This window comes from Enterococcus sp. LJL98 (genome assembly GCF_054871745.1).
In genome coordinates this window covers 1-57,671 of the sequence record NZ_JBTXLU010000016.1, presented here as the reverse complement: position 1 = coordinate 57,671, position 57,671 = coordinate 1, and the positions used below count along the sequence as shown (strand labels likewise).

Sequence of the window (57,671 nt, the reverse complement as noted above, 5' to 3'; positions counted from 1 at the left end):
ATGTCCTACAATAACAAATAGCGTTATCGTTGCTAAAGATGGTAGAGAAATAGGTAGAAAGATTTTGAATAATACGGTCCAAGGACTTGCTCCATCCATCAATGCAGCTTCTTCTAAGGATGAGGGGATGTTTCTAAAAAAGTTCATCATAAGAATCACATTATATACAGATACTGCTCCTGGTAAAATAAGCGACCAGATCGTATTAATTAATCCCATTTTCGTCACAACCATATAAGTTGGAATAATCCCTCCGTTGAATAACATTGTAAACATCAGTGTCCACATATAAAGATTACGATAGCGAAATTGCTTCGTCGTTCTCGATAGAGGAAATGCCATCAATACCACTAAGGTTAAGTTAATTATACCACCTAAGAATACACGTTGTAATGAAACGCCAAATGCTCGCCAAAAAGCCTGATCATTCATAATTTTTTTATAGGCTCCCAATGTAAAATCAACAGGTATAAAACCTACTTTTCCTGCATTGGCTGCACCACTACTACTAAAAGAAATTGCCACTGTATTTATTAAAGGTGCCAAAGAAATAAAGGCCGCTAATAATAAAATAAAATAGATGATAAACGTTGTTACCCGATAACTAAATGTCTTAGACGTCACCATGATTCTCCGCTCCTTTTCTAAATAATTCGATAGCCAGCATACTTATCTGCAAGCTTATATGAAATCACAATTAATATAAAACTAACCGTTGATTTTAGCAACCCTACAGCTGTCGCAAAAGAAAACTGCATATTAATTAATCCCATTCGATAGACGAACGTATCAATAATATCTCCTGTTGCATAAACTACTGGATTATACAAGTTAAAGACCTGATCAAAACCAGCATTTAAAACACTTCCTAGATTCAATGTTGCGAGCAACACAATCGTTGGTAGAATAGATGGCAAAGTAATATGAATTGTTTGTTTCCATCGATTCGCACCATCAATTGCTGCAGATTCATATAGCGCGGGATTTATACTTGTCAATGCAGCTAAATAAATAATCGTACTATAACCGTACCCTTTCCAAACATCTGTTGCAATCAACAATGGGCGAAACCAAGTATTACTAGCTAAAAACATAATCCTCTCTAAGCCTAAAAAAGAAAGTAAATTGTTAACCATCCCATCTACTGAAAAAATCATAGAAACCACGGTTCCCAAAACTACCCATGAGAGAAAATTTGGTAAGTAAACAATCGTTTGAACCGATTTCTTAAACCAAGAAATTCTGGCTTCGTTTAAAATCAGCGCAAAAATAATAGGAACAATCATTCCAACAATGATTTTACCTACTGCAATGATAATTGTATTTGTAAAAATTGCGCGACTATCGGGTAACTGAAACATGTATTTAAAATGCTCGAGTCCGACCCATTCGGATCCTAAAATACCTAAAGCAGGTTTGTAGTTTTGAAAAGCCATCACAATTCCAAACATTGGGACAATGCTAAAAATAAATACTAAAATCATTCCTGGTAGTAACATCAAATGGTAAGGTAACTCACTTGTTCGTTTTTTCTTTACTTTTATTTTATAAAGACTCTCTTTTTTTGTTTCTATAGGCACGTCTATTAATTCTTTGCTTTCCATAAAAATTCCTCCTTGTCCTGAATGAAATCACGGTACATATTTAAAGGATAAATCAGAAAAATATGTACCGTAATGGTTAGTTCATTGCTTTGACTTCTTCTTGGACTTCTAAGGTGATTTCATCTCCACCTGATGATTTCCAAACTTTTACAAATTCATCAAAAGCATCCAAGGATTCTTCTCCCATAATAATTTTTAGGAACAACTCGTCTTCCATCTTCTTCAAATTAACCCATTTCGTATCCATTGTCTTTGTCGTTCCATAAAATGCCATATCATTGTACACAGATGCTTCATCGGTTGCTGCTTTTAACCCTTCCATGAACACTGAGTTTTCTGACCACACCTTTACGTCTGTTTGCTCACCAGGTTTATATTGCTTAATCAATTCCCAAGAGCCTTTCAAATGTTCAGGTAATTCTTCGCCATTTCCTGTATCTTTTGCTTGCTTTAATGCTTCATAGTCATTTCTATTCGCATGGGCATTCTCTAATTTATAATCAATTGGAGCATAATACCATGGGAAATAAGTATCACCATCAAAGGCGGTCTTGCGATATTCAATTGCTTCTTCGGTTAAACTAAAGTTAAAATCAGTCACATTATTGATTGCTCGCATGATGGCTTCAGGATGCTCGTAGTTTTTATTTACTACTACATAACGAACAACGGGTGTTCCTGTATAAGTCTGAAAAGTCCCATCTTCTTTTGGTCCAGCCATTGCTACCCAATCAGCATTCGGATTGTTTTTGATTGTTTCAGCCATTGCAAACTGGGAAGACCACCACGGAGCAAAGTGAATACCAACAGAATCCGTTAAGACCCCTTCTCTTTCTTCAGCAGATCGCACCGCAAACTGTTGGTCTAACACACCTTCTTTGTACCAATCGCTCAACATTCCTAAGATTTCCTTTGTTTCAGGTTGAACACTTCCGTATACGACTTCTCCATCTTTTTCAATCCACTGTCTAGGATACGAACCATGTTGGTTAAAGATTGGGGAGGCATCAAACTCTGCTCCAAAAACACCAGCTACCCAATCAGCTAAAGTAAATCCTGCCGTTTTGCCATTTCCTGCCATATCTTTTTCAATAAATTTTTTCGCTAATTGATATAAATCATCTGTTGTCTCCGGTAAATCTTCTCCTAGTTCATCTAACCAATCTTTTCGTAACCAAGTTAGAGTCTGCTCATAATAATAATAAGGTGTGGGAATCGCATATAATTTATCATCTTGCGAAACATGTTTTAAAATGTCTTCTCCATAAGAATTGATTCTTTCTTTTACGTTATCAGAAGCTGCCTTATCATAAGCTTCAGTTAAATCAGCTAATAAATTATTATCTCTTAGTTCTTTATATAATTTTTCACCGACTACCATTACATCTGGTAAATCGCCGGTACTAATTGATAAAGCGACTTTTTGATTCAAGTCTGCCGTTTCCCAAGCAACTTCAGCTTCAATATTGGTCTGCTCTTTTAAAAAACGACTGGCTGGACTATCTTCAATCGTGTCTCCTTCAGGCATATACGCTAAATCTCGTTGCCCTCGACCAATTGTAAATTTAATCGGTTCTTCGTATTTACCATACGGTTTATATTCTTCTAGATTCTTCTCAGCCGCTTCTCCTGAACCTGATCCGCCGCTTCCACAACCAGTTAAAATGATTCCGCTTAATACCAATGTACTTAATAATCCAACAACTTTTTTCATCCTTACAGCCCCTTTTCTTTAATCTATAACCAATTGTAAGCGTTTTCCGGAGGATGATAAATAGCACATTTTTTGTTTTTATATCACTTATTATGCATTTAAAAGCATGATTACTTATTATTTTTATCGACGAAGATTTTTTTATTAATAACGCTATCCAAAAATCAACACATAAACTTCATGTGCTAAAATCTCTTCTAACATAACAATACCTTTTACAATTTTGACCGGTTTCCCCCACGCTTCTTTCATTTCTTTCTTTTGGTATTCAAATTTGTTTCCATGAACTGTTTTCGGTAAAGATGCTAAATCAATTGAAAAGGAACGTCTTTCCTCACTTTTATTAAAAATGATAAGACCACTTTTCCCATTGTCTAAGACTTTTAGCAACACATCCATCGAATCTTTCGAACAATGGTAGGCTGGAAGATAAGGTCGCGACTGGTTGAACTGAATGATTGGTTGATTCAGCAATACCTCGAGTGCCTGATTCGAAGCTTCAACATCTTTTTCTCCTTGTTTGACAAATTCACGTAAATCATTGCCTAAAATTAATGGTGCTGCTAAAAAGGACCATAAAGAAAAATGGCTTTGATTCTCAATTTTCGAGAGTGCATTATTTCCAACCTCTAGCATATCTGGATCCCCATAAGAACCTTCAACTGCATATTTTGATACCGCAACTGCTTTTTCATAGCAACTTACAACAGAATCCCAATTGTTCTGGATGTCATGAGCAATCCGATATTGGTTTGAGATGGTTTGTGCCCACGTCCAAGGAGCATTTCTCCCATGCTCACATATTCCAAATTGAAAATCCTCAGAACCATACGCTTTTTTTAAGGCTTGATACATTGTTTGATAACGTAACATCGCATCACTTTTTTGATCGTGAATTGGATTTGTCACAAGCAGTTTCTCTACTTTTTGCTCGACAAAAATCTCACACTGTTCGCGACCGGTCAAACTCCACCCGCTAGAGGTGGGGAAGTGAATGACAATTTCTTGTGTACCAAGCTGTAATGTCAGTAGCAATCTTTGTTCCGTTTTTCTTTTTTTATATGTAACAGTCACCACATAATTTCCTGGAGAAATGTTTTCTTCCCAAATAATTTGACCTTGATTTCCTCCCAATCCTGTAACAAATGAGATTCCCTCCGCTTGTTCAAATCGAGCGGTTCCAGATAAATAACCGGCTTTTACATCCAACATGAGACGTTTTTTGGTTGCTTGATTGTAAAACTCAATCTGCATGATATCTGGCGCTTGAGTCAACCACTTCTCATCGCTATTTAGATCCACTACATGGCAGTAGTCATATTTCAAAAAATCAACGCCCCATCGATGAAAGGTTTGTGCATCGATCGTTTCATGCCCATAACTCCCAGGTAAATCCTCGCAGGTCATTGCGCCACTCGAACTATATAACCCGACTTTTAAGCCCATCGCATGAATTTCTTCAATTAGCTTTTGTCCATTCGAAAAATTCGTTAAATCAAATTGCAATTCTCCGGTATGACTTCGTTTGGAAGAATGCCAACAGTCGTCTAAATGAATGTATTGATACCCGACATCGCTGAGTCCAGATGACTTCATCGCCTGTGCAATCTCTTTTATTTTTCCTTCATCAATCGATTGACGAAAATAGTTCCATGACGACCAGCCCATCATTGGCGGTTTTAACTGTTTCATTGCCTTGTCTTTCTCCTATCTTTTTCACGTATCATTTAATAATAAATAATCCCTATGCTTCTTCCCAATAAAAAAAGCTGCAACTTTAACGACCACTTCAAAAAATTCGCTTCTTGTAATCTTTGCTTCTTTTTGAAGTTTTCATTTTTTATCGCAGCTTCTGTCATCCTTTTAAATAATTTCTTTCAATGATCCAGAATCAATATTTCCACCTGAAACGATGGCAACTGTTTTTCGGTTCATCAATAAATGGTCGAGCGTCCCACTTAAAATAGCAGCAGTTGTTAAGGCTCCCGCGCCCTCAGCAATAATTTTTTCTTTATAAGCCAAATATTCAATCGCTTTTTTGATATCCGCTTCTTCCACTAAGACTGTTTCGTCAATAAGCGATTCTAGAACCTCATAGGTGATTTCTCCTGGAATGGCTACATCGCATCCATCAGCTAACGTTCGGTCTGAACGATTTGCTGTAATTTGGTGATTCCAGATAGACCGTAACATTCCATGAACGTTGTAAGATTGAACGCCAATAATTCTAATTTTAGGATTCATTGTTTTGACCGCTACTGCTACACCGGCAATCAATCCGCCTCCGCCAATTGGAAGAATCAGTTGATCCACATCCGGTATTTCTTCTAAAATTTCAAGACCGATCGTTCCTTGCCCCGCGATTACTTCATAATCATCATAAGGAGGAATAAAAACTTCGCCGGTACGAAAACTTTCTTCAATCGCGGCTTGCTTCGTCGCATCAAAAGTATCGCCTATCAGAACGACCGTCGCGCCATACTTTTCCGTCGCTTCTATTTTCGTTAACGGTGCGGTCGTCGGCATAAAGATACGCGCTTGAATGCCTAACATTTTGGCAGAAATCGCAACACCTTGTGCATGATTTCCGGCAGATGCAGCAATCACTCCCCGTTGAATTTCGCCAGCGGTTAATTGAGCTAACTTGTTATAGGCTCCTCGAATTTTAAAAGATCCTGTTCGCTGTAGATTTTCTAGTTTAAAAAAAATGGTGCCATTTTTCATCCCTGACAAAATATTACTTGGCACTAAGGGTGTTCGAATAACCACGTTTTCTAAACGCGATTTGGCTGCTTCAATTTGATGAAATAAAGGTACTTGTTTTGTAATCATGCTACTTCCCACCTGACAATGCAATTCCTTCAATAAATTGTTTTTGGAAAATTAAAAAGACGATAATCAATGGAATACAAGCTAAAAATGAACCTGCCATCACTAGCGGGAAATCTGTTCCATATTGTCCGCTTAATGAAGCTAGTCCTGCTGACAAAGTCATTTTTTCAGTTGACGTATTCACAATTAATGGCCATAGCAATGAATTCCAACCATAAAGCAAACTAAAAATAGATAACGAGACTAACGCAGATTTAGATAACGGCAAAATAATCGTAAAGAATATTTTTATACGTGAAGCGCCATCAATGACCGCTGCTTCTTCAATTTCCTCAGGAATGGACATAAAAAATTGTCGGAGTAAGAATGTCCCAAAAGCTGAAAATAGCCCCGGCATGAATAATGCTGGAATAGAATCAAGCAGTCCTAAGCGTTGAACGATTAAATATTGTGGAATTAAAAAAGTTTGGCCTGGTACCATTAAGATTGACAGCAAGAGTAAAAACAAGCCATTCTTAAAAGGAAAATCTAAACGGGCAAAAGCGTATGCAGCCAATGCACAAAGAAAAACTTGTCCTACGGTAATGACGAGTGTCGAAATAATCGTATTCACGTAGAAATTTCCAAAGGGGAAGACTTCGAAAATTCGAGTGAAATTTTTCCATTGCGCAACTTCAGGGAAAAAAGTTGGTGGAACTTGAATCGCTTCTGTTTTTGTTTTCAGGGCAGTAATAATCATCCAAATAAATGGAAAAACCATCATCACTGAGCCTAAAATTAATAGCAAATGAACAAAAATTTTATTGGATATTTTTTCACGTCTCATGTCGAAACCTCCTATTTTGTATAGTGTACCCATTTTTTCTGTAGGCTAAAGTTAATTGCTGTAATCACCAGTGTAATCAGTAACAACATTACGACAATTGCAGCACCGTACCCCTTTTCATTGAAAACAAAAGAATAACGATAGAATAAGAATGAAATGGATTGAACACTTTTTAAGGCTGGATTTGTTTCAGAAAACATTAAATAAATTAAATCATATACTTGCAAAGCACCAATTAATGAAGTAATGAGATTAAAGAAAATCGTTGGGGTTAACAGTGGAAGAGTCACACTGAAAAACTTACGAATCGGACCGGCACCATCCATTTCAGCTGCTTCATAAAATGAGGAAGAAATCCCTTGTAGACCTGCTAAATAAATCACAATCGCCGTGCCTAGTGAACTCCAAATTCCAACAACAACAAGCGAAATCATCGCCCAATTCGAATCCGTTAGCCAGCTTGGTCCATGGATACCAAAAAAACCTAAAAATTGGTTCAAAATTCCAAATTCTGAGTTAAAGATCCATTTCCAAATCATTGCAATCGCTGAAGTCATTGTAACAGCAGGTAAAAAATAAATGACGCGATAAAAACTTTTCCCTTTAATTTTTGCATTCAGTAAAACAGCAATAAAAATAGCAATAAACATGGCTACTGGCACCGTAAATAAGGCGTAAGTAAAGGTGTTTTTTAAAGCGCCAAGCAATTCAGGATCTTTAAATAATCGTTGATAATTCTCTAACCCAACCACTGTATAACCACCAAACATCCCCCATTCAGTGAAGGAATAAAAAACACTTTGAAACATTGGGACTAAATAAAAAATAATGATACCTAAGTATAACGGTGAAATAAACAAGGCGGCCGTCAGTACTTGGTCCTTTTTATATTTTTTAAACGTTCGACTTTTTTTATTTGCGACATGCTTTTCTATTTTTTGTGTACTCATTCTGCGCTCCCCCTAAATAAAAAATGCTAGCACAAAAAACCAGTTTTTGATTTTTTATGCTAGCAAAGAATCATTTTATTTTTTATTTTTGTAACAAGGCATTTGCTTTTTCTGCAATGATTTTACTAGCTTCTTCAACGGTAATTTCACCTGTCCATGCTTGGTTAATCGGGTCTTGTTCAATTGCAATTGCAGCAGATGAATTCTTATACCCTGGAAGTGGAACTGCATAGTCCACTGCATCAATAAAGACTTGAATGTTTTTATCAGGATGAGCATTTACCCAAGCTTCTTGCGTGCCTTCGAGTACAGGAATAATCCCACCTGCTTCTGCAACGTGTTTCATTGACGCCTCTGAAGATAAGTACTCAATCCATTTTTTCGCCGATTCCTTATTTTTTGAACCAGAGAAGACCACGTTTGCTAAGGAATTGGATGTTGTTGCACGTTCTTTTCCTTTAGGTAGAGGTGCCACATCAATATTTTCAATCCCAAAATCTTCTGTAAATAAGATTGGTACTTGATAAGAGCCATCGACAGCCATCGCGACTTTTCCAGAAAGTAACAGCTCGTTTGAATTCGTATTTGTGATTAATTCAATCGGCGTTCCTGAGCCATCTTCAACAAATCCATACCAAAATTCAATTCCTTCAATCGCTTCTGGTTGGTCAAATCCTGACTTCGTCCCATTTTCAATGAAAGGTGAGCCACCATTTTGATAGATTGTCTCGTAATACCCACCTTGCCAAGTTGGTGGAACAGCCATCCCGTAGATTCCCTTGTCTTCATCGGTCAATTGTTTGGCTACATCACGCCAAGTTTCCCATGTCCAGGTTTCATCTGGGTAAGCAATTCCTGCCTCATCAAACATTGTCTTGTTGTAAAAAAGAGCATTGGTATCAAAATCTTTTGGTACTCCGTATAACTTACCATCTGCACCGGTATAGGAATCTAAATATTGACTCGGAATCTTGTCCAAATCAACATCAATTCCATCTAGCGGCTCTAAAATACCATTTTCAATATAGTCAATTGCACGAGGAATATTTACATTAAAAACATCAGAAGCATTATTTCCAGTAACTGCAGTTTCAAGTTTGGTCCAATATTGTGCCCAGGGTGTAATTTCAAATTTTACTTCAATCCCTGTTTCTTCTTTAAAATTATCGGCAATGTCTTGGATTGCTGCGGCATACTCTTTATCCCATAAGGCATACGTCACAACTTCTTTTTTACCCTTATTACCGCCATCATCACCACTGTTCGTCGTATTTCCTCCACCATTTCCACAAGCAGCGAGCAATACAGCAGACAACCCTAGTAAACTTAAAGTGCTAACTAATTTCTTCTTCATTCCATTCCCTCCAATATTCTTAATTGAAAATCATGTTTCCCCTCAGTTCTTTTACAAAGCCACGCTTTGTTTGGTATTAGCCGATTTCACTTCAGCTTCTGCAATACGAATTGTTTCCATTGTGCTTTCTAGCGGACAAGCAATTGCTGGATCGACATTGTCTAAGATTGACTGCGCAAAGTGTTTGATTTCGATATAATAACCACTTTCTTTACTAATATCTGGTTCAAAACTTGGCTCGTTATCTGGGTAATCAACAAGTTTACCATTTTCTAAAATAATCGTTCCTTTTTCAAAGGCAAAACGATAGCGCATTTCAAACCCAAAATCGTCATTATTAATCGTCCAGTTATCTGAAGCATTCGCAACGATACCATCGTAATGATAATTCGTTGAAACGACATCGTAACCGCTGCCTTCAAATACTACGCGACCTGCTGTATTTACTGAATTTGGTGTACCTAGCAACCAGTTCAACGTATCCACATCATGAATATGCTGGTCTAATAAACAACCACCTGAGCGCTCATTCGTTAACAACCAATTTTCCCATGACCAAAGTGGCGTTGTTCCTCCACGGAATAAATTCACTTCCGTTAATTTGCCGTAACGACCGCTGTCTAGGGCTTCTTTTACGTAAACATACGAAGGGAAGAAGCGAAGGGTTTGCCCAATCATTAGGAATTTTTCGTATTTTTTCGATGCATCAATCATTTCTTGACAAGCTTCCGTTGAAATCGCCATTGGTTTTTCACAGAAAACATGCAGACCTTTTTCCATCGCTTTCACTGCATAAGGAGCATGTAAGAAAGTTGGTAAACACAAATCAACGTAATCTAGCTCTTCTTTTTCAATCATTTCTTCCATCTCTGTGTAAAAATTAAACTGAGAAAAATCAATGCTTTTGTCACTGATGTCAATGTTCCCTGCCGTTAATTTTCCTGTACGTTTTTCTTCATTCACATCACAAATCGCTACGAGTTTAATCGGAAATCCTTCGTTCATTAAACGCATGTACATCGACAAGTGTGAGCTTCCCATAAAACCTAATCCAACTAATCCGACTTTTAACATAATTTTTATTCCCTCCGTTTTATAAGTTTACAATATAATCTAGTGCACGACTCGTATCGTACGCCAATTGTTGACCATTTTCTTGATACGCACTTAGCTCACAAGTTAAGGGACCTGTGTAACCAATCTCATGTAGGGCAGCGACCAATGCTTTCCAATTTAAGCTTCCATTTAATAGACTCGTAAAGCCTGTGATATTCCCAATCGTCGTATTAAAGTCCTTTACATGAATTTTTTTAATGCGCGCCCCTAAAATTCGAACCCACTGTTCCGGAAAACCAAACTGTAAAACATTCCCTGCATCAAAATACATGCCCACATGACTACTGGCAATTTTATCGATAAAATCGCGGGTTTCTAACGGACTTAACAAGAATTTGTTCCAAACATTTTCAATTCCAATAAAAATGCCTTTTTCCTCCGCATAAGGTGCCAATTCTTTAAAAGCAGCAAGTGAACGATCGTAACAAACGTCGTAGCTGTCTGTCGGTGTTACCAATCCTGGTACGACAAGAACGGTATCCCCACCCAGAGCTAGACAGACATCGATCATTTTCTTCACGACTGCTAGCCCTTTTTGACGAGTTGCTTCATCCTCTGAAGTCAATGGATAACTCCAGTGTAATGCCGTTGAAATACTCGTAATTGGCAATTCGTATTTCTCGCTCAAGGCTTTGATATTTGCTAATTCTTCCGCTGTCACCTCTGTTGTCAACGTCGGACTGTCATTTAAAGCTAGATCCTTTGAGACAATCGTTTCTGCAGCTTGGGCTTCTGAAAGATTTAATTCAATCGTATCAAAACCGGCATCTTTGGTTAATTGAAATTGCTCTTCAATCGTTAACCCTGCTGGCAGTGACCACACGTTCATTCCTTTTAATAAAGTCATCCTGATTCTCCTCTTGTTCGCTATTTTCTAATATTTCTATTCATTTCGCTTAAAGTGTGACTAATTTTTTGGTCATCGCTGATTGGAAAGCCGCTTCGGTGATTTGTACGGTATAAAGGCCATCCTCGCCTGAAACAGGTGAAGTTGTTCCTGCTTCAATCGCTTGAATAAAGGCATCAATCATGCGGGAGTCCATACTTTCTTCAAAAAAGAATTCCTCGACCGTCCCTGTTACATCATTGAAGACCTTCAATTTCCGGCCAAAGCCATCGACTGTCATTTGTCCTTTTTCAAAAACAAGTTCTAAAATTGCATCGCCCCAAACAGGATAAGTTTCTGGACGATTCCAAGAAGTGTCTAAAGACATAATCACACCCTCGGTCATGGTCAATTGAATCAAGCCAATGTCCTCAACGGGTAAATCTGGTTGGCTTTTTCCTGCATAAGCAAAGATTGCTTTTGGATCAATGCCAAACAAGTAATTGACGAGATCACAAATGTGCACCGTATGATCAATTAATGCGCCACCGCCTGAAAGCTCGGGATCAATAAACCAACCCCCAGGATTTTTCCCATGATTAGAAGAATTAATGAGTTTTAATTTCCCAAGTTCGCCACGATCAATCACTGTTTTCAAATTTTGAATAGGCTCTGAGAATCGAACTGGATGCGCCACAATTAACAATCGATTCGCTGCCTTTCCTGCTTCAATCATAGCTTCGGCATCTGCTGTTGATAACGCCATTGGTTTTTCAACAATGACGTGTTTGCCATAAGCAAAAGCTTTTAGTGCATAGTCTTTGTGAAAGGCATTTTCGGAACAAATATTCACTGAATCTGAAGGAACAGCTAGTAGTGTTTCTAAATCTTCAAAAACAGGAAGATTGTACTCTTTTCCGAAAGCTTGACTGAGCGTAAGGTCACGATCATACACACCAACAACTTCTATTTTCCGATCCTGAAACTCTTGCACATAACTGTGCGCATGCATATGCGCAACGCCAATAATTGCTACTTTCATCCGATGACAACCTCCATCTCATTTGCCTCTTTAATTTTTTCAACAAATTCACGCGTATACGTTGCTAATTCCGGTGAAATTTCTGGTGTTTTCAATGACAACGAAGAGTGATAGTAGGTGCCTGCATAAGCATTATCTGCTTGCGTATCAAATTGAATCATGCCATTTTTACCAACAACTTCAATTTTTAAGACCGGTGTTGTCACCTCTTCCCAAGTCGCAAACGCTAGATTGACTAAACATTCATGATTAAAGTCAAAGGTTACTAACAAACTCGTCTCATTTTTTAAAATTGTAAAATTCGTTGGTTTTTCTTTTTTCAAAGACAAGACCATCTGAATCATTGCTGTAATTGAAGCTTCTTTTTCCTCACCTGCAAAACGATGATCATAAAAAGAAGAACGAATAAAAGAAATCTCTCCAATCTTCTTCGCTTCAAGGATTTGTTCCAGATTTCCAATAATTTCCATTTCACACCTCTATTTTCTGCATATACTATCGTGTATACGCTTTCTTTCCTTTGATTAACCTCAGCATACCGAAATTTCCACCCCCCTTAGTTAGATAAAAAGGTCATTTCCTTACAAAAAAAGGTTCGAGTCAAATTATTATTACAAAAAAAGAGACAATGTGGGATAATCAACAGTAGAAAGTGGGGAGAATGCTCATGTCAAAACAACAGAATAATTCTTTTCAGTCCCTTTCGACAGGCATTGTTCAAAGAATTACGAATATTGCTTTTTATGAATTTATTGCGCGACAATCTTACTCCATTCATCCTGTCGAAGCTTGTAGTCTCATATTTATCGATTATGGCGAACTAGCAGTCACCGTCGGCAAAAAAAAGAGGCAATTAAAAGAAGGGCAAGCCTTTTTGATCCCCCAACATACGGATTATGCTTTTCAAACAGAAGAAAGCGCAGTGAATGTTTTATTAATTAGCTTTACTGCAACCAACAACGCATGCTTGACTCCAATCTATCAAAAAGAGGTCACTTTAGAAAGCTTGCATCGAAATTTATTTGCGCAAATTATTACGGAATCAAAAAGCGTGTTTCCTCAAATTGCGACCAATATTTTTCAAGTCACTAGTCAAGAACGAATGGAAAATAGCCCTTTTGGTGCAGAGGCCTTGATTTATATTTATTTGTCACAATTACTAATTTTTATGGCTCGCTCAAATCCTTTTGTACAAAAAGAAAAACCGAAACCTTCAACAAGTCTAATCAAAAAACATTTTGATAAAAAAGAAATTGATGAAATTATCACTTACATGGAAGAAAACCTTCATAAAAACATCTCAATCTCGGAGTTTTCTGACCATTTCTTTGTAAGCCCTTCCTACTTAAAAAAGACTTTTAAAAAGGAAACTGGCTACAGTGTCATCAACTTTTATCGCATTTTAAAGATGGAACGTGCCAAGCAATGGGTTCGAGAAGGACAGATGAACTTCACTGAAATTGCTTGCCAATTAGGTTATGACACCTTGCATCATTTTTCAAATAGCTTCAAAAAATATACTGGGTTGAGCCCAACTGCTTATAAACATTCGATTCATACTATTGAAACGAAACTAGAAGATTTCACCTAGGAGGGATCTCGCAAATGAAAATCGAACATCAGGACATTTTAGAACAAATAAAAAACAAACGCATTGGTGATGTGACCTTTTCAAGATACGATCTTGCTACGGGAATCGAATCCAAACAACAACAACAGTTTATTTTAAAAGAGGCCTTACAATTTTTACTTCTTTGTCACCAATCTCATTTAGAAACGATTTTCGCTTCTCATGAGCCTCAGCAACAAATCTATCTAGTAACGATGCAATTTCAAGACCAAAGTTTGTCGAATCTTTTCATTGATGGCTCACCAGTTAATCAGCAGAAATTCGTCAAAAAAATTGAAATTGTAGGTACCAATAGCCTTTATCAGTTTCATTCTGCTGACGAACGAGGGTTCAGTTCAAATTTTATTCTACCTGGTAATTACTTTCCAGATTATGATGAGGCCTCACTAGACAATATTTGGCTTTCCAATCTTGTTTATCAAATTCACGATAGCATGAATCAAAAGAAAATCATTCACTTGGGAGGGGAAACAACATGAAAGTTGGGATTATCGGATGTGCCCATATGCAAGCCGAAACTTCTTATCTAATGCTAAAACAAATGGGCGTTGAAGTGACAGGTGTCTTTGATCGCAATCCTATTCGTGGTTCTGCTTTTGCCAAAGAACATCATCTACCCTTTTTTCCTAGCTTGGATAAAATTTTAAAGACTGGTATGGACACAGCGATGATTTTTTCAGAAAATTCGTTGCACTATGATTATACGTTAGCCTGCGCTTTTCACAAAATTCATGTCATCGTTGAGAAGCCCTTGGCCCTTAAAGTAGAAGATGCCAAACGGATGATTCTTGCTTGCCAAGAAAATGGTGTAAAGCTTTTCGTTTCCCATCCTGTTCGTTATGCTCAGACAATGATTGAATTGAAACAACGGTTTGATGCAGGGGAACTGGGGAAGATTTTAGCCGTCGTCGGGACCAACCATGGGAAGAATCCGGGCGGTTGGTTCTTAGACAAAGAATTCTCTGGTGGTGGAGCTCTGCTCGACCATATGGTTCACTTAATTGATTTATCCAAGTGGATTTTCAATTTTGAAATCGCGTCAATCTATGCTCGTACCAATTGTCATAACTACGACGAAATCGAAGACTCTGCCCTTTTACATATTCACTTTACCAACGGAGTTTTCATGAGCCTGGACACTTCTTGGAATCGACCAGATACTTATCCTGTTTGGGGCGATGCCACGCTCAAAATCATTACTGATAAAGGAACTGTTTTTGCGGATGGTTTCGGTCGCCGTTCAGATATTTATCTGAATCAACCGTTTAATGTCACGACACTGTCAGATATTGAACTAAAACGGACAGCTGCCATGAGTCATTTTTATGAAAAATCAATGACTCTTTCGATGTTAGAAGATTTTAAGCGTGCCATCGATGACGACTTACCAGTCACAATCAGTGGGCTAGATGGTCTTTATCCTGTTGAAATTGCTGAACTGGCTTATCAATCTGCCCACCAAAAAAAAATCATTCAACTAAAATAACTCATTCACATTCATAGGAGGAACGAATACATGACAGTTAAATTTGGGATTATTGGCTTAGGTAATCGAGGATATAAGTACGCGTTGCGGACAATCGCCCAACATAAAGATTCGGAGGTTATCATGGTTTGCGATGCTTTCGGAAATAATTTTCATCACTTTCCAGAAACACCAAACACAACCGATTACCAAGTGGTTCTCGACAATCCTGAGGTCGACGCGGTTTTCATCGCCACACCAGACGACACGCATGCTGAAATTATTTTAGCGGCAGTCAAAGCCAACAAGCATATTCTTTGCGAAAAACCACTAGAGATTAGTGACGAAAAAGTCGCTCAAATTGAGGAAGCACTTGAAGGTTATCCAAAAGCTTTTGAAGTCGGCTACGTCTTACGTTATGCCCGAACCTACAGTAAAGTCAAAGAAATGATCGCAAGCGGGCTCATTGGACAGGTGATCATGGCAAATGTCATTGACCATGTCCAGTATGGAGGCTACGCCTATTTTCACGACTGGCATCGAACACGTGAAAAATCAACCTCTTTACTGTTGCAAAAATCCACTCACTCCCTCGATTTAATCAATTGGTATCTCGACAGCACACCTGAAAAAGTCGTTGCATTTGGTGACTTAATGGTTTTTGGCGAAGTTGGAGCCATTGAAAAATTTGGGAAACCTGTCTCGGATGACTTACACTGCAGCAATTGCCCGATTAGTAATACTTGTGAAGAAAGCATCCAAAACCTCGCCAAAGAAAAGAAGATTTCTTGGTCAGACAATTGGCCAGACAATTGCGTCTTTAATAGCGAGGTCGATGTGGACGATCATCAAACCGTGATGATTCGTTATGCCAACAAAGCAAAAGCTACCTATCAACTCTGCCAATTCGCTGCTTTTTATAAACGAGAATTCCAATTTTTTGGAACAAAAGGGGAATTGTATTTCGATGACGTCAGCAACACCATTACAGTCACGGATCGACTAAAATCAGAAACTCTGACGTATCAAAACAATCACGAAGAAACAAACATGGAGCCTGGCGATGAAGAGCAACTAGAGGATTTCCTTGACGCCATTCGAACAGGGAAGAAGCCTGTCTCGAACCTAGAATCGAGTGTTCTTGCAGGGAAGTTAGCATTAGCCGCACAGCGATCGATTGATAATGAGACGATAGAGAAGATTGATTAAGTTCTTCATATAAATTTCTAATAAGAACATTGATGAAACAAGGAAAAAATAGAGTTTATAAGGTATTCCCCATCAATTATCTCTATTACTTAGAGGACCGATAGCCTAAAAATAAGGCCATCAGGTCCTCTTTGTCTCGGAGTATTATTGACTTTTCCCAATCCGACAGTAATAACTAGAGACCACTCTTGGTTGATGTTATTTTTTCTACAGTTATTACCCTTGATTTTCTTCCAAAATCGTCCTTGTTAACATGGTTTTATTCAAATAATAATATTTATTTTTTCAATAAATGCAGAGGATATTTTTTGATGACGGCATCGCATTATAATTATGAACTCATGCGGAGTAAAGCGAGTATCGTTCATTTGCGTTTCCCCTCCTTATACTCTTCAGTAGATATTGAAATTAAGTACAACATAAGTAATTTTTAATTCGCTTCACTTCATATTACAAGTGACGATAATTACCATTTTATCTCAAAAATTGTAGTCGATTCAAATGGTCTTTCTGGTATTAATTCAACACTTCCAAAACCTGTTTGATTCATCGCATCCGGTAACTCTTGTGTTTCAAGCGTTATCCCACCGTGCTTCACTTGATAGGTATCTCTCATTTCTACTGGTTTTTCCAACATATTCGCTGTGTAAATAACAACAGCTGGACGATCAGTATAGAGAATGACTTGGACTTTTTTATCTTCTGAAACTAGACGTCCCTTTAATTGTTCTAGTTCACTTTGATTAAATACGAAAGGATGATCATACCCATCAACTAATTCATTTTGCTCATAGTCACTCATGAAGCCTTGCTGAATGACTGCCCCTTCGGTTACCGTAAAGTCAAAAGGGGTCCCAGTGACGTCTCGTAATTCTCCTGTCGGCAGCAAATCCTTAGCTAAGACACCAAAATGGGAAGCATCAAGATAAAGGCGATGATTGCCGATTTCTTGATCAATCGAAGTATTTAAATTGAAATAAGTATGATTTGTTGGATTATAAACTGTTTTTTGATCCGTTGCTGCCCAATAATCAATTTTAATCTGGTTGCTATTCGTTAATGTGTAAGTAATTTTCTGTTCTAAATTCCCTGGAAAACCATTTTCTAAATGGTGAGAATCGATTGAGAAAACAACCTTCACTTGTTCCTCCTCTTCGAGAATTTCAAAATCCCAAATCTGACGGTCAAAACTATTCATCCCGCCGTGAAGATTGTTCTCTCCATCATTTTTTTCCAGTTGATACTCCACACCATCTAGCGTAAAGGTCGCATCTTTAATACGGCCAGCAATACGGCCAATTGAAGCACCAATATACGAGTCCTTCTCATCATATTCTAGCGCCGAATCGAAACCTAAAATGATATTTCGACGTTCCTGTTGAAGCGGAATAAAGATATTCACCATCCGAGCACCATGGTTGGAGAGTTCTAAGGTTAATTGATTTTCGTTCGTAATGGAAATTAACTGTTCATTATTTTTACCGAATGTTCTTGTATGGATTTTCATATTTTGATAGCACCTTTCTTTAGATAATCAATTTAAGCGAACAATCCTAGCCCTCTTCTTGTTTTTTCGAAGATTGCTAGGACTTTTGACTTTTCTCATTTTATTTTAAACGTCGTTCATTTGTTCCTTTAATTCTTTCAATAGTTACTTCGGGTTCACGATTTGACGTGTACAGACCTTTAATTTCTTGCTCAACATCTGTTAATTGAGTATAGTAGAAACCGTTAAGATAAGGGAGGGCTTGAATCGTTTCTGTAATACTGTCAAAACGTTTCAAGAAAGAGGATTCATCCTTCACTTGATTTCCGTATCCCAAATTATCTTTCTTGTCCATTTCAAAGGCAATGCCCCCATACTCAGAGATGATTACTGGCTGTCCTTTGTATCCGTAGTCTTTAGCAAAGGCAAAGCAATCACGGTTAAACAAGATTTCATTATTTAATAAGTTTTGTCCGTTTTCATATTGAAATTTTGCGCATACCAAAGTAAGAATGAATATGATCAATTGCTACTGTTTTTCCATCGTACAAAATCAATGTAATATCATATAAATTCGGTTCGTGAGTCGACCATTTTTTCGTCCCTCGGTTTGAATCTTTACAAATTCGAGTATCCATTTGAATCGGTGCCATTTCATGAGTGAACATACCTTTATAGTGGCTCACCAACTCCTCTTGAAAGGCAATTTTAGCTTCTAAGTGGTAATGGGTATCTTCTGATAATAAAACTTGATTTTTTTAAGATGGCTCTAAAACAATGCAATCATTATCTAAATCCGGTGTCATCTTCACAGACTCTAACCCATTGATAGATGCTTTTTCCAGTCAGACTGATTTCCAAATATCTGTTGTTCCAACATACCAACAATGTTTATTTCCCACGAGGTTGTTCATTTATCAGTGAATCAACGACGCGAAGAAGAATTTTATTGTCACTAGGTATAAGGTAGTCCACTAAATCAAAACTAAAGTCTCATATCCTCCCCGAGGATCGCCTAATAACTCACCATTCAACCACACTTGCGTATAGTAATCGACACCTTCAAAATGTAATACATAATTACATGCCTCTTCAACTAAAAATGTTTTTTCATACCAAACAACATTATGTTGTTCTTGTTCATTGATACCTTTTTTTCCTTATCCCTTCATTCTTATTTTCAAAAGCAAAACGCCATTTCCCATCTAATAATTGCCAATCTTCCCAAATAAGCTGGTCCTTGGATGCTATTTGCGGTTGATCATACTTTAATTGTTTTTCTTTTAATAGCGGTGGGAATACCGATCCTACGACACAAACACTTTACTCTACACTAAATACATGGAAGCCATCATTTATTTCTTTGATTTTTTCTAAATCACACTTCGGTTGCCGATTATAGGTTAATAGTCCATTGATCTCTTGCTCAACGTCGGTAATTTGAGTATAGCAATATCCCCATAATCCTGTTGACGCATAAACAGCATCCATAATTCTTTGATAATCCGCTATAAATTCCTCTTTATCTTTTACAGATGTATAACCCCAACCAGGCTGACCAGAAACATCAAATCCAATTCCACCAAATTCTGTCAAAAGAATCGGTTGATTTCTATAAGAAAAACCATCTGCAAAAATAGGCCAAGGGGTCGAGATATTACAGAGTAGTTTTTCGCGTGTACCTATGCTATCTTTAAAGTAATTATATTTTTTGACTTCATCTTCTTGTCCATGTTGATAATTATGAATTGCTACGATATCTGTATCTGTAGCTGCCCACCCATCATTAGAAATAACCAGACGAGTCATATCTAAAGAACGAACATAATTATATATTGCCTGAGAAAAATGTTGTTGCTGACGATCAAAAGAGATATTAGGAACGCCCCAACTTTCATTAATAGGAACCCAGGTAATAATACAAGGATGATTATAATCTCGTTTCAATATATCGGTCCATTCAATCATCAATCGTTCAACAGAATCTCTATTATAAATTGGAGGCGCCGCACATTCTCCCCAGACGATGAAACCTAATTGATCGGCCCAATATAAAAATCGTGGGTCTTCCATTTTTTGATGTTTTCGACAGCCGTTAAATCCCATTTTTTTTGATAGTTCAATATCTACTTTAAAATCTTCATCGGTTGGAGCAGTCAGTAAACCTGTCGGCCAATACCCTTGATCTAATACTAATTTTTGATAGTACGGCTTATTATTTAGATAAACCATACCATTATCAGTATGAACTTTTCGCATACCAAAATAAGATTGAACCTCATCAACGATTTCTTTATTTTTTCTAACCCTTAAATCTAAGTCGAATAAATTAGGATTTTCTGGTGTCCAAGACCAGCCATCATTATGATAATTCGTTCTAAAAATATGCTCTTGATACAATTCTACTTCAAATATCAACTTATTCGTAATAAAATCTAAGTTACCCGATGCAATTTTTTCACCTCTAAAAGTAATCACATACTCTAACTGTGCATCTTGACAAAATCGACTTAGCACTGTTTCAATTTCGATTTTACCTTCATCAAAATGCGGCGTCAGCTTCAATTCTGTTAAGTAGTAAGTATTTACTTGTTCAATCCATACTGTTTGCCAGATTCCTGTAGAATTGGTATACCAGATTGCTGCCGATTCATCTTCCCAAAATTGCTTTCCTCGAGGAATACTCTCATCATAGTGAGGATCAAAGGCCCTTACACTAACTTGCTGTAAGCCTGTTTCATTTAAGTTGTCTGTGATATCTATTTCAAAAGATGTATGCCCACCTATATGATGGCATGCATGCTGGCCGTTAATATAAATATCCGCTTCATAATCAACTGCCCCAAAATGTAATATTGTACGAGCATTGGGTTTGTTGACTATTTCAAATTCCCTTTGATACCAGACCACATCATGTGGAACTCTTTCTTCAATTCCACTTTCTTTACTTTGATACACAAAGGGAACATTTATTTTCTTGTCATAATGTCCCTTCTCTCTGTACCAGTGTTCTTCTACTCCTTTTTTTTCATCATCATAAGCAAATAACCATTCACCATTTAAATTCAACCACTCCTGCCTAACCAATTGTGGCCTAGGATATTCTGTTCTTTTCATTCTTTACTCTCCTATTTTATAATCATCATTTTTTTGATACTCTTATTCTTAGATAACAAAATAACTGCTGCTGACATACTAATTACGACACTAATCAAATCAAAAATTACATATGAAAATAATGCTTGAATAATTAAAAAATAACCTGTTTTTTTATTTACTCGGTTATCCTTTAAATATCTTTGACTAACGACAAAGTTTGCTATCCCCAAGGTAATCAAGAGAATTCCAAAAGTAGTTGTCAAAGTAAATAGACTCGACTGCATAGTGTCAGTCAATACGTTTTCTTTAGCTGAACCTTGTAATTGAAATCCGAATTTATATAAGCCGTAATAGAAAATAGTAACTAATCCATCAATAATTTGCCAAATCCCTAAAGCCAATATCAACTTTCTTTCTATTCCTCTTTTCATAAATTCTATCCCTTCACTCCTGCTGATAATGACATTGATTGCAAGAAATATTTTTGAGCAAACAGATATAAGATAAAGGTCGGTAAAATAGCAATTAAAGCTCCTGCCATTAATAGGGTAGGCTGCGCTTGATACATTCCTTGTAACAACTGCAATCCTGAGGTAATTGGCATTTTTTCAATATCATTAAAAATAATCGACGGCCATAAAAAATCATTCCATGATCCTGTAAAAGAAAACAATGTAACCACCAGTAATACTGGTTTGATCAAAGGAAATATAATTTTGACAAATATTGTCAATTCACTCGCACCATCCATTTGTGCTGCTTCATCAAAATCTTTCGGTATATTATCCATAAATTGCTTTACTAAAAATATATTAAATACACCAGCAGCACCTGGTACAATCATCGCCCAAGGGGTGTTTACCCATCCCAGGACATCCATAATTTTATAAAGGGGGATTAAATTAACTACTCCTGGAAACATCATTGTTGCTAGTAAAAAGGAGAACAATGCCTTTTTTCCTTTGAATGTTAGTCTACTATATGCAAAAGCTGAAAATGATACGACAAATAGAACTAAAAATGTATGACTTACTGCGATAAATAATGAGTTAAAAAACCATCGCACTAAAGGAGTACTTGTGTTATTCAATAAGAGTTCTGTGTAATTTGTTAGTACCCATTCAATTGGTAAAAGACGTGTTCCTGATGTCAATAACTCAATTTCTGACTTAAAAGAAGTAAAGAATCCATACAATAAAGGAACAATCCAAATTATCGACATAAATAATAAGAATAAAAATGCTAATAACTTACCTGAAAATTTTCTCTTCATCTTTCCTCCCCCTCAATCTTTTTTTCCTAGAAATTTAAACTGAATTACTGAAACAACCATAATGCATACACCTAAAATAACAGCCATCGCTGAAGCTATCCCCGCGATTGATTGTCCGGATCCAAAAGCATTTTGTTGAATATACATTAATAACACACGAGTAGAGTTATTAGGGCCACCACCTGTTAACATCAGTGGTTGTCCATATACGTTAAACTGAGCAATTGTTGTCATTACTACTGTATACAAAATTTGACCTTTGATTGACGGTAATGTAATTTTCAAAAACTTTTGAATTGCAGATGCCCCATCAATATCAGCTGCTTCATAAAAATCCCTTGAAATTCCATTTAATGCTGCTTGATAGATAACCATATTCCCGCCTATTGTCCACCAAACGGTCACAACTACTAAAGAAATCCAAGCATAAGGTTGAGTACCTAACCATGGAAAATCATGTTGAAAAACTTGATTAACTGGTCCGTAGTTAACATTGAAAATAAGTGTCCAAATAATAACTACTGCAGATATTGCAAATAGTGACGGCATATAAAAAATCGATTGAAAAAATTTACTCAGTCTCGGTTTTGCATTCAGTCCAGATGCTAAGAGCAATGGAACTGCGATACAAAATGGAACTGTAAATAAAACAAATAAAAATGTATTTTTCAAACCAATTCTTAACTGCTCATAGAAAATTGAGTCTGACTGGAAAAACAGTTCTTTATAGTTGTCTAACCCTACAAAAACTGGAGAAGAAAACAAGTCCCAATCAGTAAAAGAAATATATATTCCAAAAAAAACAGGTATTAAAAAAAAGATAAAAAATATTAACAAGTGTGGCGCCAAAAAGAGCCACGGCAAGTATCTTTTGCGATTTTCTGCAATCATCTACTTTACACCTCATTTATAAGAATGATCTAGAGAAAAAATTTTTTTCTCTAGATATTCTCTTCTTATTTATTTGATTGATCTTTTGATATTTTATCAGAAACCTCTTTTTGCATTTTCGGTCCGAAATCTTCAATCTTCGCTTTTCCAAATACAACATCTAATCCATGAGCATCAATGAATTCAGACACATAACCGTTGTATTTATAATCAAAAATTGATAATGTCTCTTGTTGCTCCGGTGTACTAATAAAGATTGATTGTGGCATTTTACTATACTCTTCATCATCTAAAATCGCTAAAGAAGCAGGATTTTGACCAGCTCGCGCCCATTCTAAAGAGTTTGTACGAATCCATTCAATAAAATCTAAAACTCCTTTTGTCTTCTCATCTGTCCGCTCTTCATTTTTAAACATTACAAATTGATGCGAAGAAGCCCAGTTGACAGTCTTAGATAAATCATCTGATAATTGAGGCGAATTCGTTAACCCCCAATCAAATTTAGCTTCACTTACATTATTTCGCATCCAGATACCTTCTGGAAAGAAAATCAATTTTCCTGTAAGGAATAGTTGATAAGGATCCTCACCATCTTTCGTTGTCATACCAGCTTTATACAAATCTACCCATTTTTGTAGCGTTTCTTGAGTTGCATCTGTATCTAATGTTGGATTAATGCCATCATCTGTCAAACTTCCTCCATTTTGCTTCATGAGAGATAAGAAGTTGGGCTTCATCCAAGTAATCCCTAAAGAACGTACTTTATCCTTTTCAGCAGCTTCTCCAGCCTCTTGAATTTCGTCAAAAGTAACAATGCCATCATCTAGAGCATTTGGAATATATTTCTCTACCAATTCTTTATTGTAGTACATCCCCCAGTTATGAATATCTAATGGGATACTATAACGAGAGCCTTCAATTTCACCTATGTTCCATGCCTCAGCTACATAATTTTCCTCAGATATTTCTGGATAGTCCGACAGTAATTCATCCATACTTTCTAACATCCCATTATCATTATATTGTTTAATTCGCTCTCCATGAATAATGTTTACATCCGGAATATTTTTACCTGAATTTACAATAGTCGGTATTTTGGTATACATATCTCCTTCTTTCAAGGAAACATTCTTCACTTTAAATTCAGGATTTGTTTTATTGTACTCATCAATCATTTTTTTCAAATTTGAGCTATCTGCCCCTGTAAATGGATTCCAAAAAACAATTTCATTACCATTAGATTTACTTGCTTTTTCTGTTGAATTTCCAGATGATGAGTTACTTCCACAAGCAGCCAAGGCACCTAAACAAGCACTTGCAACCAAAACCATTTTCAGCATTTTTCTCACTTTCATCATTACTCCTCCATTCACAAAAAAGTTAATCATTCAATTAACTTTTTAGTGTTTACTTTTTTTATTTTTCCAACAAACCTAAGTTAACACCTAAAGAAAACGCTGTCAATGCTTATATATCTTTATTTTCATTTAACTACTTTACAGTTAACATCATTCAAGGTATACTTATTTAAAGCGTTTTCATTTTAACTATATAGTTCACACGAAAGGTTGGGTTTATATGGAACTAGATTTATCAAGTAACTCACTCGCTGTCTTTCAGTCCCTCGCGAGTGAAACCAGATTAAGTATTATACACTTTTTAGGTAATCAAAAAAAAAGCATTACAGAAATATCTGAACACTTATCTATCAGCAAATCAATTACTACAAGACATATCCAACAGATGGAAGATGCTGGATTACTCAGCTCTGAACGCGGTATTGGTAAGAATAGAAACAAAAAAATGGTTTTTCTAAAAGTGGAAGACATAAGAATTACCTTTCCTGCTAAAATTTATCCAGAATTCCAACTGCATTCTACTGATTTACAAATTGGACATTTTACTGATTTTTCTGTTTCTCCGACATGCGGATTAGCAACTGATAAAAAAATTGTAGGAAAAGCCGATGATCCAAAATTCTTTTTAGATAGTGATCGAGTAAATGCTTCACTATTATGGTTCAGCAAAGGATTCGTTGAATACAAAATACCAAATCTTTTATTAAAAAATGAATCACCTGAGTTACTAGAAATCAGTTTTGAAATTGCCTCAGAATTTCCATTATCGAATAACTCCTGGCCAAGTGATATTTCAATCTATGTCAATGATATTAGAGTCGCTATTTATACAGTCCCAGGGAATTTCTCTGATGTTCGAGGAAGATACACTCCTGCTTGGTGGAATGATAACTTCAGTCAATATGGTCTATTAAAACATCTCAGGATCAACAGACTAGATACAGGAATCGATGGCGAAGCTTTTTCAGAAGTAACAATTGATGATTTAAATCTACAAGACAGTCCTTTTATAAAATTAAAATTTTCAATTGATGACGATGCAATAAATCAAGGTGGCATGACACTTTTCGGGAAAAATTTTGGAAACCACAATCAAAACATAACAATCAACACTTACTACCTAGATATAAATAAAGATTAACAAAAAGCACAGAACTCGATTTTTCTCAACATTCTGTGCTTTCTCTATATTAATTTTCTCAAATCACGATGCATGACGATTTTCAATTTCATTGAACGACTGACTTCCGATTGAAACGGAAAATAACTACTACAATTTACAGATATTTAAAACAATTTGGATTAAAAGCGTAATTTGTGTATTTACTTTTATTTCTAGATTAAAAAAGCAGTCAGTTTGATGCAATCAGTCTATAAGTTTATAATCAAGATGCTTTCAACCTTTTTATTTCTGTTTAGCAACTAATTGATTGATGGTGGATAATCATAGAACTCAAGTTTTTCACAGGTATATTCTTATATTTTCTGAAAAGGTTCTACCAAGAAATCTACACTAATTTCCCCTCCTCAAAAAGGAGGGCCCATCTATTCATAAAAGTACTTTTATCAACCTAAATCCGGCTCCGATACGAAACAAACCGAATCCGTAATTTTTCCATCCGATTCAAATACAATAATTTCGTTTAATCCTTCTTTTAAAAGCGGTCCTGGGATATACAAACGTTTTTGTGGTCCTTTTTCCCAGAATCGACCAATGTTAAAGCCGTTCACAACAACAAAACCTTTCCCCCAGTTGGCAAGTTCAATAAAAGTATCCCCACATTCATCAATTTCCAGTTCAAAACGAGAAAAACTTGGTTGCCCAGCTATGTAATTCTTATTAAAATCAACTTTTTCTAAATTATCCATCGGTAAGGAGTAAACCTCCCAGTCACTTTGGAACGCACCATTGATTAGAACACCATCTTTAATTCCCTTTTGTTGATGGTTCATTTTAACCGAGTAATTCACCCGTCCCATATTTTCAACTAGGACACCTAACTGATTTTCTGTTGCGGTCAGTTCAAAAGATTGGCTGACCCCAATTTCGTGATCGTATTGCGTCATCAAGTGTTCGTCGTTAACGAAAATATTTGCTCGATCCATACATGTAATGAGACGGAAATCGGAAATCTCTCGTGCTGTTCCAATCGCGCTTGTATAATAAATATAACCCGTATTCTGATTGACTTGTTCCATTGTTAATGGGTACACCGACGTGATTTTTTCGCTGATCGTATTCAAGGTCTCAAAGAGAGAGACCCGTTCTGCTACTTTCAACTCGCCATAATTCTTTCTTTGAATTTTCGTCGATAACTCAAATTCAGGAATTTCAACATACTGACGAATTACTTCTCTAAAAGCTTTATATTTGGGCGTCATTTCTCCCCACTCTGTTAAAGGCGCGTCATAGTCATAGCTGGTTACGTCTGGAGCCAACTCTTCATAATAATTCGCACCACTGGTAAATCCAAAATTTGTCCCACCATGGAACATATAGAAGTTAACGGAACCTTCTTCTAAAGTATCCGCTAGCTCTTTTGCTGCTTCTTCAATAGAAGTTGTATGGTGTTTTTCATTCCCCCAAGCATCAAACCAACCTATCCAAAATTCCATCACCATCAAAGGTTTCTTTTCACCATGAAACTCTCTTAAACGCTGAAAATGTTCTTTAATTTTAGAGCCACAATTAACGATTGCAAGTGCTCGATCTTGTAACGAACCATTTTCTAGCATATCGCCCCATGGGCCATCTGAAGTCACTAAAGGCACGTCCACCCCTTGAGCAATCATTAAGTCAGTCAGTTGATTCAAGTAGACTTTATCATTCGCGTAACCACCATATTCATTTTCGATTTGCATTAAAATAATCGGTCCGCCGTGAGTTATTTGTAAATCAATTACTTCTTTGAAAAGAGTACGAAAATAATTCGCAACTTTTTGCATATAAGGTGCGTAGCTAAAGCGCAACTTCATTTCAGGATCTTTTAATAACCAGTAAGGCAATCCACCAAATTCCCACTCTGCACAAATATAGGGCGACGGACGTAGAATAACATATAAGCCAACTTCTTCTGCTGTTTGAATAAACTTACGTAAATCTGCTCCTTTTGAAAAATTGTATTGTCCTTCCTGTGGTTCATGTAAGTTCCAAGGTACATACGTTTCTACCGTATTACAACCCATCAAACGTAGCTTTTCTAAACGATCCTTCCAATACTCTGGCACCACACGAAAGTAGTGAATGGAACCTGAAATAATTTTAAATGGTTCTCCATTTAATAGGAACTCCTCTTTAATTTCAAATGTTGACATGAATTTACTCCTCCTAAAATCGAACTTCTAAGACTCCACCTTATTGTAATCCCTTTCTAGGTTTGATAGTATGAAAAGAGAAAACAAAAAGTAGCAATTATTGAAACAAAGGAGAAGAAAAATGCCTCTTTATTTTCAACTCATGTCCTCGACTTTTCCTATCGCGATTGAAAGCATGGGAAATAACTGGGATCAAGGTCCTTTCAATCGAAGCAAAGGTTACCCTTATTATCACTGGTTACAAACAGAGTCTGGTAAAGGAGAAGTCATTGTTGCTGGGGAGAGGTTCATCTTATTACCTGGACAAGGGATTTTATTACCTGCCAACCTCCCTCACCGTTATGCTTCTATTGAGGATTGGAAGACTTGTTTTGTAACTTTTAATGGAACTTTGGTTGAGCATATCCCCTTGATTTTGGGCACAAACAAATGGATTTGTAGTGCAGACACGCAAACTTTTTCCTTTTCAGGATGGATCCAACAAGTCTTGAACCACTATCAAAAAAAGACACTTGACCCCGCACGTGTCTCACAAGAAGCTTATACCTTCTTATTACACTTATCGACTTCCCTCGAAGAACAAAAAAGCACTTTAAATCCTTTGTTTCAACAATATGTTGCACCAACAATCAAAACAATTGAAACGAACTATGCAGAAGACTTAAGCATTCAAGCACTTGCAGCAGATTGCTTTATTAGCCAGCAATATTTAAGTCGTCTTTTTCAACGTTTTATTGGAAAAAGTCCTCAAACGTATCTACTTGCTTTTCGTTTAACGAAAGGAAAAGAATTATTGGTGAATTCCCCAGAACTATCGATTCAAGAAATCGGACTAAGAATTGGGTTTCATTCAACAAGTCGTTTTATCGCGGCTTTTAAACAGGAGTACCGGGTAACACCCAACCAATTTCGAAAATTACACACATGATGACTGCTGTCCAACTTTAAAAAAGGCTGATTGTCACTACCCATTCTATAAATCATCGCAAGGTTTTCTTTTACAACACTACACCGGAGGGAAAAAAATGAAGTTACCACCAAATGCCCATCAAATTTTTGAACGTGAAATTTTCACTTTTAAGCAGTTAAAAACCCAACATTCAGTTGAAGAAATCGAAACTATTAAAGAGCAATATAAAGTTATTTGGCAACAATGGAAAGCACTACACCTCGCGATCTTTAACGAACTAGAAACAGAAGCCTTTTTTAGTAAACCAAAAGTCGAGAGTTGGACAAATGGTTGGAATTTACGGAATCATTTTTGGGCAGCTTATCGGAGTACCGAACAACCGAACAGCAATGCTTGTATTGGTGTTTTGCTAAATAAAAAGCAGCTGCAAGTCTATCTACTTTTTCAACATTATCGCAGTGAGACTCGTGTTGGAACAAACGATCATTATAATCAACTCCTCTCCTCTATTCCCACTTGGAGTCAACAAGTGGATTTGACAGACTATCATATTTGGCCGCAACAAGAGCATGAATTAACTGATCACCTATTGCTACAATCCTATTTAGATTCAATTGATGAGCAAAAAAAGTTGCACGAGCAAGTAATGGATACCAGTTTTCAACTCGGGAAAATTATTTATAGCAAAGACGGAATTACTGATGAAAAAGCTTTTATTCTACAAGGAATTCGCGAATTACAAGTATTGTTGGAAGAAGCCATTCAGGCAAAGAAAAAAGACATTTAAGCATCTTGCTTGAATGTCTTTTTCCTCTCACCAAAACTCACACATCTCATCAAACAAATCTAGACTTCTGCTTCAACGTCCATACCTGTTATGATGTATTCTTTCTCTTTAGAAGTACTTGACCACCTTGCTTTTCTTGGAAGGAGATTAGCTAAACAGTCTTCCACACCAAATTCTCTATTTACCTTTTCAATTCTTATTCAGAATAGTAGAAACTCCCAAACAAAAAAAGCCAAAACTCAGCCGTCACACTGAATCCTAGCTCCTTTCAAAACTTAATATCTCTGACTATATAAACTCGTATTATACACATCTGTCAAAAGAACTTCTTCAGTTTCTGCATATTGAATAAAGGTTTCAACATTTCCAGCCACGTATACACCATCAATCTTAACACCATTTTCATTCACATAATCGAGGGCTTCTTGTAGATCTTCCACCTCTAAGGTTGGGTTATAAGAAAGATAATCTAACTGTTCTTGCTCATCAATCAAATATTGTAATACGGATCGATAGTGATCCTCATAGGTTTTTCCTTGATAACCTAAACTCACTCCGTTAAATGCGTGAGGGAACAACTCCGGATAAATAAGATTCAATTCTCCATAGAATGGATTATCAAATTGGAGATTCAGTCCATTCCATAAATTCATCCCCAATGACCGTAGAACCTCCCCGGCTTTTAATGTACTCTCATCTTGATTTTTCACTGACATCCAGGTAACCTCAATCCCTGAATCCTTCAAGTGTGCATTCCCAATCCAAGCAATTAACTCTTCTGGTGTTAAGGGCTCTTTAAAAATATAATAGCCATATAAACTACTACTTTTCGGCATTTCTTTTACTTTTTTTAATGTATCATCTTGATAATGGAGTCCTTCACTTCGATCGATTGGCAAATGGAAGGTGAATCTTTCCTGTAATGGATTCATAGGAGACTTTTTTTTCCCTCGTATAATTTCATAAGTATAGCTTACATTTTTTTCAGCTTCATACACATGTTGATACTGATAATCCAAACGATACTCAGCCGGTCCTGTACGCTCAACATTTGCATCTGTAATTTCGTAATCAGGATACATTAATTCATTGTAAAGCATTTCATACGTACTCAAATCCGATATCCGGTTCCCCTCCATCGTCACCATCGGATTATAATAATACCGGTCCATCAACTGTTGAGCCACATAAAAACCCACACCACCGATTCCGACTAAAATAAGTAAAACCCACAAAATTTTCTTGATTAACCGACGATTGATCTCTCGTTTCATCTTCTTGTAAGAAATAGCAGGCCCCTCTTCTTTTAACGGGGATTTTTCTAAAGCTCTCCATTCCTCATCCAATAAATACTCTTGAAAAAATACGAACTCTTGTCGTTTTTCTTCAAATTGTGCTTGTTCATAAGAAGTTGCTTCTCCGGCTCTGATTTTTTCAATCAGTTCTTTCCAATTCGTCATGACTTAAGTCCTCCTTTAATTTTTTTCGTCCACGATACAAGAGTGTCCGTGTCTGTCCATTCGTTAGCTCCAAGTAATCTGCAATTTCTTGAACCGACCACTCTAGAAAATAAAATAAGACAATCACTTCCTTGTAGGGAGGAGTGAGCTTTTCTATACTTTGATATAAATTTTGATGTCGTTCTTGTTCTACTAACCTTTCGTCAGGTTGTTTCTTTGAACTTTTCATTTCTGTATCAAATAAAGCAAAACGCCAACGTTTTTTACGTCGTTGTTGGTCAAGGAAACCATTCTTCACCACTCGAAACAACCAGAATTTAACTTCTGCCGGACCTTCTTTTTGTAGAGATAATTGTAAAAAAGCATCGCTAACCAAACTTTCTGCATCACTTTGTTGTTTCGTTAAATTCCAAGCGTACAAGGTTAATTCTTTTCCATATTGTTGATAAAGCTTTTCCAACTCGTCTTGTTCCAAGGTTTCACTCCCCTCCTTTCACAGACTAAACGTTTGAGGTGATTAAATGTCACAAAAAAACTGAGAAAAGTTTTCCTTTCCCAGTTTTCTTCTTTATTGTTAACTTAAATCCTTTTCATAGACGTAATCATCCATGACATAACCTTCGCCTATATCAATTTGGCAAGCTTCGACACACTGGAAGCCACGATGTTCATAGACAGCAATCCCACCTTGATTGTACTTATTGACGTTTAAACGCAAGGTCTTCCCGGTTCCTAGTTCTTCTAACCAATTAAAAACTTGGCTAGCATAACCTTTCCCCCGGGTCTCTTTATGCAAATACAGTTTACTTAAATACAACACACCCGGAAGCTCACGATAAGCTGTATAGCCTATCGGAATTTGTCCTTCATACAAGACAAAATAAGCATCTCCTTTGGCGATATCTTGTTGGATATTTTCTAAAGACTGATAGGTTTTCAACATATAATTCACTTGTTCTTCTCCAATAACGGGAATATAAATCTCTGGCCAAATTTCTTGAACGAGTTCATCGATAATTCGGGCGTCTTGTAATGTGCTAACAGGTTCTATCCTAAAAATAATGCTTCCTTCTTTCCTATTTCTTTGTAAGTAAGTCAATTTTTTGTAATTCTTCCGCTGAAAAAGCAAGATTATCTAATGCTTTTAAGTTGCGTTCCAACTGAGAAACCTTTGAAGCACCAATTAAAACACTACTTACGACTTCTGAACGCAAATTCCAGGCCAAGGCCATTTCAGCTAAGGTTTGCCCTCGTTGCTGAGCGATGTCATTTAACCCGATAACTGTTTCGAGAGTTTCAACAACTCTTTCCTCTGATAAGAAAGGACTATTCGGACTTGCTGCTCTTGAGTCTGCTGGCACGCCATTTAAATAACGATCTGTGAGTAAGCCTTGCGCTAAGGGAGAAAACGTAATTGCACCAATCCCTTCCTCTTCTAAGACTTGAAACAAACCTTCTTCCGGTTGGCGTTCCATCAAATTATATTTTTGTTGATGAATAATAAATGGCGTTTTTTGTTCTTTCAACAATGTCGTCATCGCTTTCGTTTCTTCTGCGGAATAGTTGGAAATCCCGATATAAAGAGCTTTCCCTTGTTTGACCAGTAAATCCAATGCATGAGCGGTTTCTGCTAGAGGCGTGTTGGGATCTGGTCGATGATGGTAAAAGATATCCACGTAGTCTAATCCTAGCCGTTTTAAACTTTGATCGCAGCTTGCAAATAGACTCTTTTTCGATCCCCATTCACCATAAGGTCCCGGCCACATATAATAACCGGCTTTCGAGGAGATAATCATTTCATCACGATAATGCGCCAAATCTTCTTTTAAAATCCGACCAAAATTCCTTTCTGCTGAACCTGCGGGCGGCCCGTAATTATTGGCCAAATCAAAGTGGGTGATTCCGGCATTAAAGGCCTTAAAAATTAAGGCTCTTTGGTTACTTAAGGGATCGACATCCCCAAAATTATGCCATAAACCGAGAGAAACTAAGGGCAACTTTAAACCCGATTGACCAACAAAACGATTGTTCATTTTTTCATAACGATTTTCTTTCACTTGCACGATTTCCCCACCTCATTCAATGATTTTCTTCTAGTATAACGCTTCTCACGAAATCTTGATAGGCCTTTCTTTCAAAAATAGAAAACGTTTCCTTTTTTTTGAACTATGGCTTCTCTTTGATTTATGCTATTCTTGTTGCAAGGAGGGATTTTATGAAATACTATGACCAACATTTGCATACTTTTTTATCCTTTGACTCTGATGAAAAATTTGAAAACTATCTCGGTTCCCCGCTCGATTTTTTTGTGGCAACCGATCACTTTGACTTAAATAATGCAGGAACTGGATTTAAAGACGATATTCCTGATTATCACCTTTTAACAACCAAACTTAACCAATTACAAGAGCAATACGCAACGACCTTCCTAAAAGGTATCGAACTAGGAGTCGTTCCGGGACAAGAAACACAAATTATGGATTATTTAGCAAAGCATCCTTACGATTTAAAACTCTTAAGCATTCATCAAAATGGGCATTTCGATTATATGGATGATCGAGTCCTAACAATGGATAAGTTTGAAGTTGCCAAAATGTACTTTGAACAAATGGAAGATGTTTTAACCCATTTCCCTGAAGGTCAAATTTTAACGCACTTTGAATACGGTCTCCGTCGTTTTGATTTTAGCGAGAAAGAACTTGAAGAACATTTTGAAAAGGCGCTCATTCGGATTTTTCGTCTAGCCATTCAACGCGAACTCGCAGTAGAAATCAATGCAAAAAGTTTTGGACGTTATAAGAACGCTCACCTCTATCACTATGCAATTCCTTTGTACCAAAGTCTAGGTGGAAAGTTATTCACTCTCGGTTCTGATGCTCATGTGGCTGAAGATTACGCACTTCTTTTCCCTGAAATGACTCAAATGTTACAAAAGTTTGACGTGAAAGAATTAGCCGTTTTTCAAGGGAAAGAAGTCCTTTTAACGGATTTACCAAAATAACTTCAATGTTTCACGTGAAACACACATGACTACTTCTTATAGAATACCAAAAAACAAGTCTTCCTCTAATTGCTTAAAAGCACGACACTTTTAAACTGTTAAAGGAAGACATTTTTTCACTTTTTCTTTACCATTCTTCAATCAAGGCTTTTACCCCTTGAAAGGCTCGTTGCGCTGCCAATGCAAGGCTCATTTCGAAGGTTTCCGGTGCATTGGAACCAACGTGGTCTGAAACACCACGTAAATTAATCACAGGAAGAGCGTAAAAAGAAGCCACTTGAGCAATCGCACAACTTTCCATGTCAGAAGCAAGTAATCGTGGGAACTTTTGACGAATGGATTCAATCCTTTCTTCATCGCTCATAAAAGAATCAGCCGTTGCAATGGTCCCCACATGGACGGGCACCGCAGACTTTTCTAGTATTTGTTGAATTTTAGTAAGAAATATCGGTGAAACTGGATAGCTGGCCGGCATTTGCGGAACTTGTCCAAAGTCATAAGAGAACCCTGTGGCATCGACATCGCTATAAACAAATTGATCCGTGCACACGAAATCACCTAATGCCACTTCTTTGCAAAAAGCCCCCGTCGATCCCGTGTTAATGATTAAATCAGGTCGGACTTTTTCACACAACCACGTACTCGTTGCCGCAGCGTTGACTTTGCCAATGCCTGACTCGACCAAGTATAAGTTGTCATTTACTTCTTCAATGATTGTCTTCCCTTTTTGAAAAATAACTTTTGATGCGTAATACTCACGAAAAGGTGCGAGCTCTTCTTTCATAGCCGCAATAATTGCAATTTTCACCTTAATTCCCCCACACTTCTGAAATTGGTGTCTGAACTTGAACTTTTGTCCCTTCAAATTTCTCGTCTAAATAAGCTTGGACTTCAGGGGCATGATATAAGTCACCTAAGGCCTGAAGTTTTTCTTCGTCTTCACGTCCTTCTTTTACAACAATGACATTAATCGTTGCACGAAGCGCGGTATTGGCTTCTTCGTGAAAAATTGAATCGGATAAAACATTTAAGCCGCCTTCTAAAGCAATGGTATTCCCAATTAAAACTGCATCCACGTCAGGTAATACTCGAGGGCCTGTTAAATCATCAATCAACGTAAACTGTAACTGTTTCGGATTCTCAATAATATCATCTGGCGTGCCAATGCCATCATCAAAATCAGGCTTTAACTTGATTAAGCCTGCGGTTTCTAACAAACGTAACCCTCTCGTGGTATTCGATGGATTGTCCGCGAGGGCGACGGTTGCACCGTCAGTGATGGCTTCAATCGAATCAAATTTTTCCGAGTAAATCCCCATGGGTTCTACATAAGTTGTCGCCACTGGAACCAATTTCTCAGGACTCGCTTCATTAAAACTCTCTAGATAACCAATCGATTGAAAGGCATTTGCATCAACATCCCCATCGGTTGTTGCCGTATTTGTAATTGGACCCCCAGTAATATCCTTGACTTCAATTTGAATACCAGCTTTTTTGGCTGCTTCTGATTGTGCAATAAAACGCCAAATTTCTGCATCCGATCCAACAGAACCGATGATAACAGTCTCTGCTCCTTTCGCCTTTGTATTAGGTGTCGCTGCTTCGGGTTTTGCCCCACACGCACTCAGCAATAAAAAACTAACCGTTAAAAACAAACCAATCCTTTTTCTTTTCATTTTTCATTCCCCTTTTCTTAATGCTTCTCTCTCTTCATCACTTAACCAAAGGGATGAGGATTTTTTTGCAATAACAAGCACCACTTGTTTAAACAGCCACTTACTTCACTACGCGACGCTCAAAAGCATCTTCACTAATCCCTTCTTCAAGAATAATCTTGGCATATTCTTTCGCTCCAAAAAGCGAATGGTCACGGTAATTGCCACAACTTTCAATACTCACTCCTTGAATGTCTTCAAACTTTATTTCATTGGCAATGATTGTCAAAACTTCTGTTAATTGTTTCGCCACTTCCGCCGCACTTGGTACCCCCCATGTGATTAAATGAAAGCCCGTTCGACAGCCAAAGGGTGAGATATCAATAATGCCATCGATACGGTCCCGTAATAAATCAGCCAGTAAATGCTCAAACGTGTGTACGACACCTGTTGGTAATTCTTTCTCGTTTGGTTGTAAAAAACGTAGATCATAGTTCGCAATGACATCGCCTTTACTTCCCTTTTCTTCTGCAATTAAACGGACATAAGGCGCTTTTACCTTCGTGTGATCCAATGTAAAACTTTCTACTTCTGCCATTTGTTTCTTCCTCCTTGATTTTTATCTGTTCTAAAAATAAAAAAACCGTCCCTTTGCCACAAAATACTTGCGACAAAGGGACGGATTCTTCCGTGTTACCACCCAAATTCATGCTTTTTTTACAAAAAACATCTCAACAGTTCGAAATAAACTTGGCGAAATAACGGTCGCACCCGTTTATCAAGCGTGAACCTGATAAAAAACTCTGAGCTCATCTTCACGATTTTTTTGTTCCTCTTTTTCACCAGCCAGAGGTCTCTATCAAACAAAGGCAATCGTTACTCTTCTCATCAACGTTTCATATGAACTTAATGACACTTTAACGAACACTTTTTCAATTGTCAAGGAAAATCTTTTCACCGACTGCTAACCATTGACCGATTCCCGGTAGTTTGTCCACAAACGCTTGGCCGTCTTGCTCAATGACAGGAAATGTATTGTAATGAATTGGTACGACCCTCTTGGCTTTTATACGCTGCGCTGCACGCAGGGCTTCTTTAGGCCCCATAGTGAAATTATCTCCGATAGGTAAAAAAGCCACATCGATAGCTGCGTTTTCACCTAACAAATCCATGTCGCGAAATTCTGCCGTATCTCCCGCATGATAAATGGTTTTTCCTTCGATTTCTAATAGCAGACCTGCCGCAAGTCCCATGTAGAGATTCTCTCCAGTTGTCAAGGTATAACTTGAACTATGAATTGCAGGAGTGAGCGTTAAACGTCCAAAGGGAAAATCAAAACTGCCGCCAATATTCATCCCATGTGTCTGTTTCACTCCCTGTTTTTCTGCAAAGTCGCAAATTTCCACCATACTAATCACCATTGCGTTATTTTTCTTGGCGATTTCAACCATGTCGCCTACGTGGTCATTATGTCCATGAGTAATCAGTACATAATCAGCTTGCACTTCTTCAGCAACTAGATCGGTGACTGGATTCCCTGAAATAAATGGATCAATGAGTAATCGTATCCCATTTTTCAATTCAATCGCAACAACCGAATGCCCATGAAAAGTAATTTCCATCAAAATTCCTCCTCCTGTTATTTAAAACGCTTTCTTTTATTTTAACATAAAAAAGCACGAAGTTCAGACAGGAATTGTCTGTTTCCTTCGTGCAAATAAGCGATAATTATTTAATGACCATAAAACGCGCATCGTCTGCCATAAATTCTTTTTCTCCAGCTTCTGCTTTAATTGAACCAAAGGGCATTTGAGCCGTTAATTTCCAGCTCGCTGGAATATTCCAAGTTGCTGCAACTTCATCGTCAATAATTGGATTGTAATGTTGTAAACTTGCACCAATGTTGGCTTCTGCTAAAGCGACCCAAACAGAATGTTGTGCGATACCGGTAGAATGATCTGACCAAATCGGGAAATTGTCTGCATATAAAGCAAATTGCTCTTGTAGCGATTTTACAACATCCGTGTCTTCAAAAAATAAAATCGTTCCCTTACCTGCTGCAAAGCTTGCTAATTTTTCTTGTGTATTCGGAAATGCTTCCGCTGGTGTTAATGGTTTTAACGTATTTTCAACGATGTTCCATAATTTTTGATGTGCGTCACCCATTAAAATGACTACGCGAGAAGTTTGCGAATTAAAAGCAGAAGGACTTGCTTTCACTGCGGACTGAATGAGTGCTGTTACTGCATCCTCAGATAATGGTAAATCATTGCCAATGGCATAGATTGAGCGACGTTTTTCTAAAAGATTAATAAAATTTGACATAGAGAGTAACTCCTTTTTATTTTTTGAACGCACTTTTTGTGGACATTCATTTTTTAATTTCGAATTCGAGATAATAGTAAAATAAATTTCTAAAACCGTCAACTGATTCGACTTATGGTTACATCCGGTCGAGAAAGATATCCGTTTCATTTCGAATTCGAGATAATCATAACGCTTTTCTTTTTGTTCGTCAAATCATTGCACTCGAAAAAAAATAAAAGGGGCTGCGACAGATGTCACAGTCCCCTGGTATTTTACGAACGTTTGCCGGATAAGCGGGCAACAAAAGTCTGCTCTTTCGGAAACTTCACGAAATCCGAGCAATTGAAAAAGCCAATTGTTCGAATTTCTCTCCAGTTTCTTAGAGCCAAACGACTTTTATCATATCCCTTTTTATCGTTCGCTTCACGAATGAAAGGGATTATAAAAGCGACCTTGATTGATCTGAAAGAGCCACAAACTCAAAGAAAATAAGAAAATGGCAACAAGAACTACCAAAAAATCGACTTTTTTAAACGGTTGTTCCACATACCATGTGCGGGTTTTCTTTTGGCCAAAACGGCGAAGCTCCATCGCCGTACTAATCAACTCAATTCGATCTAAACTAGAAAAGATGAGAGGAACAATAATTTGCGCAATCCCCTTCATTCGTTGAAGTAATTTTCCTTTTTTCGACATCTCATAGCCTCTTGCCTGTTGCGCTTGAGAAATCGTAAAAAATTCTTCTTGAATATCCGGAATGTATCGCAAAGCCAAGGAAACAGCATAACTAATTTTATAGCTGACACCTATTTTACTTAAACTTGAAGCAAAGGAGCTTGGATTTGTTGTCAGTAAAAAAACCAGCGCTAAAGGAATGGTACAAACATATTTTAAGACTAAGTTGAATAAGTAAAAAACTTGTTCTTGCGTCAATGTAAAGCGACCAATTCCCATAAAAATTACATGCCGCGTTTCATATAATTTCACCCCATATTCGGGTTCGAATAGATAAACGGTAAGCAAATTTAAGAAAGAAAAAATGGCAATAAATTTCAAAACAAAAGAGACTTGATTCCATTTAATCTGAGCAAGAGGAAAGAGCGCCATGGAAAAAAGACTAACGAAAAATAAAAAACGGGTGTCGTAGGTCGTCATACAGGCGACCGAAACAATTAACAGAAACAGTAATTTAGCTGTCGGATTCAAACGATGAATCATTGTATTATTTGGGTGATAACCGAGTGTTTGCTGTTCATTCATCGCGACTTCACTCCTTCTTCAAAATCAATGAAACGCTGCGTAAAACCAATGGGATCTACGAGTCCGACTCTTTGAGCAAAGACAAAAAGACTGGTTTCTTTTAATGAAGCTTCCTTCACTAAGGAGGGGGTTGTCAAAATTTCGATTGGCGTGCCATCCGCAAAGACTTTTCCATCATTAATCACCAAGGTTCGTTCACTATACTCCAGCATTAAATGCATGTCGTGGGTGATCATCACAATCGTTTTTCCCAGTCGATTGAGTTCATCCAAAAAAACCATCATTTCAGTGTAGTGGTGATAGTCTTGGCCTGCAGTTGGTTCATCAAGAATCAACATCTCTGGTTCTAAGACTAAAATTGATGCAATCGTGACACGTTTTTTTTGCCCGTAACTTAAAGCCGCAATCGGCCAATTTCGAAAAGGATACAGTCCACAAACCGTCAGTACCTTCTCCACTCTCTTAGTAATTTCTGCTTGAGACACACCGCGTAAACGCAAGCCCAGTGCAACTTCATCAAATATCATCTTTTGTGAAATCATTTGGTTAGGATTTTGTAAGACGTAACCAATTTTATCCGCCCGTTCTTTTATTGACTCTTTCGTAAGGTCCTTGCCTTGCCACGTCATTTTTCCTTTGGCAGAAATAAAACCACAGATTGCTTTAAATAACGTTGACTTGCCCGCACCATTGCGTCCGACAATGCTAACTTTTTCTCCTTGATGGAGTGTTGTCGTTAAATCATCCAACACAAAAGCATCTTGTTTTCGATAACGATAACTAATATTTTCTAAGGACAGAAGCGGTGTTTGCTTAACTGATTTTTGTCGTAAAGACGTTCCCGCCTGCCAAGTTTCTAGCGTCTTTTGTAAATCTGACCCCTGAACTTTGTGTAAATTGGAGAGATGGTCCACTCGATCCAAGTCCACTCCAGCCGCTTTCATGGCCGTAATGTAAAGTGGTTCGCGAATGCCACTTTCTGTTAAAAGATTTGTTTTCAACAACACATCTGGCTGTTGATCGGCAATGATTTCTCCTTCGTTGAAAATGATAATCCGATCCACGGCACACGCTAACACATCTTCTAAACGATGTTCAATCATCACCACTGTTGTTGCGCTCTCTTGATGAATCCGATCAATTAAATGAATCGCCTCTTTTCCAGCTGCTGGATCCAAGTTCGCTAAAGGCTCATCAAATAACAAAATCGGAGCTTCATTAATTAAAACGCCCGCCATTGACACCCGCTGTTTTTGTCCACCCGATAAATCTTGGGGACGTTTGTCCAAGTGTCCATTTACGTCGACCACTTCAGACCAATAGGCAACTTGTTCCTTCATTTTTTCTTGAGAGACGGTATCATTTTCTAAGACAAAGGCGATGTCTTCTGCGACGGTCAGTCCAATAAATTGCCCATCGGTATCTTGTAAAACCGTACTCGTACTAAAAGACAAATCAAATAATGAATGTTCCACTAATTGTTTCCCGTCAATGACGACTTCTCCAGTGATCTCTCCTGCATACTGATTTGGAATCAATCCATTGATACAGTTGGCGAAAGTTGATTTCCCACTGCCTGAAGGACCAACGATTAAGATTTTTTCTCCTTCATAAATCGTCAAATTCACGTTTTTCAAAGTGGGTTCTGATTGACTATGATATTGAAAAGTAAAATCTTTAAAACTGATAATTGGTTTTCCCATCTTTCTCTCCCTTGTATTCAGTAGCTCTCTATCAACGACAAACAAAAAACCGAGTCTGTTCACTCGGCTATTCAGTCCATCTAATCTTTCTTTAAGCTACCTTGCTTCATTTGCGTAGCTGCATAAGCCTTCATTAATAGCGTGCCAATCACGCCAACAGCAAGAATATTTAATCCCGTAGAAATAAGTCCCTGAGTGTAGACTTTATTTGCTGGTTCACTATAGATCAAAACATCTAAGCTTGGTGCGATTAGACCCCAAACGACGGCATTTCCTACAATTTGATAAATATTAAAAGTAATGATTTCATTTTTACCGAAAACACCTTGTTTCAAGTCAATTTTACGACCTGCATAGCCATAAATCAAGCCTATTATTCCTGAACATACAATCCAGCTCCACCAAGCACTACCATATGTGGTAAAGTCTTTTAATGTATGTCCAATCAGACCAATCAATGCCCCGGCAACAGGTCCATAGATGACCGACATCAGAGCCAAGAAAGGATAAGACGTTTCTAGGTTCGTATTCGTAAAAATCGGAATCACAGCAAATCGTCCTAAAATCACAAAAACCGCTGAACCAATTCCGATTGCTACAATTGTCTTAACTGAAAGTTCCTTCTTCATTTTGTTTCCTCCTCAAAAATAATCTTCTTCGCTTTGCGCAACTCTAATTGCCAATCAATGCCCGTACCAATATGATAGAGATCCGAAAACGAATCTTGATTGACCGCAATTCCTATATTCACTAAAGAATTCACGTAAACTAAGGGTTCGCCAATCTGAACATCTGCAAAAGATTTCGCAAATTGCAGCAAGTTTTGATACACTTTTTTCCTTTGATGATAAATCGTCACTTGGAGTAAATCGCCATGGGCAATCTGTGCCTGCTTGAAAAAATCGAGTGGAATATTCGTCCATAGCGAACCAAAACGCACGTCTAAGACATCGATGCTCCCCGTTAAGCGATTCTTTTCAATTTTTGCTTCTTCAATTTCCAACATTTCAATGCTCTCAATTCCAATGACTGCACCAAGAGTCTCAAAAGTAATCTCCCCACTTGCTAAACGCGCGCCATTGTAGGCATAAATATCTCGACCGTGGAAAGTATGACTTTCTTCTGAATGCGGCAAACGACTCGTCACTTCATCAATTTCACGGATTTCCTCAATGCCATCATAGTGATGGATATGCGTCAACGTCCCGTTATCCGGCGTAATAATATAATGTCCTGACTGCGTTTTACAGACAATACTACGACGCGTGCTACCCACCCCTGGGTCAACAACCGAGACAAAGACTGTTCCTTTGGGCCAATATTTGACAGTTTGATACAAGCGATACGATGCCACCCAAATATCATACGGAGGAATCTCATGCGTGAGATCGCTAATCGCGATGTCACTGCTCACCATGCGAGCGACACCATGCATGGCACTAACCGCTCCATCCCCTAAGCCAAAGTCTGTTTGTAAGACTAAATATTTCCCCATACCAACTTTCACCTCTCCTTTTCATTTTCCTCTCATCATTTTACAATCTTTGTTATAAAAAAACAATGAGAATCATTGAAGAGGTGAAAAGAATCAACCTTTCGTTCGTTTTTTATCCTTGTTCATTTGTGAGATTGCTATCAAATATTCCTTATATCATGACAAAACTTTCACATACCGATCAACCGCAAGTAAGCCAGCAACTACTTCTTCCGCTGTAAAAACGCGTCCCATCTGTTGGCTTGATTGGTTTTCGTTGGTCGCGACCACGCCAATCTGGAATAATTCTTCCTTTGAAGTCTTGGATAACTGCATTTCTTCTAAAGTCGTAGGTAGGCCTAACTCTTGATAAAACTGAATGTAACGATTTAGTTCTTCCCTTGGTGCGTTTTCAATCATTAGTTGCGTGAGGGTTCCATAAGCGACTTTTTCCCCATGACTTAAAGTGTGGATGTCCCCTTGGAGTGTGGAAAAACCATTGTGAATCCCGTGTGCAATTGATAATCCGCAACTTTCAAACCCCAAGCCACTGAGAAGGGTATTGGCTTCCACCACTGCTTCAAAAGCTGCCGTCACAACCTTCGCTTCGTTCGCAACCATCGCCTTCAAACCATTTTCAAAGAGGATTTCCTCACATTTTTGGGCAATCGCTTGAGCAGCAAGCGTTGGTAAGCCCCCTATCAACATTTTTCCAGCATGTTGAATAATCGAGCGGCCTTCCACCCATGTTGCTAAAGCATCTGCAATGCCACCTGCTAATAATTTGGCAGGTGCTTGGCAAATAAGCTGCGTGTCTACTAAGACGAGCTCTGGATTTTTTTTATAAAAAACATATTTTTCAAACACTCCCTCATCTGAATACATAACGGAAATCCTTGAAGTTGGTGCATCCGTTGAAGCCGTCGTTGGTAAAATAGCCACCGAAACTTCCAGTTGATCACTGATACCTTTTGCTACATCTAACGTTTTTCCCCCACCTAAACCAATAACTAAATCACAATAATTTTCTGCGCCCAGTTGGCTGACTCGCTGGATTTCATGCACGGAAGATTCACCATGAAAAAAAACGAGTAAGACAAATAGTCCTTGATTTTCTAAAGCTTTTTGTAATTTTTCTCCGGCGAGGCGATAAACAAACGCATCACATAGTAATAAAGCCCTTTGACCGAGTACCGTCAAATGATGCAAGCCGGTCTCTAAAGCATTTTTCCCCTGCACATATTTTCCTGGGCTAACAAAAATTTTTTCCATAAAAAGACCTCCTAATCTTTCTTTACTGGATATTTTTGTGCATTTTTCATTAGTTTTTCGGCAATGATTTCATCAATATCTAAGTTTAAATTATCCGCAATCATATACGAATAAATTAAAACATCTGCCAGTTCTTCTTTCACTCGTTCTAAGTTTGCTGTCCCTTCTTCTGGGGTTTTCCATTGGAACAGCTCTAGTAACTCACTAGCTTCGAGCGTCACCGAAATAGCCAAGTCTTTTTCGTTGTGAAAGGGTCGCCAATTACGAGCATCGCGGAATTCATTAATTTTTTGCATTGAGGTTTTTTTAGTCATTGAGAAGCTCCTTTACTTTGTTTGATAATTGTATCGTATCATAATTCACAATTAAAAAAAGGGCAGCGTGCTTCCACTCCTCCCTTTCCTAATGAATTTTCTGCATCAGTCGATGACAAATCAGATGACTACTGCTGAAAAAATTCTTTTCTTTTTACTTTTCAGAACCCCTACCCCTGTCCTCTGAGATACGAATGATTAAAGACTTTAAACGCTTGATCGTGCAATTGCTGTGCGGCATCCGCTAGCCAATTCGTATTTCTCAATAGTCCTCGGCCAATCGCAACTAAATCTGTTTGCTTCGTTTGTAATAAGTGTTCGCACAGACCTGGGTTATCAAGCATGCCGACTGCGGTTACAGGAATCGTCACTGCTTCTTTCATTGCTGTCGCATAAGGTACTTGGTAGCCTGGATAAACGGGGATATCTGGCTGACGATCCAGTAAGCCGCCTGTCGAAACATCGATACAATCAATCCCATCTGCTTCTAGCCAACGTCCGATTTCTTGCCACTCAGCCAAGTTGTTTTGCTGATTCGCTGTCGTATAATCTGTCAAAGATAGACGAATCCATAAAGACCCCGAATAAAAACTGCGAATTTCTTGGATGATTTCTTTGACAAAACGGTAACGATTTTCTAAACTGCCGCCATACTCATCGGTTCGTTGATTCGTAGTTGGTGATAAAAATTCTGCCATTAAGTACCCATGAGCGCCATGAAGTTCAACCATATCAACGCCTGCTTTGATTGCTCGCTTCGTTGCCGTGATAAACGCTTGCTGTGTTTGCTGAATATCGAATATCGTCATCTCTTTTGGTGTTTTATAGGCTTCACTAAAAGCGATCGGACTAGGAGCAATCGGCTGCACCGCATCCTTGGCTTTACGGCCACCATGATTTAGTTGGATGCCAACTTTGGCTCCTAGAAAATGAAGATGCTCAACCAATTCACCTAATTGTTGACCTTGTTCTTCATTCCATAAACCTAAATCTTGATCGGTTAAACGACCATCTGGCTGGACGGCACTTGCTTCAATAATAATCAGTCCCACTTGGCTAATCGCCCGTGCACCGTAATGAGCCATATGAAACGGGGTTAAGACACCATCTTTTTGATGGACTTCATACATACACATTGGAGGCAAAACAACCCGGTTTTTCAATTCTAATTGTGCAATTTTCACTGGTGACAATAATAATGACATCTTCTTCCCTCTTTCTTTTTTATTGATACTGTTTGATAAAGTCAATGGTTTGTTGATAAGCTTGTTTGGCTTCTGGTAAGGCATAATTAAATTGATATTCATGCAGGATTCTTTTTTGATTCGACTGAAAAAAAAGAGTCGTCACAGGAACTTTTAGTTGTTTTAGGCGTTTGGCGAACAACAGGCCTTGCTGAGAAAACGAAAAAGTATTCCCGTCTGTCAAGTAAGTGGAGACAAAATCGTTCGTCACGTGGGCAACCAAGTGCACCTCTTCAAGTACTCGATTCTTGCGCCATTTTCGTGTACCAGTAAGTGCATGACCAATCATTTGAAAAAACAGGTGCATCACCCAATTGCTTGTTGGACTTTTAGTGGCTTGCTTTAAATCTAAAACGCCACAATAAGACACCACGCCACGTGGATGTGTTGGGGGAATTTTGGGCTGCAACTTTAATTGATTGGCATATCTCCCATTCGTTTGCAGTATGCCGTATTGTAAGGCGATTTGCGCACCTGCACTATCGCCACCTAAAAAAAAACGCGTGGTATCCAAACATGGCGTATGGATTCGATTGACTGACAAGCGCTTGATACAGCTCGTCTAATTGTCGCAGGAGGGTCGGATAATACGCATTCAGTGCCAGTGCGTAATTCATGGCAACTACCCCCATCTGAGCATCCGCGGCAAGACGTGTGGCAAATTCTTCTATCTGAGACTTATCGCCACCAATAAATCCTCCGCCATGCACCCAAATGATGAGAGGGACGGGAGCATGAATCCCTTTTGGCATATAGAGGTCAAAGGTGTTTTGCGGCGCAGCGGAGGGATAGTGCTTTTCCTTCAATTGATGAACGCGCGCAGCAGCGACTTGATAAGCCACTTCATCTGTTGGCCCTTTTGTAGTTGAAAAGAAAGGTCTGATCAGAAAAAGACCAAATTTTGGAACCACATAAACCAATAGGATCAGACTCCCTACAAATAAAAACAAGAAAAGAATAAAAATAAAGAAAAACCAACGAATGTTTGGCATGAAATCCCTTCTTTCGATCGAGTGCGTCCATTATCATTCATAAACATCGCCCATACTGCCATCAATATCGACGAAATAACGACTCTGATTGTGACGGTCATAGTAGACTTTCACGCCATCAATAAGAAGTGGGCGTGGATCGTAGCGCAAAATTCGACTTTTAAAGCGAAACGACCGTCCTTTTTGATCCGTATAGATACAAGTGACATACAATTTATATTGATGATTCACCTGGATCGAAGAATAAGCCACATCAAATTGTTGGCAAAGGACCATTTTCCCATTTTGTTTCAATTCTTGCGCTTGTTTTTCTTTTCTCTTTTGTAACGCCATCACACTGACACCACTAATCACTAAAATAAAAGCAGGTAAGCCAAACGCCGCTAGAAAAATCAAACGAAAATGGCGCAGCCCTTCCAACTGATGTGCCGGTGCCTCCCCTTTGATTTGATCCGTCATCGAATGAAAATCAAGTGGCAACCACTGCATTCCAAAAGCAATACTTGAAAAAATGATTCCTAAAATAAGGAGCAAAATTCCTAGCCAAGCCCACGAATAATAGACACTTTTCTTTCGCATCGTTCTCCCCCTTTCTCAGATTTCCTCAACTTTTCATTCATTTTACCACAGTCAATGATTTTCTACTTCTTTCATAATTTGTTACACTAAGAGTATCAAAGAATAAAGGAGCGTATCGATGAACAAAAAAATCATTTATATCGTCCAAGAATTACACGCGGAACATCAAGCGTCCTTGCAACAAATTGCGCCTAACTATACCTTTCGCAATGCAGAACAGCCCCCAACGACTGAGGAACTCCCTTTTGTTGAGGTGATGCTTGGTTGGGATCCTATACTCGGGAAAGAAATTCTCGCACTCGAACAAAGTCCACTCAAATGGATCCAAGCCAATAGTGCTGGAGTCGACTATCTCGATCTGAGAAAATTAGAAGAAAAAGGCATTTTCCTCAGCAATATGAGCGGCATTCATGCAATCCCGATTGCAGAATCTGTTCTCGCGATGCTTCTGGCTCGGTTTCGTGGTATCCAAACAGCCATCCAAGCGCAGGAAAAAAAAGTCTGGTTACCACATACCGACGTTCCTTATGACGAATTAGCTGGCAAAAAAATGCTGGTCATCGGTGCTGGTAAAATTGGCCAACGTTTAGCACTCGTCTCAGAAGGTCTAGGAATGGAAGTCGCTGGAGTCAATCGTAGTGGACGACAATTCGAGCATTTCTCGGCCGTTTATAAACAAAGTGAGCTATTCGAGCACTTGCCAAATTTTGATATCATTGTAAATATCTTGCCCTTAACCAAAGAAACCAAATACTTTTACAATGATGCTTTCTTTGAAAAAATCAAACCTGGCGCAAGTTTTATTAACGTCGGCCGTGGCCCAAGTGTTGACACCGCTGCATTAATTCGAGCCTTAGAAAGCAAAAAACTTGGATTTGCTGGATTAGACGTTTTTGAAGAAGAGCCATTGACTCCAGACAGTCCCCTTTGGACGAGACCCGATGTCCTCATTACGCCACATATTTCTGGACTCGTGCGTCACTTCCAAAAAAATATTATGACCATTTATAGTGAGAATCTAAAAAGCTATGTTGAAACAGCAAGCTTGGCACGTAACCAAGTCGATTTAACCACAGGTTATTAAAAAGAACCACTTCCATTTTTGGAGGTGGCTCTTTTCTTCAATTGCAAAAAAACAAAGGCATTCGTTTTAAGGACTTTCTCATTTGATTGCTAATGCATAATTATACAAAACACTTGTGAATAGTCTTTCAAATCCTCTGCTTTTTTCCTTCATACGAACAGTTAGTGATGACGAAATTCTCATTCTTTTTAGCTCCACTCGAAAGTTATCCACTGTGGAAAACGACACCTTTTTCCAATGCTCAACTTATCCACAAAAAAAGAACGACAAGTTTTCCCTCATCGCTCCTTTCATTCAAATCTAAATCATGTCACTAAATAAGTAGTTCTCAACCAAGCGGTAAGTCGCTTCAATCGACTCACGATGGGTCCGTTCATAAGCATGGCTTGCTTCAATTCCTGCACCAATTAACCCATGTTTCACATCTGCTCCGGCACGCATCGCCGCCGAGGCATCACTGCCATAAAACGGGTAAATATCTAATTTAAATGGAATTTCATTGGCTTTACATAAAGCAACAAAGTGATTACGCAACCCTAGATGATAAGGACCCGAGCCATCTTTGACGCAAATGGAGACCGTGTATTCATCGGTTTGCTGGTCATCCCCCATCGCTCCCATATCGACCGCGACATATTCAACCACTTTTTCATCGATGTTCGAGTTGCCACCATAGCCAATTTCTTCATTATTAGAAAAAAAGAAACAAGTCGTATAAGGCAATTCCAACGCAGATTCTTTGATTTTTTCTAAGAAAGTCAGTAAAATCGCCGCACTGACCTTATCATCTAAATGCCGTGATTTAATAAACCCATTCGCTGTAATTTCCGTGCGTGGATCAAAACTAATAAAATCACCCACTTCAATTCCTAAAGCTCGTGTTTCTTCTTCATTTGTTACTTTCTCATCCAAACGAATTTCCATATTTGTTTGATTGCGTTCCGCTGTTCCGGCATCTTGATACACATGGACACTCGTTTGATGCATGAGAATCGTACCTGTAATTTCTTTGCCGTCTTGCGTATAAACGGTACAATACTCCCCTTCAATCGCGTTGTAACGAAAACCACCAATCAAATCCATTTTCAAGCGTCCGTCCGGTTTCACTGCACGAACAATGGCGCCTAAGGTATCAATATGGGCCGTAATAAAACGTTGCTGCTTCGTGTTTTTTCCCGGAACCGTGACGATTAAACTTCCTTTACGATTAATCTGTGGTTCATAGCCCACCGCTGTTAATTTTTTCGATAAAAATTCAACAATGGTTTCGGTAAATCCCGTGGGTGAGGGAATGGTTGTCAATTCTTTTGTTAACTCCAATAAATACTCCATGAAATCGCTCCTTTAATCATGCTTCGTTTATTATAACTGAAATCTAAAAAAGTAACTAGCCAGATGGCGATTCACTGCTTACTTTTCCTATGCTTCGTAAGTAGCGAATCGCCAAGCAATCAAAAAGCACGGCTTCCGGAATAACCCACGCGAAGCCTCTTTGCATTTTTTTATTGATTGCGCTTGGCTAAAATATCACGGCCCCCGGTTACTTCAATGATGGTACCGGAAATTTTGTCTGAATCATTTTCACATAAAAAGGCAATCGTTCGCGCGATATCTTCCCCAACTTCTGGTCGAGGTTGTTGCTGTTTGACCGCCGAAATCGTTGCTTCCTTCATGCCGCCGACAATATCACCTGGGCAAACCATGTTCATCGTAATTTGATTGGGTGCTTCTTCTAAAGCCAATGTTCGCATCAAGGAAGCCAAACCACTTTTAGCCGCCGCATAAGCAGCGCGATGTTTCCAGGCAGGCGCTTGGCCGACTCGGTCAAAGCCCAAAAAGACGACGCGCCCCCACTGCGCCGTTTGCATTGCAGGTAAGGTCGCCTTTAAAAGATAAAACGCACTATCTAAATTCCCAGCAATCATACGGTGCCATTCATCGAAATCATAGGCACTGAGCGTTTTTTTCTCACCTACAAACGGTCCCGCATTATGCACTAAAATCGCAATGGCACCTAATTGTGTTTCAATTTCTGCCACAACACGAGCGACATCCTCTGCCTTTCCCATGTCACCTTGAACAGCAAGCGCCTGAACGCCATATTCTTTTTGCAAATAAGCTACGGTCGCTTGGGCCTCTGACTGACTATGCACATAGTTTATCGCCACGTGCGCCCCTTTTTTGGCTAGGGCAATTGCCGTCATTTTCCCCAAACCTGTCGCACTACCGGTCACAAATGCCACTTTGTCTTTCATTTCACTTGTCCCCTTTCACGATTTTTACTCGTTTAGTTTTTAATGAGCGATAAAAATTCTGCCCGAGAGTCAGCTTCTTCTTTAAAAATCCCTCGCACAGCAGACGTTGTCGTCATGGCACTGGATTTCTTTATTCCCCGACTACACATACACATGTGTTTTGCTTCAATCACAACCATCGTTCCCGCTGGTGTCAACACTTCTTCCAAGGCATCTGCGATTTGTGCCGTCAAACGTTCTTGCACTTGAAAGCGACGTGCATATCCTTCCACCATACGCGCAATTTTTGACAAACCGGTAACTTTTCCATTGGGAATGTACCCCACATGTGCGACGCCAAAAAAAGGAGCAAAATGATGCTCACACATCGAATAAAACTCAATTTCTTTGACAAGGACTAACTCTCGATGAGGAACATCAAATACTTTTTCTAAATGTTGTTTTGGTTCTTCTCGGTAACCTTCTGTATATTCTAAAAAGGCTTTGACAAAACGATACGGACTTTCAATTACGCCACCACGTTCCGAATCATCCCCACAAAAACGGATTAACGTTCGTACGGCTTCCTCTAATTGCCCCATTTCAGCTAATTTTTCTGTTAAGGCTTGTGGGTTTTCCATTAATTCGGGAAAATGGTTCAATAATAACTGTTTCTCGCGTTTGCTTTCATCCATGTTCTTCACCTTCCGTTAACTTATTTTCCAAACGAAGCACTCGCGCACCACGTTACTCTTTCAGTATAGAAAGCTTCGGCTAATAATACAAATTTTTGATATTTTCTTTATCATTTGATATAAAAGATGACAAACACTTTACGTGATTATTCACGAACTGACGCGTATAATAAAAGAAGCAAGATCGTTTTACCCATTATTTCATTAAAAGGAGCGAATTCAAATGAATGAACACATTGTCATTATTGGTGCCTCCATTACTGGTTTTCACACCGCAAAAGCATTGCGTCAAGAAGGATACACAGGCGCCATCACCTTAATCGATCAACAAGCAACGTTACCCTATGATCTACCCCCATTGTCTAAAGAATGGTTACACGATAAAGAACAATTCACGCCACCACTTTTAGCACCTGAGACCTACTATCTCGAGCAAAAGATTCAATTAAAACTTCAAACAACCATTACTCGCATTCAGCCAGAAACAAAAACCATCCAAACCGACCAAGGAGAAACCATCGCCTATGATCGTTTAGTATTAGCCATCGGTTCCACTTTGCGCACGCTCGAAGCACCAGGCGTTGATGCCCAAGGAATTTTTTACTTGCGCGATTTTGATAGCGCCCTTAAAATCAAAGAGCAAGCACAAAAATCCCAAGAAATCGTCATCATTGGTGCAGGATTTATCGGCCTCGAACTCGCGGCCACTCTCTCACAGTTTGGCCGAAACATCACGGTGATTGAGCATGCCTCCTATCCTTTAGGGCGTATTTTAGGCGAAGCCGCTTCCGGTTATTTCACCAAAATGCATCAGGCACACGGTGTCACCCTCCTCACCAATGAAGATTTAAAAGCATTCACCAAAGACGAAGCTGGCAACGTCACCGGCGCCGTCACAGCTAGCGGACGTGTCATTCCTTGTCAGATGGTTATTATCGGCATTGGCGTTCTTCCAAATACATCCTTGTCCCATCCTGATCTACAAGTCGAACGCGGCATTGTCGTCAATGAATACGGCGAGACATCGATTCCCGATATTTACGCTGCCGGTGACTGTACCGTATGGCCTTACCAAGGAGAACGCATCCATGTCGAACATTGGGAACACGCCCGTGCCCATGGTCGAGCAGTTGCCAAGAACTTAATTACCCCTAAGAGTCACCCCTATAAGGTTCGGCCTTATTTCTGGACCGACGAATATGATCAAACCTTTGAATATTTAGGCCACGCACTCACTTGGGAGCAAATACTGGTCCGTGGCTCTTTAGAAGAACGTACCTTCACACTTGCCTATGTCGATGCTGACAATTATCCCCTTGCCATCTTCTTTGCAAACGAAGGGGAACCACGCAAAGAGGTCGCTGCTTTTATGGATCAAAATCGGCCACTCGACGTCGAAAAATTCACAGATCCAACTATCCCTTTTAGTCAATTTTAAAAGAGGAAAACAAAATCCCAGAGGTTGCATGTACCGCAACCTCTGGGATTTTATTCATAAAAAATTCCCCTACCAGGAAGTTTCTTTATTTATTGAAAATCTTTGGACCTTTTCGCATATTTCTACGATCATTTTTTGGTGCAGCCATTTCTTTTGAACGGCCTCCACCTTGTCTTTTTTGAATAATTTCTAACATTTTTTCTTTTGGCGTTTTTGGCATTCATCCCACCACCCTTACTCGATTTCGATTTCCTCGTAAATCATACATGATATTCGTCCTGTGAACAAATAAAACTTGCTAATTTTCGCCATATTTTCATCCATTTTACCAAAATATAAAAAACAAAACGAAGCACCTTCACCCTTTCTTTTGTTTAAGGAACAAAAGTGACAAGCCTCTAAATGATTTCACACAATTATATAACGATTTATATTTAATTATTATTCAACAAAAAATATTTTGTTTGTTTTTAACGGTGTGAAATAGCTAAAAATGAAATTATTTTATTTTTTATAAATTTCCTTCTTCTATCTCATATTCCTTTGAATTACAATTGTTTTTCATTTATGATAGCTTTGAGTTTTTAAAAAAGATGAAAAAGATAGGAGTGCTTCATTCATGAGCAAAATTTTATTAATTGGTGCTAACCATGCAGGAATTGCCGCAGCAAATACCATTTTGGATCACTACCCGAACAATGAATTAACCATCATCGATCGCAACACAAATCTAAGTTACTTAGGTTGTGGGACCGCTCTTTGGGTCGGTCGCCAAATTGATTCGTATGAACATTTGTTTTATACAAACAAAGACGCTTTTGAAGCAAAAGGCGCGCGAATTTTAATGGAAACAACCGTTGAGTCCATTGATTTTGATAAAAAAACCGTCACAGCAAAAACAAAAGCAGGCGAAACCATCGAAGAAACCTACGACAAACTAATTCTAGCAACAGGGTCCGCCCCTATCGCTCCTAATTTGAAAGGAACAGATTTAGCCAACGTTCAATTTGTGAAATTATTTCAAGATTCTCAAGTTGCAGATGCCGCACTCGACAATCCCAATATTAAAGAAGTTGCAGTAATTGGTGCCGGCTACATCGGGGTAGAAATGGCCGAGGCGATTCAACGACGCGGTAAAAATGTGCGCTTATTCGACGCAGCCGACACTTGTCTTAGCACTTACTACGATCCATGGTTTACAAAAGACATGGATGAGGTCTTAAAAGAAAATGGTATCCAAACACATTACGATGAACAAGTCAGCGAATTTGTTGGTGAAAATGGCAAAGTAACCGAACTTGTTACTAACAAAGGCACCTATAAAGCTGATTTAGTCATTATGGCCATTGGTTTCACACCAAACAACCAACTAGGAAAAGAGCACTTAGCAACATTTAAAAACGGCGCTTACCTTGTCAACTTAAAACAAGAAACCAGCTTACCTGACGTCTACGCTGTTGGCGATTGTGCAACCATTTATAGTAACGCAACGGAAGAAACCACTTATATTGCCCTGGCAACAAATGCTGTGCGTAGTGGAATTGTCGCAGGACACAACGTTTGTGGTACACCATTAGAATCCATCGGCGTTCAAGGTTCAAACGGCATTTCGATTTATGGTTACAACATGGTCTCTACCGGATTAAATGTCGCAGCAGCTAAAAAAGCCGGTTACGATGTCAAATATACCGAATTTGAAGACTTACAAAAACCAGGCTTCATTAAAGAAAACGGCAAAGTAAAAATCCGAATTGTCTATGATGGCAAAACCCGTCGTGTCCTTGGTGCTCAAATTGCCTCAACGGAAGACATTTCAATGGGTATTCACATGTTCTCATTAGCGATTGAAGAAAAAGTAACGATTGATAAATTAAAGTTATTAGACATCTTCTTCTTACCACACTTCAATCAGCCTTATAACTACATTACCATGGCCGCCTTGTCAGCGGAATAATTCAAATTTAAACAGGCGTCACAACTCCGAGTGAATTCTTCGGTGTCGTGACGCCTGTATTTGTCTAAAATGAAAGACACTCACTACTTCTAAGCATGAATAAAACTGCCTTTTAATGGAATCTTGGTTTAAAGAATTTGATGACCTCAGAAACCACTAAGATCAAGAGTCCCGAAACAAACGAAATAATCCATCCCATCATAGAAATACTATCTGTTTGGAAGGCTCTTTGCATGAATGGAACATAGGTTAACAACAGCTGCAAAATAAGCATGACGCCAATAATAATAAAGGCCATTTTATTCGTAAAGAATGCTTTCGACATGGCTGGCTTCGATGTTCGAATATTAAATAAATAGAAGATCTTACTCATAACTAAAATATTAATCATCAAAGTGCTCGATAAAGCTTGACTTAACCCTTGAGCCAAGAACCATTCATAGGCAACTAAACTCAGACCCGCCATTAAAATAGATACGATTGCCATTTGGATGATATCCATTCTGCTTAATAACTGACCATTCGATTGACGTGGTTTTTTATCCATGATACCTGATTCTGCAGGTTCAAAGATAAAGGCAAATTGTATGGTGATGGCCGATACCATATTAATCCAGAGTAACTGAGTTGGTTGTAAGGGCATTTCTTTTTGCATCAAAATCGTCAATCCAATAATCAACCCTTCAGCAAACGAAGTGGGTAACAAGAACAAAATACTCTTCTTGATATTATCATAAATACGACGCCCTTCTTTAATTGCGATTGCCATTGTGCCAAAGTTATCATCTGCCAAAATCATATCTGCAGAATCTTTAGCGACATCGGTTCCTTTTATCCCCATCGCTACTCCAATATCCGCTTTTTTAAGTGCAGGAGCATCGTTTACTCCATCACCTGTCATAGCTGTAACTAGCCCATTTTCTTGTAAGGCCTCTACAATTTCCAGTTTATTTTTAGGAGTCGTTCTTGCAAATACCTGATGGTCTATTACTGCGTTAGAAAAATCTTCTTTTGACATGCTGTCTAGTTCAGGTCCTGTAATCACACGAATCACAGGTGCCAAGCCTAAAGTTTCACCAATTGTTTTTGCAGTAACCGGGTGATCTCCGGTAATCATTTTAACTGCTACACCCGCTCGATTCATCTGTCTTAAAGCATCAATGACTTCTTCACGTGGTGGATCAATAATCCCCGCTAATCCTAGTAACTGTATACCCGATTCTAACAATTCATGAGTAATCGTCGTATTTTTTTTATCAACGAGTTGATAACCAACCGCTACCACACGTTGCCCTTCTGAAGATAATTGTTCGACATAATTTCCCCAGTATCCTTCATCGAATGCACGCATGCCATTTTTAGCCATTGGAAATAACTTATCTGGTGAACCTTTAATAAAAAGATAACGTTGACCATGCTTATTTTCTACCAATTTCGCCATGTATCGATAATCAGAATCAAAGGGTAACATATCAATTTCTACATAGTTTGGCTTTTCTTTTTTCGAAATTATCTTGTGATATAAGGTCAAGAATGCTCCGTCTGTCGGCTCCCCGTTGATTATCCAGTTCTCTTCTTCATTAATTAAAATCGTATCATTTGCTTCATATCCCGATTCTAAAAACAACTTCATTTCATCTGTAAGAGGGGCTTCCTTCCCTTCAATTAAAACCTTTCCTTCAGGTGCATACCCATCTCCTGTGATGTCATAAATCGCATTTTTTAAAATCATTTTCTTAACAGTCATTTCATTTTTAGTCAACGTGCCCGTTTTATCTGTTGCAATCACATTTACTGAACCCAGTGTTTCAACTGCCGGAAGGGTTTTAACAATGGTATTCTTTGTTTTTGCCATATCATTTACACCCATCGCTAAAACCACAGAAGTCGTTGCTGGAAGCCCTTCAGGAATCGAACCTACAATCATGGTAATCACAGCTAGTGACAAGACTGATAAGGAATACGTTTCTAGCACCAAACTAAATATAAACAGGGCAATTGCGATTCCTATAATCACATAGGTAATTCCTTTGCCTAAATGATCAATCTCTTTCATTAACGGTGTTTTGCGATGCGCTGTCTTATTTACTTCTTGAGAAATCTTACCAATTTCCGTATTCTCACCAATTGCAATGACAATCCCCATCGCGCTACCATTCGTTACTGAAGTGGAAGCGAATGCTAAATTCGTACGTTCGGCTAAAGGTCGATTCTCATCACTTAACGCATCTTCTGTCTTTGCAATTGAATCCGCTTCACCAGTCAAAGCAGATTCTTGAATTCTTAAGTTGTCCGCCTCAATTATTCGCAAATCAGCGGGTACATTATCACCCGCTTCTAAGAAAACCACATCTCCAACGACTAAGTCTTCGCTTGGGATATCCTGACGCAAACCATCACGATAGACGGTCGCTTCAGAAGTTAGCATGGCTTTTATTTTTTCCAACGCATCCGAAGCACTCGCTTCTTGGTAATAGCCAATCAGTGCATTAATTATTACCACCAAACCTATAATAATAGCATCGGATACGTGCCCCATAAACAATGTTAATAAAGCAGAGCCCATTAGAATATAAATAATCATATTATGAAACTGCCTTAATAACATCGTCCACTTAGAAGTTCGCTCACTCTTTAATTCATTTTTACCATCCCGATTTAATTTCTTTTCTACATTTTTACTTGTTTGACCAATTTCTAGAGCTTCTAATTCATATTTTTCTAGTAATTCCTTCGTAGTCAATAAGTAATCTTGTTTATCATTCATCAATTTTTATTCTTCTCCTCATTATCTAAATAATTATACACAAATAGGACCTCTTAATATTTAACAGGTCTCGGTCTGGTTCCTATTTACATAATAAGATAGTGAGTCATCTTCTGATGCTCGTCACTGTCGCTGTCCATTTCGTCTCTCCCCTACAATTTAGTAACAATAATATACAAAACTTTAAGTGAAGCGTCAAATGATTTTTATAAAACGGATGTTTTCTTAATCTTTTCTTCGAAGTGACAGTCTTCACAATTTTTCTTTTTACACTTCTGAATTTCAAATGATCGATTTCTTCGTTATTTAAGACAAGAAACACTACCATCTAAGCAATACCTAGTCATTCGTTCACTTGAAAATACCGTCAATATCACTTAGAGGTACGTATACATAGGTAGCGAAATCCTTATCCAAAGATCAAAATCGAGTAGGAGAATAATCATTAAATGATTATTCGTCCTCTCACACCACCGTACGTACGGTTCCGTATACGGCGGTTCAACTTTACATCACGTGTACTTTTTGGTATTGTTTAACTGAAAAGAGTA

At 38.2% G+C, this 57,671-nt stretch carries 57 protein-coding genes and 1 other annotated feature (1 of these 58 running past the window's edge); of the genes, 11 read left to right on the top strand and 46 right to left on the bottom strand.

The features are described 5' to 3' along the window. The 12 genes from ACYSNO_RS11890 to ACYSNO_RS11835 all read right to left on the bottom strand — a co-directional run. Positions 1-627, bottom strand: the 5' portion of a protein-coding gene (locus tag ACYSNO_RS11890; protein ID WP_461731297.1) for a carbohydrate ABC transporter permease. The gene continues 261 nt to the left of window position 1, outside the view; the window shows 627 of its 888 coding nt (coding positions 1-627); the start codon lies at positions 625-627; the stop codon falls past the left edge of the window. A 17-nt stretch (positions 628-644) separates the two neighbouring features. Beyond that, the gene (locus tag ACYSNO_RS11885; RefSeq protein WP_461731296.1) at positions 645-1,604 is read right to left on the bottom strand and encodes an ABC transporter permease; all 960 of its coding nucleotides are present in this window, start codon (positions 1,602-1,604) and stop codon (positions 645-647) included. Positions 1,605-1,680: 76 nt separating this feature from the next. Next, positions 1,681-3,318, bottom strand: a complete 1,638-nt coding sequence (locus ACYSNO_RS11880; RefSeq protein ID WP_461731295.1) for a type 2 periplasmic-binding domain-containing protein — start codon at positions 3,316-3,318, stop codon at positions 1,681-1,683. A 153-nt stretch (positions 3,319-3,471) separates the two neighbouring features. Continuing rightward, entirely contained in the window at positions 3,472-5,010 is a 1,539-nt protein-coding gene (locus ACYSNO_RS11875) for a glycoside hydrolase family 27 protein (protein WP_461731294.1), read from the bottom strand. 171 nt (positions 5,011-5,181) lie between these two features. Beyond that, positions 5,182-6,150 carry a pyridoxal-phosphate dependent enzyme gene (locus ACYSNO_RS11870; RefSeq protein WP_461731293.1) on the bottom strand — a complete coding sequence of 323 codons (969 nt, stop codon included), beginning with the start codon at positions 6,148-6,150 and terminating at the stop codon, positions 5,182-5,184. Position 6,151: 1 nt separating this feature from the next. After that, entirely contained in the window at positions 6,152-6,976 is an 825-nt protein-coding gene (locus ACYSNO_RS11865; protein ID WP_461731292.1) for a carbohydrate ABC transporter permease, read from the bottom strand. Between the two features lie 11 nt (positions 6,977-6,987). Beyond that, entirely contained in the window at positions 6,988-7,926 is a 939-nt protein-coding gene (locus ACYSNO_RS11860; RefSeq protein WP_461731291.1) for a carbohydrate ABC transporter permease, read from the bottom strand. A gap of 82 nt (positions 7,927-8,008) precedes the next feature. Next, positions 8,009-9,280 (bottom strand): ABC transporter substrate-binding protein, encoded by a 1,272-nt coding sequence (locus ACYSNO_RS11855; protein WP_461731290.1) that lies wholly within the window; start codon positions 9,278-9,280, stop codon positions 8,009-8,011. 51 nt (positions 9,281-9,331) lie between these two features. Then, positions 9,332-10,354 carry a Gfo/Idh/MocA family protein gene (locus ACYSNO_RS11850; RefSeq protein ID WP_461731289.1) on the bottom strand — a complete coding sequence of 341 codons (1,023 nt, stop codon included), beginning with the start codon at positions 10,352-10,354 and terminating at the stop codon, positions 9,332-9,334. A 19-nt stretch (positions 10,355-10,373) separates the two neighbouring features. Further along, positions 10,374-11,243, bottom strand: a complete 870-nt coding sequence (locus ACYSNO_RS11845) for a sugar phosphate isomerase/epimerase family protein (RefSeq protein WP_461731288.1) — start codon at positions 11,241-11,243, stop codon at positions 10,374-10,376. Between the two features lie 49 nt (positions 11,244-11,292). Further along, positions 11,293-12,264, bottom strand: a complete 972-nt coding sequence (locus tag ACYSNO_RS11840) for a Gfo/Idh/MocA family protein (RefSeq protein ID WP_461731287.1) — start codon at positions 12,262-12,264, stop codon at positions 11,293-11,295. After that, positions 12,261-12,734: a hypothetical protein gene (locus tag ACYSNO_RS11835; protein ID WP_461731286.1), complete on the bottom strand. Its 474-nt coding sequence runs from the start codon at positions 12,732-12,734 to the stop codon at positions 12,261-12,263. Before ACYSNO_RS11835 ends, ACYSNO_RS11840 begins: the two co-directional genes overlap by 4 nt. A 197-nt stretch (positions 12,735-12,931) precedes the next feature. Between ACYSNO_RS11835 and ACYSNO_RS11830 the strand changes: the two genes are divergently transcribed. Genes ACYSNO_RS11830 through ACYSNO_RS11815 form a run of 4 tightly spaced genes read left to right on the top strand, consistent with a single transcriptional unit; the run spans position 12,932 to position 16,568 of the window. Next, positions 12,932-13,855 (top strand): helix-turn-helix domain-containing protein, encoded by a 924-nt coding sequence (locus tag ACYSNO_RS11830; protein ID WP_461731285.1) that lies wholly within the window; start codon positions 12,932-12,934, stop codon positions 13,853-13,855. 14 nt (positions 13,856-13,869) lie between these two features. Next, positions 13,870-14,373: a hypothetical protein gene (locus ACYSNO_RS11825; RefSeq protein WP_461731284.1), complete on the top strand. Its 504-nt coding sequence runs from the start codon at positions 13,870-13,872 to the stop codon at positions 14,371-14,373. Beyond that, positions 14,370-15,380, top strand: a complete 1,011-nt coding sequence (locus ACYSNO_RS11820; protein ID WP_461731283.1) for a Gfo/Idh/MocA family protein — start codon at positions 14,370-14,372, stop codon at positions 15,378-15,380. The genes ACYSNO_RS11825 and ACYSNO_RS11820 overlap by 4 nt, the downstream gene beginning before the upstream one ends. Positions 15,381-15,410: 30 nt before the next feature. Beyond that, positions 15,411-16,568, top strand: coding sequence for a Gfo/Idh/MocA family protein (locus ACYSNO_RS11815; protein WP_461731282.1), 1,158 nt, complete (start codon positions 15,411-15,413; stop codon positions 16,566-16,568). Between the two features lie 466 nt (positions 16,569-17,034). Here ACYSNO_RS11815 and ACYSNO_RS11810 read toward each other — a convergent pair whose 3' ends face one another. From ACYSNO_RS11810 to ACYSNO_RS11770, 9 genes are all read right to left on the bottom strand, one after another. After that, the gene (locus tag ACYSNO_RS11810) at positions 17,035-18,075 is read right to left on the bottom strand and encodes an aldose epimerase family protein (RefSeq protein WP_461731281.1); all 1,041 of its coding nucleotides are present in this window, start codon (positions 18,073-18,075) and stop codon (positions 17,035-17,037) included. Between the two features lie 100 nt (positions 18,076-18,175). Then, positions 18,176-18,409 carry a hypothetical protein gene (locus tag ACYSNO_RS11805; protein ID WP_461731280.1) on the bottom strand — a complete coding sequence of 78 codons (234 nt, stop codon included), beginning with the start codon at positions 18,407-18,409 and terminating at the stop codon, positions 18,176-18,178. A 124-nt stretch (positions 18,410-18,533) separates the two neighbouring features. After that, positions 18,534-18,740, bottom strand: a complete 207-nt coding sequence (locus tag ACYSNO_RS11800; RefSeq protein ID WP_461731279.1) for a hypothetical protein — start codon at positions 18,738-18,740, stop codon at positions 18,534-18,536. A gap of 288 nt (positions 18,741-19,028) precedes the next feature. Then, on the bottom strand, positions 19,029-19,202 hold the full coding sequence (locus ACYSNO_RS11795) for a sugar-binding domain-containing protein (protein WP_461731305.1): 174 nt from the start codon (positions 19,200-19,202) through the stop codon (positions 19,029-19,031). A gap of 175 nt (positions 19,203-19,377) precedes the next feature. Continuing rightward, on the bottom strand, positions 19,378-21,171 hold the full coding sequence (locus tag ACYSNO_RS11790) for a glycoside hydrolase family 2 protein (protein ID WP_461731278.1): 1,794 nt from the start codon (positions 21,169-21,171) through the stop codon (positions 19,378-19,380). A gap of 11 nt (positions 21,172-21,182) precedes the next feature. Next, positions 21,183-21,584 (bottom strand): hypothetical protein, encoded by a 402-nt coding sequence (locus ACYSNO_RS11785; protein ID WP_461731277.1) that lies wholly within the window; start codon positions 21,582-21,584, stop codon positions 21,183-21,185. Between the two features lie 5 nt (positions 21,585-21,589). Beyond that, a complete protein-coding gene (locus ACYSNO_RS11780; RefSeq protein ID WP_461731276.1) occupies positions 21,590-22,426 on the bottom strand; it encodes a carbohydrate ABC transporter permease in 837 nt (278 codons plus the stop codon). A gap of 12 nt (positions 22,427-22,438) precedes the next feature. Next, positions 22,439-23,317 carry a carbohydrate ABC transporter permease gene (locus ACYSNO_RS11775; protein WP_461731275.1) on the bottom strand — a complete coding sequence of 293 codons (879 nt, stop codon included), beginning with the start codon at positions 23,315-23,317 and terminating at the stop codon, positions 22,439-22,441. A 65-nt stretch (positions 23,318-23,382) separates the two neighbouring features. Next, the gene (locus tag ACYSNO_RS11770) at positions 23,383-24,672 is read right to left on the bottom strand and encodes an extracellular solute-binding protein (protein WP_461731274.1); all 1,290 of its coding nucleotides are present in this window, start codon (positions 24,670-24,672) and stop codon (positions 23,383-23,385) included. Positions 24,673-24,895: 223 nt separating this feature from the next. Here ACYSNO_RS11770 and ACYSNO_RS11765 point away from each other — a divergent pair, with 223 nt between their 5' ends. Beyond that, positions 24,896-25,816 carry an ArsR/SmtB family transcription factor gene (locus ACYSNO_RS11765; protein WP_461731273.1) on the top strand — a complete coding sequence of 307 codons (921 nt, stop codon included), beginning with the start codon at positions 24,896-24,898 and terminating at the stop codon, positions 25,814-25,816. A 425-nt stretch (positions 25,817-26,241) separates the two neighbouring features. Here ACYSNO_RS11765 and ACYSNO_RS11760 read toward each other — a convergent pair whose 3' ends face one another. Then, entirely contained in the window at positions 26,242-27,990 is a 1,749-nt protein-coding gene (locus tag ACYSNO_RS11760; RefSeq protein WP_461731272.1) for a glycoside hydrolase family 35 protein, read from the bottom strand. 121 nt (positions 27,991-28,111) lie between these two features. Between ACYSNO_RS11760 and ACYSNO_RS11755 the strand changes: the two genes are divergently transcribed. Both ACYSNO_RS11755 and ACYSNO_RS11750 read left to right on the top strand, forming a co-directional pair. Then, positions 28,112-28,918 (top strand): helix-turn-helix domain-containing protein, encoded by an 807-nt coding sequence (locus ACYSNO_RS11755; RefSeq protein ID WP_461731271.1) that lies wholly within the window; start codon positions 28,112-28,114, stop codon positions 28,916-28,918. A gap of 97 nt (positions 28,919-29,015) precedes the next feature. Continuing rightward, positions 29,016-29,687 (top strand): HI_0552 family protein, encoded by a 672-nt coding sequence (locus ACYSNO_RS11750; protein ID WP_461731270.1) that lies wholly within the window; start codon positions 29,016-29,018, stop codon positions 29,685-29,687. 275 nt (positions 29,688-29,962) lie between these two features. Here the strand turns inward: ACYSNO_RS11750 and ACYSNO_RS11745 are convergent, their stop codons facing one another. From ACYSNO_RS11745 to ACYSNO_RS11730, 4 genes are all read right to left on the bottom strand, one after another. After that, positions 29,963-31,147, bottom strand: coding sequence for an anti sigma factor C-terminal domain-containing protein (locus ACYSNO_RS11745; RefSeq protein ID WP_461731269.1), 1,185 nt, complete (start codon positions 31,145-31,147; stop codon positions 29,963-29,965). Then, a complete protein-coding gene (locus ACYSNO_RS11740) occupies positions 31,122-31,622 on the bottom strand; it encodes an RNA polymerase sigma factor (protein ID WP_461731268.1) in 501 nt (166 codons plus the stop codon). The genes ACYSNO_RS11745 and ACYSNO_RS11740 overlap by 26 nt, the downstream gene beginning before the upstream one ends. Before the next feature lie 99 nt (positions 31,623-31,721). Then, positions 31,722-32,246, bottom strand: a complete 525-nt coding sequence (locus tag ACYSNO_RS11735) for a GNAT family N-acetyltransferase (RefSeq protein WP_461731267.1) — start codon at positions 32,244-32,246, stop codon at positions 31,722-31,724. After that, complete coding sequence (locus ACYSNO_RS11730; RefSeq protein ID WP_461731304.1) at positions 32,224-33,213, bottom strand: aldo/keto reductase; 990 nt, start codon at positions 33,211-33,213, stop codon at positions 32,224-32,226. Before ACYSNO_RS11730 ends, ACYSNO_RS11735 begins: the two co-directional genes overlap by 23 nt. Before the next feature lie 149 nt (positions 33,214-33,362). On the opposite strand from ACYSNO_RS11730, the gene ACYSNO_RS11725 reads away from it, so the two are divergent. Next, positions 33,363-34,148, top strand: a complete 786-nt coding sequence (locus tag ACYSNO_RS11725) for a PHP domain-containing protein (RefSeq protein WP_461731266.1) — start codon at positions 33,363-33,365, stop codon at positions 34,146-34,148. Between the two features lie 127 nt (positions 34,149-34,275). On the opposite strand, the gene ACYSNO_RS11720 is transcribed toward ACYSNO_RS11725, so the two are convergent. The 15 genes from ACYSNO_RS11720 to ACYSNO_RS11650 all read right to left on the bottom strand — a co-directional run bounded on the left by ACYSNO_RS11720 (position 34,276) and on the right by ACYSNO_RS11650 (position 46,948). Continuing rightward, positions 34,276-34,956, bottom strand: a complete 681-nt coding sequence (locus tag ACYSNO_RS11720; protein ID WP_461731265.1) for a 5'-methylthioadenosine/adenosylhomocysteine nucleosidase — start codon at positions 34,954-34,956, stop codon at positions 34,276-34,278. A gap of 1 nt (position 34,957) precedes the next feature. After that, positions 34,958-35,824: a MetQ/NlpA family ABC transporter substrate-binding protein gene (locus tag ACYSNO_RS11715; RefSeq protein WP_461731264.1), complete on the bottom strand. Its 867-nt coding sequence runs from the start codon at positions 35,822-35,824 to the stop codon at positions 34,958-34,960. 100 nt (positions 35,825-35,924) lie between these two features. Then, positions 35,925-36,401 carry an S-ribosylhomocysteine lyase gene (locus ACYSNO_RS11710; protein ID WP_461731263.1) on the bottom strand — a complete coding sequence of 159 codons (477 nt, stop codon included), beginning with the start codon at positions 36,399-36,401 and terminating at the stop codon, positions 35,925-35,927. Positions 36,402-36,474: 73 nt separating this feature from the next. Beyond that, positions 36,475-36,704, bottom strand: a binding site (T-box leader). Between the two features lie 31 nt (positions 36,705-36,735). Beyond that, positions 36,736-37,425 (bottom strand): metal-dependent hydrolase, encoded by a 690-nt coding sequence (locus tag ACYSNO_RS11705; RefSeq protein ID WP_461731262.1) that lies wholly within the window; start codon positions 37,423-37,425, stop codon positions 36,736-36,738. Between the two features lie 106 nt (positions 37,426-37,531). Continuing rightward, positions 37,532-38,128: a nitroreductase family protein gene (locus tag ACYSNO_RS11700; RefSeq protein ID WP_461731261.1), complete on the bottom strand. Its 597-nt coding sequence runs from the start codon at positions 38,126-38,128 to the stop codon at positions 37,532-37,534. A 405-nt stretch (positions 38,129-38,533) separates the two neighbouring features. Continuing rightward, the gene (locus tag ACYSNO_RS11695; RefSeq protein WP_461731260.1) at positions 38,534-39,370 is read right to left on the bottom strand and encodes an energy-coupling factor transporter transmembrane component T family protein; all 837 of its coding nucleotides are present in this window, start codon (positions 39,368-39,370) and stop codon (positions 38,534-38,536) included. Then, complete coding sequence (locus ACYSNO_RS11690) at positions 39,367-41,073, bottom strand: ABC transporter ATP-binding protein (RefSeq protein WP_461731259.1); 1,707 nt, start codon at positions 41,071-41,073, stop codon at positions 39,367-39,369. Before ACYSNO_RS11690 ends, ACYSNO_RS11695 begins: the two co-directional genes overlap by 4 nt. A gap of 80 nt (positions 41,074-41,153) precedes the next feature. Beyond that, positions 41,154-41,702: an ECF-type riboflavin transporter substrate-binding protein gene (locus ACYSNO_RS11685; protein WP_461731258.1), complete on the bottom strand. Its 549-nt coding sequence runs from the start codon at positions 41,700-41,702 to the stop codon at positions 41,154-41,156. Beyond that, the gene (locus ACYSNO_RS11680; protein WP_461731257.1) at positions 41,699-42,568 is read right to left on the bottom strand and encodes an SAM hydrolase/SAM-dependent halogenase family protein; all 870 of its coding nucleotides are present in this window, start codon (positions 42,566-42,568) and stop codon (positions 41,699-41,701) included. The genes ACYSNO_RS11685 and ACYSNO_RS11680 overlap by 4 nt, the downstream gene beginning before the upstream one ends. A gap of 156 nt (positions 42,569-42,724) precedes the next feature. After that, entirely contained in the window at positions 42,725-43,819 is a 1,095-nt protein-coding gene (locus ACYSNO_RS11675) for a glycerol dehydrogenase (protein ID WP_461731256.1), read from the bottom strand. 11 nt (positions 43,820-43,830) lie between these two features. Beyond that, entirely contained in the window at positions 43,831-44,133 is a 303-nt protein-coding gene (locus ACYSNO_RS11670; RefSeq protein ID WP_461731255.1) for a nucleotide pyrophosphohydrolase, read from the bottom strand. A gap of 170 nt (positions 44,134-44,303) precedes the next feature. After that, positions 44,304-45,338 carry an oxidoreductase gene (locus tag ACYSNO_RS11665; protein WP_461731254.1) on the bottom strand — a complete coding sequence of 345 codons (1,035 nt, stop codon included), beginning with the start codon at positions 45,336-45,338 and terminating at the stop codon, positions 44,304-44,306. A 19-nt stretch (positions 45,339-45,357) separates the two neighbouring features. Further along, positions 45,358-45,921, bottom strand: coding sequence for an alpha/beta hydrolase (locus ACYSNO_RS11660; protein WP_461731253.1), 564 nt, complete (start codon positions 45,919-45,921; stop codon positions 45,358-45,360). Next, positions 45,857-46,369 (bottom strand): alpha/beta hydrolase, encoded by a 513-nt coding sequence (locus tag ACYSNO_RS11655; RefSeq protein WP_461731252.1) that lies wholly within the window; start codon positions 46,367-46,369, stop codon positions 45,857-45,859. The genes ACYSNO_RS11660 and ACYSNO_RS11655 overlap by 65 nt, the downstream gene beginning before the upstream one ends. 33 nt (positions 46,370-46,402) lie before the next feature. Further along, the gene (locus ACYSNO_RS11650) at positions 46,403-46,948 is read right to left on the bottom strand and encodes a hypothetical protein (RefSeq protein WP_461731251.1); all 546 of its coding nucleotides are present in this window, start codon (positions 46,946-46,948) and stop codon (positions 46,403-46,405) included. 118 nt (positions 46,949-47,066) lie between these two features. On the opposite strand from ACYSNO_RS11650, the gene ACYSNO_RS11645 reads away from it, so the two are divergent. After that, the gene (locus ACYSNO_RS11645) at positions 47,067-48,032 is read left to right on the top strand and encodes a phosphoglycerate dehydrogenase (protein ID WP_461731250.1); all 966 of its coding nucleotides are present in this window, start codon (positions 47,067-47,069) and stop codon (positions 48,030-48,032) included. Between the two features lie 300 nt (positions 48,033-48,332). On the opposite strand, the gene ACYSNO_RS11640 is transcribed toward ACYSNO_RS11645, so the two are convergent. The 3 genes from ACYSNO_RS11640 to folE all read right to left on the bottom strand — a co-directional run bounded on the left by ACYSNO_RS11640 (position 48,333) and on the right by folE (position 50,907). Next, positions 48,333-49,364: a M42 family metallopeptidase gene (locus ACYSNO_RS11640; protein ID WP_461731249.1), complete on the bottom strand. Its 1,032-nt coding sequence runs from the start codon at positions 49,362-49,364 to the stop codon at positions 48,333-48,335. 170 nt (positions 49,365-49,534) lie between these two features. Continuing rightward, positions 49,535-50,287, bottom strand: coding sequence for an SDR family oxidoreductase (locus ACYSNO_RS11635; RefSeq protein WP_461731248.1), 753 nt, complete (start codon positions 50,285-50,287; stop codon positions 49,535-49,537). A gap of 32 nt (positions 50,288-50,319) precedes the next feature. Next, the gene (folE, locus tag ACYSNO_RS11630) at positions 50,320-50,907 is read right to left on the bottom strand and encodes a GTP cyclohydrolase I FolE (RefSeq protein WP_461731303.1); all 588 of its coding nucleotides are present in this window, start codon (positions 50,905-50,907) and stop codon (positions 50,320-50,322) included. Between the two features lie 277 nt (positions 50,908-51,184). Here folE and ACYSNO_RS11625 point away from each other — a divergent pair, with 277 nt between their 5' ends. Continuing rightward, positions 51,185-52,399 carry an NAD(P)/FAD-dependent oxidoreductase gene (locus ACYSNO_RS11625; protein ID WP_461731247.1) on the top strand — a complete coding sequence of 405 codons (1,215 nt, stop codon included), beginning with the start codon at positions 51,185-51,187 and terminating at the stop codon, positions 52,397-52,399. Between the two features lie 85 nt (positions 52,400-52,484). Here the strand turns inward: ACYSNO_RS11625 and ACYSNO_RS11620 are convergent, their stop codons facing one another. Next, entirely contained in the window at positions 52,485-52,619 is a 135-nt protein-coding gene (locus tag ACYSNO_RS11620) for a hypothetical protein (RefSeq protein WP_461731246.1), read from the bottom strand. A gap of 399 nt (positions 52,620-53,018) precedes the next feature. Between ACYSNO_RS11620 and nox the strand changes: the two genes are divergently transcribed. Next, positions 53,019-54,353, top strand: coding sequence for a H2O-forming NADH oxidase (gene nox, locus ACYSNO_RS11615; protein ID WP_461731245.1), 1,335 nt, complete (start codon positions 53,019-53,021; stop codon positions 54,351-54,353). A gap of 112 nt (positions 54,354-54,465) precedes the next feature. Here nox and ACYSNO_RS11610 read toward each other — a convergent pair whose 3' ends face one another. After that, complete coding sequence (locus ACYSNO_RS11610) at positions 54,466-57,120, bottom strand: HAD-IC family P-type ATPase (protein WP_461731244.1); 2,655 nt, start codon at positions 57,118-57,120, stop codon at positions 54,466-54,468. Positions 57,121-57,671: the final 551 nt, after the last annotated feature.

Coding starts and splice junctions, on each gene's coding strand:
- ACYSNO_RS11885 (WP_461731296.1), bottom strand. CDS start 1,604: ATGGAAAGCAAAGAATTAATAGACGTGCCTATAGAAACAAAAAAAGAG.
- ACYSNO_RS11880 (WP_461731295.1), bottom strand. CDS start 3,318: ATGAAAAAAGTTGTTGGATTATTAAGTACATTGGTATTAAGCGGAATC.
- ACYSNO_RS11875 (WP_461731294.1), bottom strand. CDS start 5,010: ATGAAACAGTTAAAACCGCCAATGATGGGCTGGTCGTCATGGAACTAT.
- ACYSNO_RS11870 (WP_461731293.1), bottom strand. CDS start 6,150: ATGATTACAAAACAAGTACCTTTATTTCATCAAATTGAAGCAGCCAAA.
- ACYSNO_RS11865 (WP_461731292.1), bottom strand. CDS start 6,976: ATGAGACGTGAAAAAATATCCAATAAAATTTTTGTTCATTTGCTATTA.
- ACYSNO_RS11860 (WP_461731291.1), bottom strand. CDS start 7,926: ATGAGTACACAAAAAATAGAAAAGCATGTCGCAAATAAAAAAAGTCGA.
- ACYSNO_RS11855 (WP_461731290.1), bottom strand. CDS start 9,280: ATGAAGAAGAAATTAGTTAGCACTTTAAGTTTACTAGGGTTGTCTGCT.
- ACYSNO_RS11850 (WP_461731289.1), bottom strand. CDS start 10,354: ATGTTAAAAGTCGGATTAGTTGGATTAGGTTTTATGGGAAGCTCACAC.
- ACYSNO_RS11845 (WP_461731288.1), bottom strand. CDS start 11,243: ATGACTTTATTAAAAGGAATGAACGTGTGGTCACTGCCAGCAGGGTTA.
- ACYSNO_RS11840 (WP_461731287.1), bottom strand. CDS start 12,264: ATGAAAGTAGCAATTATTGGCGTTGCGCATATGCATGCGCACAGTTAT.
- ACYSNO_RS11835 (WP_461731286.1), bottom strand. CDS start 12,734: ATGGAAATTATTGGAAATCTGGAACAAATCCTTGAAGCGAAGAAGATT.
- ACYSNO_RS11830 (WP_461731285.1), top strand. CDS start 12,932: ATGTCAAAACAACAGAATAATTCTTTTCAGTCCCTTTCGACAGGCATT.
- ACYSNO_RS11825 (WP_461731284.1), top strand. CDS start 13,870: ATGAAAATCGAACATCAGGACATTTTAGAACAAATAAAAAACAAACGC.
- ACYSNO_RS11820 (WP_461731283.1), top strand. CDS start 14,370: ATGAAAGTTGGGATTATCGGATGTGCCCATATGCAAGCCGAAACTTCT.
- ACYSNO_RS11815 (WP_461731282.1), top strand. CDS start 15,411: ATGACAGTTAAATTTGGGATTATTGGCTTAGGTAATCGAGGATATAAG.
- ACYSNO_RS11810 (WP_461731281.1), bottom strand. CDS start 18,075: ATGAAAATCCATACAAGAACATTCGGTAAAAATAATGAACAGTTAATT.
- ACYSNO_RS11805 (WP_461731280.1), bottom strand. CDS start 18,409: ATGGACAAGAAAGATAATTTGGGATACGGAAATCAAGTGAAGGATGAA.
- ACYSNO_RS11790 (WP_461731278.1), bottom strand. CDS start 21,171: ATGAAAAGAACAGAATATCCTAGGCCACAATTGGTTAGGCAGGAGTGG.
- ACYSNO_RS11785 (WP_461731277.1), bottom strand. CDS start 21,584: ATGAAAAGAGGAATAGAAAGAAAGTTGATATTGGCTTTAGGGATTTGG.
- ACYSNO_RS11780 (WP_461731276.1), bottom strand. CDS start 22,426: ATGAAGAGAAAATTTTCAGGTAAGTTATTAGCATTTTTATTCTTATTA.
- ACYSNO_RS11775 (WP_461731275.1), bottom strand. CDS start 23,317: ATGATTGCAGAAAATCGCAAAAGATACTTGCCGTGGCTCTTTTTGGCG.
- ACYSNO_RS11770 (WP_461731274.1), bottom strand. CDS start 24,672: ATGAAAGTGAGAAAAATGCTGAAAATGGTTTTGGTTGCAAGTGCTTGT.
- ACYSNO_RS11765 (WP_461731273.1), top strand. CDS start 24,896: ATGGAACTAGATTTATCAAGTAACTCACTCGCTGTCTTTCAGTCCCTC.
- ACYSNO_RS11760 (WP_461731272.1), bottom strand. CDS start 27,990: ATGTCAACATTTGAAATTAAAGAGGAGTTCCTATTAAATGGAGAACCA.
- ACYSNO_RS11755 (WP_461731271.1), top strand. CDS start 28,112: ATGCCTCTTTATTTTCAACTCATGTCCTCGACTTTTCCTATCGCGATT.
- ACYSNO_RS11750 (WP_461731270.1), top strand. CDS start 29,016: ATGAAGTTACCACCAAATGCCCATCAAATTTTTGAACGTGAAATTTTC.
- ACYSNO_RS11745 (WP_461731269.1), bottom strand. CDS start 31,147: ATGACGAATTGGAAAGAACTGATTGAAAAAATCAGAGCCGGAGAAGCA.
- ACYSNO_RS11725 (WP_461731266.1), top strand. CDS start 33,363: ATGAAATACTATGACCAACATTTGCATACTTTTTTATCCTTTGACTCT.
- ACYSNO_RS11715 (WP_461731264.1), bottom strand. CDS start 35,824: ATGAAAAGAAAAAGGATTGGTTTGTTTTTAACGGTTAGTTTTTTATTG.
- ACYSNO_RS11710 (WP_461731263.1), bottom strand. CDS start 36,401: ATGGCAGAAGTAGAAAGTTTTACATTGGATCACACGAAGGTAAAAGCG.
- ACYSNO_RS11705 (WP_461731262.1), bottom strand. CDS start 37,425: ATGGAAATTACTTTTCATGGGCATTCGGTTGTTGCGATTGAATTGAAA.
- ACYSNO_RS11700 (WP_461731261.1), bottom strand. CDS start 38,128: ATGTCAAATTTTATTAATCTTTTAGAAAAACGTCGCTCAATCTATGCC.
- ACYSNO_RS11695 (WP_461731260.1), bottom strand. CDS start 39,370: ATGAATGAACAGCAAACACTCGGTTATCACCCAAATAATACAATGATT.
- ACYSNO_RS11690 (WP_461731259.1), bottom strand. CDS start 41,073: ATGGGAAAACCAATTATCAGTTTTAAAGATTTTACTTTTCAATATCAT.
- ACYSNO_RS11685 (WP_461731258.1), bottom strand. CDS start 41,702: ATGAAGAAGGAACTTTCAGTTAAGACAATTGTAGCAATCGGAATTGGT.
- ACYSNO_RS11680 (WP_461731257.1), bottom strand. CDS start 42,568: ATGGGGAAATATTTAGTCTTACAAACAGACTTTGGCTTAGGGGATGGA.
- ACYSNO_RS11675 (WP_461731256.1), bottom strand. CDS start 43,819: ATGGAAAAAATTTTTGTTAGCCCAGGAAAATATGTGCAGGGGAAAAAT.
- ACYSNO_RS11670 (WP_461731255.1), bottom strand. CDS start 44,133: ATGACTAAAAAAACCTCAATGCAAAAAATTAATGAATTCCGCGATGCT.
- ACYSNO_RS11665 (WP_461731254.1), bottom strand. CDS start 45,338: ATGTCATTATTATTGTCACCAGTGAAAATTGCACAATTAGAATTGAAA.
- ACYSNO_RS11655 (WP_461731252.1), bottom strand. CDS start 46,369: ATGCCAAACATTCGTTGGTTTTTCTTTATTTTTATTCTTTTCTTGTTT.
- ACYSNO_RS11650 (WP_461731251.1), bottom strand. CDS start 46,948: ATGCGAAAGAAAAGTGTCTATTATTCGTGGGCTTGGCTAGGAATTTTG.
- ACYSNO_RS11645 (WP_461731250.1), top strand. CDS start 47,067: ATGAACAAAAAAATCATTTATATCGTCCAAGAATTACACGCGGAACAT.
- ACYSNO_RS11640 (WP_461731249.1), bottom strand. CDS start 49,364: ATGGAGTATTTATTGGAGTTAACAAAAGAATTGACAACCATTCCCTCA.
- ACYSNO_RS11635 (WP_461731248.1), bottom strand. CDS start 50,287: ATGAAAGACAAAGTGGCATTTGTGACCGGTAGTGCGACAGGTTTGGGG.
- folE (WP_461731303.1), bottom strand. CDS start 50,907: ATGGAAAACCCACAAGCCTTAACAGAAAAATTAGCTGAAATGGGGCAA.
- ACYSNO_RS11625 (WP_461731247.1), top strand. CDS start 51,185: ATGAATGAACACATTGTCATTATTGGTGCCTCCATTACTGGTTTTCAC.
- ACYSNO_RS11620 (WP_461731246.1), bottom strand. CDS start 52,619: ATGCCAAAAACGCCAAAAGAAAAAATGTTAGAAATTATTCAAAAAAGA.
- nox (WP_461731245.1), top strand. CDS start 53,019: ATGAGCAAAATTTTATTAATTGGTGCTAACCATGCAGGAATTGCCGCA.
- ACYSNO_RS11610 (WP_461731244.1), bottom strand. CDS start 57,120: ATGAATGATAAACAAGATTACTTATTGACTACGAAGGAATTACTAGAA.